This is a genomic window from Acinetobacter sp. TAC-1 (assembly GCF_029025845.1).
Taxonomy (GTDB): Bacteria; Pseudomonadota; Gammaproteobacteria; order Pseudomonadales; family Moraxellaceae; genus Acinetobacter; species Acinetobacter guillouiae.
Map to the genome: position 1 here is coordinate 980,414 of NZ_CP118892.1, position 57,671 is coordinate 1,038,084.

The following is a 57,671-nucleotide window of genomic DNA, read 5'->3' on the forward strand; positions in this document are numbered from 1 at the left end:
TAAACAGAACATGACCAGAACGCCCCAACGATTGGTTAAATGCATAAGCTTAACCCGAGACGGGCAATTCTTTGACAACACATTTGCGGCTAAACAAGATTCATCAGTATTCATAAACTTTCCACGACTAAAAAACACTTACTTTTTAGTAAGTACTTACAAAAAGTAAGTTTATTATTTACTATAACAAATATCAGCAAAACTGTGTGGCTTTTCACATATTTTGAATCATATATTTATAGATGAGAGTTAATTTATGGCTTCTCCAATTCTACACTGGATTATCGACCCGATCTGCGGCTGGAGTTATGGTGCACTGCCTTTAATTAATGCAGTCGAAGAAAAATTTCCAAATCTACAACATCTACATTTTGGTGGACTTTATAGTGAAGATCATCAACCACAAATGACAGCAGCAATGCGAACACAGATCATTCACTATGATGAACAAATCCATCAACTCACAGGTGTTGATTTTGGTGATGATTATAAAAATGGTTTGCTTAAAGACAGCACACTGATCATGAACTCTATCCCTGCAACTCATGCTTTACTGAGTATTCAGCAGGGGTTAGGGCATAGCGCGATGATATCGTTATTAAATTTAATACAACAGGGCTACTATCAAAAAGGTCTAAATGTCACACAATATAGTGTACTGGCGCAATTTGCTGTCGAGTTAGGACTGAATAATGACCAATGGTCAAAATATTTAGATGCGATCGTTCAAGATCAACAAGATGAATATATTCAGCATGCACGCCAATTATTATCCCATGTTCGAGGACAAGGTTTTCCAACATTGGTGTATGAAAATCAACATGGTGAAATGGGCAAAATACCGCTTCATGGTTTTTATAATAAATCAGAGGATTTTGTACGTTTTTTAGAGCAACAACTACTTAAATCTTAATTTAATTCTAAAGAGAGCCAACAATATGAAATTATTCTTAAAAACACTTCTTGCAAGTTCAGTGATGTTGAGTGCTTCTGCATTTGCAGCAGAGTTAAGCTTTAAAGTTTATAACCCACAAGCTCAAGGCATTTTTCCAGTTACATCTACACTTATTTCGGGTGAAAAAGATGCCGTGCTGGTGGATGCGCAATTTAGTGTCAACGATGCAAAGAACTTGGTTAAAATCATTCAAGACAGCGGTAAAAACCTTAAATATATTGTGATTACAGCGGGTGATCCAGATTTTTATTTTGGTTTAGAGCCACTGGTACAAGCGTTTCCAGATGCAAAAGTAATTGCAACCCCAGAAGTTGTTAAACATATTGAAGCAACCAAAGAAGGTAAGTTTGCTTATTGGGGGCCTATCTTAAAAAATGGTGCGCCATCTCAAGTGATTGTACCGAGTGCCAGTGAAGATAAAACCATTGTGCTAGAAGGTGAAAAAATTGAGATCAAATCACCGGGTAAATACGCATCTTATCTTTGGGTTCCAAGCAATCGTACAATTCTAGGTGGTGTAGGGCTATCTTCAGGGATTCATGTGTGGACAGCAGATGCACAAACTGAAAAAGAACGTAACGAGTGGCGAAAAACGCTAAAACAAATGAATCGTTTAAATCCACGTGCAGTGATTCCTGGACATTATATTGGTGATATTCCAACAGGAACTCAAGCAATCGACTTTACTTATCAATATCTTGTGGATGTTGATCAAGTTTTAAAAGATCATAAAGATTCAGCATCAGTCATTGCTGCTTTAAAAGAAAAATACCCGAACTTGGCTGAAGAAAGTTCTTTGGAGTTAAGCTCTAAAGTGTTGACGGGTGAGATGGAATGGAAATAATTTAACGATGACCCATTGTTTTAAATTCATGAACTTCGTCATTGTTGGTGAACGAAGATAATGGGTTAAGCTAATCAGGTGAAACTTAAGCTAAGATCATGGTTAAGTTTCATCATTGAAGCCATTGATTTTTTCTAAGCGGAATTTTGAGTTTCAAAGTCTAATACACAATCAACATTTAAAAAATCTCTCACAGTATTTCATTTCATCTCTACGTTGTATTTCTGTATCGAGCGTGAGTATGGATCGTAGAAAATATAAAATTTTCTTAAAATTTAATTAAATAAAAATCAGATACTTAATTTTAATAAAACAGGGTTTATTGGCAGCGATAGCGTGATTAAAATTGAATTCAGCATATGTTTTAAAAATGTAGGAATAGGGGTTTTCCCTCATTCAAAAATCTTTTTAGGGCAGAATATACTGTGCATGTTGAATATATCCTCTATAAGAACGCTTGGAGTAAAAAATGACTGAACTAAGTAAAATACCTACACCAGATACTGCTGAAGATAATGCATTTTTTCCATCCCCTTATTCTTTAAGCCAGTACACCGCATCGAAAACAGATTATGACGGTACGACTTATCCCAATCCATATCGTGGCGACAAAAAAATTCTGATGATTGCAACGGATGAGCGCTATATCCTGATGCAAAACGGTAAATTCTTTTCTACAGGAAATCATCCAGTTGAAATGTTACTTCCGGTATTTCATTTAGACAATGCAGGCTTTGAGTTTGATATTGCAACGCTCTCAGGCAATCCTGCCAAGTTGGAAATGTGGGCGATGCCGAATGAAGATAAAGTGGTTTTAGATACTTATGCAAAGTATGCTGAAAAACTTAAAAACCCGTTAAAGCTTGATGATATTTTGGACGAGATCATTGCTGGAAACTCGCCATATGGAGGGGTTTTCATTCCCGGTGGTCATGGTGTACTCGCGAAAATTCCTGAAAGTAAAAGTGTAAAAAAAGTTTTAGAATGGGCGATAAACAACGATAAATATGTGATTACACTGTGTCATGGACCCGCAGCTTTACTTGCCGCAGCCGTCGATGAAAAACCAGAAAACTATATATTTAAAGATTATGAAATTTGTGTATTTCCTGACTTTTTAGATAAAGGCGCAAATATTGAAATTGGTTATATGCCTGGGCCATTACAATGGTTGGTGGGTGAAAATCTCGATAAATTAGGCGTTAAAATCCTAAATAAAGGTATCACAGGGCAGGTCCATAAAGACCGAAAACTTCTGACTGGAGACAGTCCTTTGGCATCGCATAATTTAGGTAAGTTAGCCGCTGAAACCTTATTGGCTGATCCTGAATTGGTATAAGCATCAATCAAGAGGTTGTTTCTATTTAGACGCAATTTTTTATCTCAATATTGGAGATCTAGAGGCGATTTGCTACTGATCTCCAATATTTTAGTTTTAAGTGTTCAGTTTAGTGAGAAGACGGCTTTATGAGACTTGCAAGCAATCAACTGGCCGATTTATTGTTTCAGACTGTTCACCAATTGAGACAAGCACGTGACCTCGAAAGTCTATTTAAAATTCTGGTGGGATTTGCTGCTCAGCTAAATTTTGATCGGATTATTGTATGTAGTGTTTCACCTCTAAACCAACATGAATGGATTGATGAAGTTTTCTTTGTGCATGGCAATTGGGTTGATCGCAGCAATATCGAAGAGCGTGAAGTATATTTACGCCGCTGCCCAATCACCAAGCATATTTTTGAATACGATGAAGCCTTTTTTTGGGCAAAGAGCTTGCATAAAAAAACTGCAAAAGAAACCTATCGGATTATCAAAAGCCCTCTGCATCTTGGTGAGGTCAATGGAATACAAGTGCCCGTATTTGGTCGAACAGGTTTAGAGGGTGCAATTTCATTTGCGGGTGAAATTTCGGATATGGGTGCTGATTTTAAACTCACAGTACAGATGGTTTGTAATATTGCCTTTGGTGAAATTTTACATAAACAAAAGCATAGAATTGCGCATAAAAAAATACTGACCAAACGTGAAAAAGAAGTTTTAAAATGGGCAGCAGTGGGTCAAAAGCATTTTGAGATTGCCGACATTTTAAAAATTTCAGAGAGAACTGTTGAAAATCATTTACGCAGTATAAGAAAGCGCTTAGGAGTAAAATCTACTGCTCAAGCAATTGCTTCTGCCATCATCAGCAGAGAAATTGAATTATAAAGCAGCTCGATGTTTGCGACTTTTAAACATTCAGGTTTAGCCAAAAGCGCAGCGATTCTTTTAAGAAACATAGCGTGAGCATTGAGATTTTAAGCCCCCCCTCAAAAAAAGAAGAAAAGAAATAAAATAATAATGATCACCAAATAAAAAACCAGAAGGATTCTTTATTTGGCGTGTATGTGTAGAAAATTTGGTTAGTCTTCCCTATGCCCAAATTGAAGTAATTAGATTTATAAATGCTTAAAAATAAATAAATTTTGAAATTTTATCGGCATACTCAACCACATTTTGAGAAATTTCACCTCTAAATAAATCTTCACTATAAGTGCTTAATGGGCAGCTTACAGATAATACGGCAGCGATTTCTTGAGTTGCCTGACTATAAATAGGTGCAGCACTGGCAGCCATATCGGTATTAAAGTGCCCCCAACTGATCATAAAATCCTGACTGCGGACATAGTTTAAACGTTCTAATAAACTCGCCAAATCACGTGGTGTACGATCAGAATAGACTTTCCAATCGGTAAAATGTTCATAGCGTTTAATCACTTCAGCCTCAGAAAGGCGAGATAAAATTAATTGTCCAATTACGGTGGCATGGGCATGCCAACGTGTACCAATATGCACATTACTGGTAAATGAACCAATAGATTGGGCATTGCTGATAAAGACGATATCAGTGCCTTCTAAAATCGAAAGATGCACAGCGATTTTAATTTTATCGCGTAATTCACGCATGATGGGGCTAGCCAAATCAGTCAGCGATGATTTGGATAAGCTGTTAAAACCAAGTTCCATCACGTTGCTGTTCAGCGCATAAGTCTTTTGCGACATTTTTCTTAAATAACCACAAAACTCTAAGGTGTGGATTAAACGAAAAGCACTCGAACGGTTTACATCTAATTTTTCTGCGATTTCAGAAATGGTCATTTCCTGATGCTGTTGATCAAATAATTTTAAAATGGCTAAGCCACGCACCAAACCCGGTACTAAATAACGTTCATCATTATTGGGTTCAGCATTTTGCTCCAAGAGAGCATCATTTATTAAGTTCATTGCCAAGTTGCCCTATGTTTATTTTGCAATTCCTGCACATGGAATACCACTATAGTAATCATCAATTTTTCTAATCTCAATGTTTATATATAAAACATTTTTTTGATTAAGAAACATCTAAAAATATAACTTTTTATTAATCCATTGAAAAAAATAAAAATATAGTATTTGACAAGCAAAATGATCAAAGCTTATGCTATTCATTATGTTTTAAATGCTAAATTAAGTTTTATATATAAAACAAATAAGGATGCAAAAATGAGTTGGATCTCAGTTTGTCAGCAAGATGACATTACCGAAGACGAGCCGAAAGCCATAGAAGTCGAGGGTAAGAAAATTGGTGTTTTTTTTATCGATGACAATTATTTTGCGATCGAGAATGTTTGCCCACATGCCTTTGCGTTGCTAACAGAAGGTTTTATTGAAGATCAAACCGTGGAATGCCCATTACATGAGGCAATTTTTGATATTCAAACAGGTGAGCTAAAAAGTGGACCGGGATGTCGTGATTTGTGTACTTATCCCGTACGTGTTGAAGGGCAGGACGTTCAAATTCAACTATAAGTCTTATTTATAAGGATGGAATCTCATGAAAACATTTAATGAGAAGCTAGCGAACTGGATTCATGCCACGCCAGCGACCGAAGCAGGGATCAACAATATTCAAATACCGGGACAGCCAGAACTTCTGGTTTGGCAAACACGCTATAAAGTGCCAACAGTCTATGAGCAGGATTTTGTTCAACATTTAATTCAAGCCTTTTCTTCAGGCGTAACAGAACTTACTGATTTGGTTCAATCTTTAAATCAACAAGGTTTTCGTTGCGAGTCTGGTGAACTTTGGACTTCTGAAACATTTTCTGAAGAAATGCAACGTTTAGGTTATTGATTCAAGGAAGAACAGTGATGAATGCAGCAGTAACAGTGACTCCGAGTGTTGAGGAGTATTTAGATTTAGGTTTACGTGATCAATGGCATCCTGTACTGGCAAGTTGGGAAGTCGCAGCCAATCCTGTGGGTATTACCCGTTTAGGTGAAAATATCGTGGTTTGGCGTGATGACCAAGGTCAGGTGCATGCTTTAGAAGATCGTTGTCCGCACCGTGGTGCGCGTCTTTCTTTAGGTTGGAACTTAGGTAATCGCGTGGCATGTTGGTATCACGGCGTTGAAGTTCGCCATGATGGCAAGGTTGAAGATGTACCCGCAGTACATGAATGCCCAATGAAAGGCACAACCTGTGTGAAAAGCTACCCAGTGATTGAACAACATGGTGCAATTTTCCTGTGGTTTGGCATTGATCCAAATGAAGTCGCTCAGCCGCTTGATTTTCCTGAGCAATTGGCGAGTGGGGAGTGGAGTTCATTCCTATGCCAAGCGGATTGGAAGGTCAATCATCAATATGCGATTGATAACGTGATGGACCCAATGCATGGCACCTATTTGCATTGTACCTCGCACTCAATGGCGGACGGTGAACGTACTGCAGAAATGAAACACCGCTCAACTGAAAATGGTTTTGTCTTTGAAAAAGAAGGGCAAACAGGGGTCAATTTTGACTGGGTTGAATATGCCAATACCGGTGCAAGTTGGTTGCGTCTTTCGATTCCTTATCGTAAAGATTTTGGTCCAGGCGGTGAGTTTTGGATTGTGGGTTATGCCACACCGATTGATGCTCAAAATACCCGTGTTTTCTTCTGGCGTTGTCGTAAAGTCAGTGGCTGGCAACGTAATGTTTGGCGTTTTCTTTATCGCAATCATTTAGAAAAACTGCATTGGGATGTCTTGGAACAAGATCGAATTATTTTAGAAAATCTTGCGCCAAACGCACGTCAACATGAATTCCTCTATCAACATGATGTCGGTTTATCGCGCTTACGCCGTTTAATGAAAAAAGAAGCGGAAAAGCAGTTAAAGAAAATTGCGAGCTTGAATAGCTCAAACCGTATTGAAATGCAGGAACAAGTTCATGGTTAATGTCGCATTGTTGCAGGGCAAGAAAGTCTTTGTTACAGGCGCAGCAAGAGGCTTGGGACGAGACTTTGCACAGGCCATTGCTGAAGCAGGTGCTCAAGTGGTCATGGCGGATATCTTGACAGATCTTGTGCAACAAGAAGCAGCAGTATTGCAGGCACAGGGTCTACAGGTGACTGCGGTCACGATTGACTTGGCCAATGCTGATTCGATTCAACAGGCTGTTCAGCAAGCAGCTGAACATTTAGCTGGAATAGATGGTTTGGTGAATTGCGCTGCACTTGCAACCAATGTGGGTGGTAAAAGCTTGATGGATTATGACGCCGATCTATGGGATCGGGTCATGAACATCAATGTCAAAGGGACGTGGTTGGTCACCAAAGCATGTGTGCCATATCTCAAGCAGTCCGATGCAGGCAAGGTAATTAATGTGGCATCGGATACGGCTTTATGGGGCGCACCTAACTTAATGGCCTATGTTGCAAGTAAAGGTGCTTTGCTGGCAATGACCCGTTCGATGGCCAGAGAGTTAGGGCCATTTAATATTTGTATCAATACGCTTTCTCCAGGATTGACGTTGGTTGAAGCAACAGAATATGTACCACAAGAACGTCATGATTTATATGTAAATGGTCGTGCGATTCAACGTCAGCAGTTACCACAGGATCTGAACGGAACAGCACTTTATTTACTTTCGGATTTGTCCTCATTTGTGACTGGACAGAATATTCCCGTAAATGGTGGTTTTGTCTTTAATTAAGGAATTGTTTCATGATTACAGGGATCGAGATTTTAAAGTTTGGCGTTGAGGATCGGGCTGCTTCAAATAAATTTTTGGCAGATTTTGGTTTAAAGCCAAGCCAATCAGATATTGAGGGTACGGATCTTTATCAAACCCAGAACGGCAGTAAAATTTATTTATTTGATTGTGATGATCCGCGTCTACCACAGGCCATCGAGTCAGGCTCAACTTTACGAGAAGTGACTTGGGGCTTGGATGATGCAGCACAGGATTTGGCTGATTTAGCGACTCGCCTGAAAGATGTAGATGGTTATCAAGCCACGGCTGACATGCTGCAATGCTTAGACCCAAATGGGATGACCATTCGCTTTCAAGCCAGCTTTACCCAAGAGCTACCTGCGTTAAAAACAGAAGGGATTAATCAATACGGCAGTATCACTCGTGTCAATGCAGCCAGTCCAGTGTATGAAAAAGGGCAACCTGTTGCGATTGGACATGTGGTGTTCTTTACCCCAGATTTAGAAAAAACAGAATCGTTCTATATCGAAAAGCTCGGTTTCTTCTTATCGGATGCTTATCGTAATCGTGGTGCTTTTTTACGTTGCCGTGGCAAAGGCTATCACCATGATTTGTTCTTGCTTTCAGTACCCAATAAGCCTGCTGGACTCAATCATGTGGCCTTTGTGGTGCGTGATATTCATGAAGTGATTGGCGGTGGCTTAAACATGAACCGTTCTGAATGGTCTACTTTTATTGGTCCGGGTCGTCATCCAATTTCTTCGGCTTACTTCTGGTATGTCAACTCACCTTTGGGTGGTGCATTTGAATACTACACCAATGATGATTATTTGACGGAAGAATGGCAACCACGTGTTGAAGAACATTGTTTAGAACTCTTTACTGAGTGGGCGGTTGAAGGTGGTTTAGATGACCACACTCGTCGCCAAGTCAAACCTGTATAAGCAGTTGGAACAGGGAGATTAAGCTATGCAAAGAATTGTCATCGTTGGCGCAGGACAAGCCGCAGGTTGGGCGGTCAGCACACTCCGTCAACATGGATTTCTAGGTGAAATTCATGTGGTATCCAATGAGGAACGGGTATTTTACGAACGCCCACCGCTGTCAAAACAAGTCCTCTCCAAAGAAGCCAGTTATGACAGTTTGCATCTGTTCTCTGCTGAACAGGTTCAAGATTTTAATATCGAGTGGCATAAACCAGCTGTGGCAACTCAAGTGGATCGCCAACAAAAACATGTGGTTTTAGAAAGCGGTCAAGTTTTGCCTTATGACAAATTATTGATTGCGACTGGAAGCCGAGCACGTGTGCCAGTCAATACATGGCAGTTTATTCCCAATGTGGTGACTTTACGGAATGTACAAGACTGTGAACGTTTAGCCGAAATCTTACAACATACGCAAAAGTTAGCAGTAATTGGTGGTGGTTGGATCGGCTTGGAAATTGCAGCAACGGCACGGAAACAAGGCAAACAAGTGCATGTTTTTGAATACGGTGATCGACTTTGTGCACGTAGCGTTAGCCCTGATGTGTCTGAATTTTTGCAAAATATGCATCAACAACAAGGTACTCAGATCCATTTAAATAGTAAAAATGTGCATTTGATTGAAGCCGGTCAACAGCAAGTTGAAGTGGTGAATTATCCAAATGCCAGTGAACTATTTGATTGTGTAGTAGTGGGTGCGGGTGCAGATATTGCCAAAGAGCTAGGTGTGAGTGCGGGTTTAGACGTTAAAGATGGCATTGTCGTCAATGGTTTTGGACAAACTTCAGACCAAGACATTTATGCCGCAGGTGATGTGGCGATACATCCAAGTTTGGGCTATTGCATTCAGTCTTGGGCCAATGCGCAAAATCAAGCCATTGCCACGGCAAAGTCAATGTTAGGTATGGATACGGAATATCTGGATATTCCTTGGTTATGGTCAGACCAGTATCACTACAATATTCAGATTTTAGGGACTTACCAACCTGAAAAAACCAAGCAGATTGTGCTACGTCAAAATGCAGCTGATCAGTGCAGTTATCTTTATCTGGATGAACAAAACTGTTTGATCAATATGATTGCGATCAATGACTCAAAACTGGTCAAACTGGCAAAGCGCTGGATGCAATCCAATACCGTGTTAGACCCCCAATTATTAGCAGACCCTGAATTTAATGTCATGAAATTAAAACCATAAACATTAAATCCGGTTCATGACTCAATCGAAGGAATGAAATATGAGTAATGAAGAAAAAAGTGGATTGAAGCATTGGGTTCCTGCTTTTGTCCTGATGATCTGTGTCGTTCTGGCATTTTTCGACAAAATTAGTATCGCAGTCTTATTTGCGGACCCGCACTTTCAGGGTGCGATGGGGATTGCCCAAGACAAAGCAAAACTTGGATGGTTAATGACCAGCTTTTTATTGGCTTATGGTTTTTCCTCAGTGTTTTTAAGCTTCTTAGGCGATATTTTTAGTCCTAAAAAAATGCTGTTTTGGAGCGTCTTATCTTGGGGGATACTCATGTTCTGTATGGGTTTTACCACCAACTATACAGGGATGTTAATTCTCCGCGTTCTGCTTGGATTAGCTGAAGGCCCATTATTTGCCTTGGCTTATACCATCGTGAAACAAACTTATACAGATCGTCAGCAAGCACGTGCTTCCACCATGTTTTTGTTGGGTACACCGATCGGTGCCTTCTTAGGTTTTCCAATTACCGCGGCTGTTCTCGCAAAGCATGATTGGCATACCACCTTCTTTGTGATGGCTGGTCTAACTGTGATTGCACTGATTGCGATTGTGTTTGGCTTACGTAATTTACAACTCAAGAAAACCATTGAGCTGGAATCGACCAGTAAACGTGTCAATTTTAAAGGGCATATCCACAACACCAAAGTGTTATTACAGAACGGTTCTTTTTGGTTGGTGTGTATTTTCAATATTGCACTGATGACTTATCTGTGGGGATTAAACAGTTGGGTTCCATCTTATTTGATCCAAGACAAGGGCTTTAACCTTAAAGAGTTTGGTATTTATTCAAGCTTCCCATTTATCGCCATGTTGATTGGTGAAGTGATTGGTGCATTTCTTTCTGACAAATTAGGTCGTCGTGCCATTCAGGTATTCAGTGGCTTACTGGTGGCCGGCATCTTTATGTATGTCATGGTCATTATGACAGATCCAATTTTAGTGATTGTTGCAATGTCTCTCAGCGCAATGGCTTGGGGCTTTGGTGTCGCAGCAATATTTGCACTACTTGCTCGTGTGACCACCGCTGATGTGGGCGCGACTGCGGGTGGGATTTTTAATGGACTGGGTAATTTTGCCAGTGCAATTGCACCCGTTCTGATCGGTTACATCGTGATGCAAACCCACAGTTTTAATTTAGGAATTACCTTCTTAGCAGCAGTTGCTGTGATTGGATCGTTCTTCTTGGTTCCTTTACTAAAACGTTATTAATTCAAGATATCTAGGAGTTAAAACATGACTACTCAACAATTCGAATCATGGTCACAGCCTGAAGGTACAAGCTTACAAGATTGGTTAAATACCCGTATCGCACGTTTTGAAACACGTAAATATGATTTTGATGCCTTGAAGTTCCAAGCGGACTATGACCCCAAATATCGCCGTGCCCAAATGCGTTATATGGGTACGGGTGCAACAGGTGTAGTCAATGATGGCAACACTGTTCCAGCAGAAAACTTCACTTTTTCAACCATGGTTTTACCTCCGCAGTGCGAAGGGCCTTTGCATATTCATCATGATGTTGAAGAAGTGTTTTTTATGTTGCGTGGTGAGATTGACCTGTTTATCGAACATAACGGTGAGAAATTTCAAACCAAACTTAAAGAGCGAGACCTGATTTCAATTCCACCTGGAATTTACCGTGGCTTGTTTAATCCGGGTCAGGAAGATGCCTTGATGTGTGTGATGTTAGGTGCGGGTAAACCGACCATTCCGAACTATCCACCAGAACATCCATTGTCGCAAATCAAACGTTGATTGAATCGACAAAGCCCAGCCCTACAGCAAAGGAATCCAGCCATGACATTGCTTGATCGATTAGCCAAATATCCAGTCAAAACCATTGTAGTGGATGGTCAAGTACACGCCTATCGTGAGGCAGGTCAAGGCCAGCCGTTGATTTTGCTACATGGGATTAGTTCGGGTTCTGCTTCATGGATCAACCAACTTGATGTACTGAGTCAGTCTTTTCGTGTGATTGCTTGGGATGCACCGGGTTATGGCTTATCGGAAGGTTTAAATACAGCGCAACCGAATGCAGAAGATTATGCACAACGTTTGTTGGGTTTAATCGACGCTTTGGCAATTCCGCAAGCCATTCTGGTTGGTCATTCCCTTGGGGCTTTACAGGCCAGTGCTTTTGCTCATCTTTATCCTGAACGTGTACAGACTTTGCTGATTGCCAATGTGGCACAAGGTTATCAACGTTCAGATGAGGAAAGCAAAACACAGGTTTATCAAAAACGACCAATGCTGTTGAAAAGCTTAGGTCATGCAGGCATGGCGGCAAGTCGTGGACCGCATTTAATATTTAAACAAGATGCTCATGCTTTGGCTTTGGTCACAGCGGTGATGCAGGATTTGACCCTAGATGGTTTTACCCATGCATCGTATTTGTTGGCCTATGACGAAATTAGAAATTATTTAACAGATATTCGTGTTCCTTGCGTCGTGATTGCAGGCGATCAGGACCAAATTACACCTGCACAAGGTATTCAAGACCTTGCCGCAGAAATGCAATTGAGCCGATGTCATCTGATTACAGATGCAGGTCATCTGAGTTATGTCGATCAACCACAACAGTTTAACGACATTATTTTATCGGCACGTTAAGACTCAAACGAGAGAAAAATATGAGCTTCCAAGTTGAAGGAAAAGTAGCAGTAGTAACAGGTGGCTCGTCAGGCATTGGTTTGGCTGCTGTCGAAATTTTAGTTGCAGAAGGTGCCAAAGTGGCATGGTGTGGTCGGGATGAACAGCGTTTAGCAGAATCAAAAAATTATATTTTGGAAAAGTATCCGCAAGCCCATATTTTTACTCAAGCCTGCAATGTTTTAGACAAACAAGATGTAAAACGCTTTGCACAACAGGTCAATCAAAATTTAGGCAATGTCGACATGTTGATCAATAACGCAGGTCAAGGGCGTGTATCCAATTTTGAAGACACCCAAGATGAAGATTGGATGAAAGAAATTGAATTGAAGTATTTCAGTGTCTTACATCCTGTCCGTGCATTTTTAGATGATTTAAAACATTCGGCGTGTGGATCAATCACCAATGTCAATTCCTTACTGGCCTTGCAACCTGAACCACACATGATCGCGACGTCATCGGCACGCGCCGCTTTGCTGAATTTAACTCATTCCTTAGCACATGAATTTAGCCAATATGGGATTCGGGTGAATTCAATTTTATTGGGCATGGTGGAGTCGGCACAGTGGAAACGCCGTTTTGAAACACGTTCAGATAGCCAAGCGTCATGGGAACAGTGGACAGGCAATATTGCAAAAAACCGCGGTATTCCAATGCAACGTTTAGGTAAACCTGAAGAACCTGCACGCGCTTTGGTGTTCTTAGCATCGCCATTGGCATCCTATACCACGGGTGCAGCCTTGGATGTCTCCGGTGGATTTAACAAACATTTATAAGGTGTGCCCATGAAACAGTTGATGATGATTGGTTTCGGTGCAATGGCAGCAGAAGTGTATGCACATATGCCACAAGATTTACAGCTTAAATGGATTGTGGTGCCTGCACGCAGTGTTGAAAAAGTACAGGCACAAGTATCCGCTCAGGTACAGGTGATTAGTTCGATTGATCAATGCCTTGGCACGCCTGATTATGTGATTGAAGTGGCAGGCCAAGCGGCGGTAAAAGAACATGCCCAAAAGGTGTTAGCCAAAGGTTGGACCATTGGTCTGATTTCAGTGGGAACCTTAGCCGATAGCGAATTTTTCTCTCAACTGAAACAGACTGCGGAACAACACGATGCCCATCTGCATCTTTTAGCAGGTGCGATTGCGGGGATCGATGGTATCTCTGCGGCAAAAGAAGGTGGTTTGGAAAAGGTCACCTATAAAGGCTGTAAAAGTCCGAAGAGTTGGCGTGGCAGTTATGCTGAACAATTGGTTGATCTCGATCAGGTCAGTGGAGCTATGGTTTTTTTTCGTGGTACAGCCAGAGAAGCAGCACTGAAGTTTCCAGCCAATGCCAATGTTGCAGCGACCATAGCACTCGCAGGTTTAGGCATGGATGAAACCATGGTTGAGCTTACGGTTGATCCAAAAACCAATAAAAACAAGCACACCATTGTGGCAGAAGGCGTGTTTGGTGAAATGACCATTGAATTGGTGGGGGTGCCTTTGGCAAGTAATCCCAAAACCTCAACTTTGGCTGCGCTAAGCGTGATTCGTGCATGTCGCAATAGCGTTGAAGCAATTCAGATTTAAAAGGATTTGATCATGGTAAAGGAAATTTATATCGCAGGTGAATGGCGATTAGGTAAAGGCAATACGATTCAAAGTCTGTTTCCAGCAGATCAATCTGTAAATGCTGAAATTTCTACAGCGAGTTTAGATGATGTCAATGAAGCAATTGAAAAAGCAGATTTGGCATGGCGACAAGCAGGCTGGCGCAATAGCATGCCACATGAACGTGCGCGTATTTTGTATAAAGTGGCAGAGATTATTGAAGCGCGTGTAGATGAGCTTGCAAAATTACAAACCCGTGATAATGGTAAGCCACTGGCTGAAACACGTGGTTTAGTGATGAGTGCAGCCGTGACGGCACGCTATGTTGCCGCAGCATGTGAAACGCTGAATGATGAACTCACCACACAACGTGCGGCTGACTTTATGACCATGAGTGTGCATGAACCTGTCGGTGTGGTGGCCGCGATTACACCGTGGAACTCACCGATTGCCAGTGAAGTTCAAAAACTTGCCCCTGCGATTGCTGCTGGAAATGCGGTGATCCTTAAACCGGCAGAAGCAACGTCTTTAATTGCCTTGGAACTCGCCAAAATCTTTGAACAAGCAGGACTGCCAAAAGGCTTACTCAGTGTTTTAGTGGGGCGTGGTTCTGTAATTGGTGATGCCATCGTAAAGCATCCTTTGGTCCGCAAAATTTCATTTACAGGCGGAACCACTACAGGGCGTCATTTGGCTCATCTTGCCGCAGATAAATTGATTACCACCTCATTAGAGCTTGGTGGAAAATCCCCTACGATTGTTATGCCTGATGCAGATATTGAATTGGCTGCTAAAGGGGTGGCTTATGGGATCTTTAGTTCCGCAGGACAAGCCTGTATTGCAGGTTCACGACTCTTCGTGCATCACGGTATTTACGATCAGTTCCTTAAGCGTTTGGTTGAAATTACCAAAGCTTTACGAGTGGGACATCCAGAAACAGCGGGTGTACATTTGGGCTCTTTAATTAATCCAAAGCATTTGGCTTCTGTCGATGCCTATGTGCAATTGGCCAAGCAAGAAGGTGGTCAAGTTATAGTGGGTGGTCAAGCGCTGACGGATGGTGATTTGGCGAAAGGAAGTTATTACTTACCGACCATCATCACGGGCTTAAATAATACTGCACAAACCTGTCAGGAAGAGATTTTTGGTCCAGTCTTGGTGGTGATGAAGTATCACGATGAAGCCGATTTAATCACCCAAGCCAACGACAGTTGTTTCGGGCTTGCAGCAGGAATCTGGACTGAAAACTACCGTAAAGCTTGGCAAATTGCACGTGCTTTGGAAGTCGGTACAGTCTGGATTAATACCTATAAAAAATTCTCTATTTCGGCACCGTTTGGTGGCTTTAAAGAAAGTGGTATCGGGCGTGAAAAAGGGCGTTTAGGTATTTTGTCTTATATGCAGCAAAAAAGTATTTATATGGGATTAAGCGAACAGCCAAATCCTTGGTGTGAATAATAAATTCATGGAATGAAAAAGTTTTTGAGGAATAAACAATGACAGAACGTGTAAATGTAGGCGAAGCAATCGCGCGTGTTTTAGAAGCACACCAAGTGGAAAGTATCTATGGGGTGATTTCGATTCATAACCTACCAATTGCAGATGCCGTAGGGCGTCGTGAAAAAATTCGTTTTGTGGCAGCGCGTGGCGAAGCAGGTGCAGTCACCATGGCAGATGGTCACTCACGCTTTAAAGGTTTAGGGGTTGCTTTGACCAGTACTGGTGCAGGGGCAGGCAATGCAGTAGGCTCATTGATTGAAGCGATGAATGCTGGGAGTCCTGTGTTGCATTTAACTGGGCAAGTTGAACGTGAATATCTTGATCGTGATGCCAGCTTTATCCATGAAACCAAAGATCAACTGACCTTCTTACGTGCTTCAAGCAAAGCTGCATTTCGTATTACCAGTCCAGACAATGCAGTGGGTGTAATTCGTGAAGCAATTCGTGTTGCAACCACAGTACCGATGGGGCCTGTAAGCGTTGAGCTCCCGATTGATGTGCAAGCTGCAGAAATTGACTTGCCATTGAATTTAGGTCCTGTCAAAGCGCTTGAATTACCGCAGGCTGAGCAAGTTGAAATTGATTTAATAGTTGATGAAGTTAAAAAAGCCAAACGCCCCATCTTTTGGATTGGTGGTGGCACGTTAAATAGTGTTGATGAAGTGAAAGCCATTGCAGATCTTGGGATTCCTGTGGTTTCTTCGACTCATGCCCGTGGTGTGTTAGCGGATGAGCATCCACGCAGTTTAGGTGCATTCCATAACTCAGCAGGGGTCGAGCAACTGTTAAAACAGGCTGACTTATTGGTGGTAGTGGGCTCGCGTTTACGCAGCAATGAAACCAAAACCTATTCGGTGCAGTTCCCTGATAATCTGATTCAGATTGATGCCAATCCAGTGGCGCAGCAACGTAATTATAAAGTTCATAACTTCATTTGTGCTGATGCCAAAGATGTATTACAACGTGTGCTCACAGGGCTAAGCGGTATCTCAAAAGTTGATGCAGATTATGATGCAGCGGTTGTTGCGGCCAAACAGTCCGCTATTGAGGCACTGCGTACTCAGCTGGATCAATATGCACTGATCTGTGATCACTTACGTGCGGCACTGCCACAAGACGGCATCTTTGTTCGTGATATTACCATGTCGGGCAGTACTTGGGGCAGCCGACTATTTCCAGTACAAGCACCGAATCAAAATATTCACTCACTTGCAGGGGCAATTGGTCTTGGTTTAGCCACGGCAATTGGCGCTTCTATTGCCAATCCAGATAAAAAAGTGATTGGTCTCGTGGGCGATGGTGGTTTGATGCTCGGTATCGGTGAGATTGCCACCATGGCGCAAGAAAATACCAACATGGTGCTAATGATCATGAACGATGGTGGTTATGGCGTAATGCGTGGTATCCAAAAGAATTACTTTGGTGGGCGTCAATATTTCAACGAGTTGCATACCCCTGATTATAAAGTCTTAGGGGAAGCAATGGGAGTGAAAAGCTGGAAAGTGGGCAGTGCAGATGAGTTTAAAAGTGTGATTCAACAAGCGGTCGATTTTCAAGGGCCAAGTGTGATCGAATTGGATATGAATTCGATTGGACCACTGAACTTTGCAGGACCGCCGCAGAAAAAACTTTATTAAACCCAGTTGAACATTCGATGTTGGCATCGGATGTTCAGTAAATTCACCAGCAATTTTTTTTGCTCAAAATACAATAAAAACTATGTTTTATAAGTAAAACAAAAGTCCAACAGGATCGTTGGAACACAAGGGAAGGACGCAATTATGAAAAAGACAGCTATCGCGATGCTACTTGCAGCATTGTATTTGGGTACCACATCCAATGTTTTGGCGCAAAGCTCAGCATTAGAATGGAAAAGTGAAGATGAGACGGACTCTATAAAATTGGGTGGCGTGGTGCGATTAAACCAACGCTATGAAAATTGGGAAGGACCGAATGATGGCTTTGGCAAACTCTATTTTGATATTTTTAGAGTCGATGTCAAAGGTAAATTTGACGATGCCTATTTTAATGCAAGCTACTTGTTTCAAGACCAAGAGAAACGCTCGATCGAAAAAGCCTACGTGGGCTACAATTTAGATCAACAGAATAGTCTAGAAGCCGGCTTTGTATATAAACCTTTTGCGATTTATCCTTATCCGCAAAATGGTTGGACTTACCATATTCCATTCTTTTTGGGCTATGGCAATAACATTGCGCCAGGTTTGAACTGGAATTTTCATAATCAGGACTGGGATGTAAAACTGGGCTATTACCCTGAAATGCTGGCAGCCAATCTGCGCTATTCGCCCGAAAGTGCCACTTATGATGACCTAGCCGACAATGCATTTCCAAGTCAAAAAGCCTATCAAAATGAAAAGCGCCATCAATTCAATACGCGGATTGTGCGCAAGTTAGACACCAAAGTGGGTAAGCAGGAAGTCGGGGTATCGGGGGCAATTGCGCAATTGCATAATAAAACCACCGATAAAAATGGCCAATATTATGCAGTAGGGGTGCATAGCGATAACAATTACAAACGCTTTAATTTACAAAGCTCTGTGATTCATTATCAATATGATGCAAAGAATCCTGATGGGGTCAATAATGATATGACTTTAATGGGGAATAACGGATTTACCCCTGCTTATTTTATTGCCTCTGAAGCGACAGTTGCCAGTTTAAATCTTGCCTATACCTTACCTATGCAAAATATGGGCAAACTCAAAGCGATCCGATTCTACAATGATTATAGTTATATGGATAAGAAACGTGATGATTGGTCAGATTCTCAAATGAATACCACTGGGATGATGTTTATTGCGTCACCCTTTATGGTGTGGGCCGATTATACTTGGGGGAAAAATGCCAATATTATTGGTGGTGCAATGAATTCAACCGGTTTTAGCTCGACCGTTTCACCCTATAGTGACCAATGGTTGTATCGGATCAATTTAAACCTTGGATTTAGTTTTTAAAAAGCTGATTTGGGAATTGATCTGTTTGTTATGCCGATATTTGCTATGGCAATAACTGCTTTGTTGCATTTAGATTTAAACACCGATGGATGACATTTACTTATCATTTGAGTATTTGTCAAATGAGTATCTGTCAAAGCAGCGGATCGGCTGTGTATGCAACAAAGCATGTTTATCGGATCAATTTTATAACTTCACAAGCGCATACGTCGATGGTTTACGCTTGTTTTGCTAAGGCCATCAACGACTTTAATTGCTGAACTTCTAGTGGAGTGGCATGTTGTAACGGTTTTCTTGGTTCACCTACAGAAAAACCTAATTCATTTAAACCTGCTTTGACTGTTTTCGGTAAGCCGCCTTGTACAATAAAGCGCAACAAAGGCAATTGACGATAAAACAAGGCTTTGGCGTGGTCTAAATCACCATCTTTGACTGCCTGATATAATTGACTTGGTAGCTGACCGAGTAGATTTGGCGCCACAGTACACCAACCACTTGCACCTGCACAAAATGCTTCAAGCGCCAAAGGATTACAGCCATTATAAAAGGGCAACTGTCCTTGGGATAATTCATGAAATTTATGCATGCGCTGAATATCACCTGTACTGTCTTTAACCATGCAAATATTCTCAATTTCTTGAAACATTTTCACGATCAATTCTGGTGACATATCTACGCCACTGGTTGCAGGGTTGTTATAGACCATGATCGGCAGTTTGGTGGATGCAGCAATTTGCTGATAATAATCATAGATTTCTTGATCATTGAGTTTCCAGTAAGACACTGGAATCACCATAATTAGATCAGCGCCAAGCTCCTCGGCTTTTTGGGCTTTTTGAATCGCCATCGCCGTTGTGAGTTCAGAAATTCCCAACATGACCGGGACACGTTGATTAACGACTTCGATACTTTTTTGTGCGACTTGTTGCCATTCTTGCCAAGATAAATAAGCACTTTCACCAGCACTGCCCAATGGCACAATCGCATTACATTGTTGTTCTAGCAGAGCATTTAATGTGATGGTCAGTGCATCAACATCGACAGCTTGTGTGTCTGGGTGAAATGGTGTGATTGGGTATGCAATAATGCCTTCTAATTTCATTTTCATTACTCCTCGATACAGTCCGCATGATTTTTTAAAGCTTTACGCGCATAGTAGGCAAAATTGACATTATTACGCTTGTTGGTAGAGACCCAGTCGTGGGCTTCTTTTGCCAGTTCATGTGGGATAGGCTGAATTTGTCCAGCAGCCATTGCCAAAAGCTGAAGTCGGGCAGCGCGTTCAATTAAAATGGCTAAGTTGCAAGCCTCTTCAATGGTTTTACCTGCTACTAACTGACCATGATGTGATAGCAGTACAGCGCGGTTTTTACCTAAGGCTTCTGAAATAAAAATACCTTCTTCATTGCCGACGGGGACTCCCGGCCATTCTTCCACAAAAGAACAGTCTTCATATAAAGCGCAGGTATCCATTTGTGCGATCGCTAAGGGCACACGGAGCATCGACAACGCTGCAATATGTGTTGGATGGGTATGGATAATGCAATTCACTTCAGGATGTTGTTTATAAATCCATGTATGAAAGCGATTTGCAGGATTTGCCATGCCTTGTTGATCTAGTGGCTTTAGATCTTCATCAACTTCCAATAAGTTTTGCGCGGTAATTTCATCAAAGCCGAGACCAAAACGCTGGGTGATAAAGCTATTGCCTTGCGTGGTACGACAAGTGATTTGTCCCGCTAAGCCAGCATCATGGCCGTGGTCAAATAAAATACGGCAGCTTAATGCCAACTTTTGTCGATCTGTGTAGTTTGAATCTTGAATAAATTGCTGCATATTTTGCTGTGCATTTTGCATCAATTGCTGTTTATCGAGTTGTGCCGTTTGCATAAATAAAACCTCTCGCTGAGTTGATTTTCACATCGCCTAAGTACAGAATAAAAATTCTGTGGATGGATTAAAATATCCAGTTTCTAAAACTTATATGGGCCAGAGAGTTATGCGTCAGCCTTGGAAAATTCGGCTACATTTAGAAGATCGTGAAGAAAAGACCCTTTTTTTAAAGTTGGCAAATCAGATTATTCAAGAGATTTTATCTGGCAGAATTACTCAGGCAACACGCTTGCCAGGTTCACGTACACTGGCGGATGAACTCGGGATTAACCGAAAAACCGTACAATCGGTATATGAAGATTTGGAGGCACAGGGTTGGCTGGTTTCAAAAGCTAGGCAAGGCACCTTTGTCTCTGAAAATTTACCAGACTTAAAAGTGCAGTCATCGCCTACACCCGAACAGGTCGATATCACAGCAGTTTTGCCAACTCAGATGCTGATCAAAAATGATGGTGTGCCAGATAATCGGTTGATCCCGTATGAATTGTTTTCACGGGCTTATCGGCATGCATTGATTCAAGTAACACGCCATCAAACCATGGGATATGGAGATCCGCAGGGCAGTTTAGAACTTCGTCAAGCCTTATTAGAAATGTTGTCTATGGAGCGTTTTATACAGACCTCTATGGAAAATATTTGTGTGGTTCGTGGCAGTCAAATGGGGATTTTTCTAGCTGCGCGGGTTCTGGCTCAACATCAGCCTCAGCGTCATATTATTGTGGTAGAGCAATGGGCTTATCCACCTGCAGTGGAAACATTCCTGTCTAATCATTATCAAATTATTCGCGTGCGTTTGGATAAGCATGGTCTAGATACCGATCATTTAACTGAAATTTTGTCCAGCCATGCAGTTGCTGCGGTATACACCACACCTCATCATCAATATCCAACGACAGTGACGATGTCTATGGATCGAAGATTAAAGCTGTTAGAGCTGTCTAAAGCCTTTGATTTTTATATTATTGAAGATGATTATGACCATGAATTTCATTATGACAGTCGACCCATTCCGCCGTTAATCAGCTTACCGGCAGCAGACAAAGTGATTCATATCGGCTCTTTGTCTAAAGTGTTTGCGCCCAGTTTAAGAATTGGTTATGTGGTGACCAATGTGCAAATTATTCAGGCGATGAAACAAGACATTTTGCTGATCGATAAACAGGGCAATGCGATTACTGAATTGGCAATGGCTGAGCTGATGCAGCAGGGTGAAATTAAGCGGCATATCCGTAAAATGCGTAAGATTTATCAGCAACGTAGAGACTTTGCTGTGAGGGCTTTTCAGCAGACTTTTGAGGAGTGGGTTGAAATAGCCCCACCCGCAGGCGGCATGGCGTTGTGGGTAAAGTTTAAGTTACCTTTTCAACAGCAGTTTTTAACGGTTTTAAAACAATTACATATTGATTCTGAATATGATTTTGGTTCGGAATGGCATCATTCTGATCACAGTTTCTATATTCGTTTTGGTTTTGCAGCCCTGACCGAATTGGAAATCCGTCAAACTGTTGAAAAGTTGTATCAGGTTTTTGTGAGCTGATGATGCTTAAGAGACTTAGAAAGTATTTTGAATCTTGTTTAACTGACTTTAGAACGGTTTAAGCAAAAACCAGAAGCATTGTGTTTCTGGTTTTTTATGGATTAATTTAACGCCATACGATATTCAATGACCCCTGGTTTTTCAGCAATCCAGTCATAGAGTTTTTGTGCAGTTTGATTGCTTTGTTGCGTGTGCCAATACAAGCGCGCGCAGGGTTGAACAATCGCTTGCTGTTGTACATATTCAATCAGACGCTTGCCTACATGTTGACCTCTTGCCTGTGGAGAAACATATAAGTCTTCTAGATAGCAAAAGTTGGTCTCGGCCCATGTCGAGCGATGGATCACATAATGTACAAAGCCGAGAACATGCTCACCTTGTTTAGCAACAGCACAATATATCGGTTCTTGATCATCAAAAAAACGTTGCCAAGTGGTTTGCGTAACAGTATTGGATAAAGCCACTTGGTAAAAGTCTTGATAAGCCAGCCAATACTCCACCCATTGTTTATAGTCTTGTTGTACAACAGGCACAATTTGAACCACTAAATTTTCCACAGGTATTCTCCAGTCATCGGGAAAGAAAGAGGAGAAATGAGTTTAAGTGTGATTGTGGTATTCAAATAAGATACACTTTGAGTATTTTTAACAGTACCAGTTTTACTTATGGCGACAGCAGCATCGGCTTATTTCCCTCATTTAATCTTGCCTAAAGGGGTGATTAAAGAGGGTTTATATAGTGTTTTACGTGATGCAATTTTAGATGGCCGACTGGCTTCTGGAACCAAACTGCCCTCTAGTCGTGTCTTGGCGGAAATGATGTCGATTTCTAGAAATTCAGTCTTGGCTGCAATGGATCGTTTACTGGATGAAGGCTATGTTGTGACCAAGCCAAGCTCTGGTACATATGTCGCTGAGCTGATTCCTGACCAATTAATTTCTATACCAGAGATAGCGACAAAATCTGCATCTGACATCTGTCACAAGCTAAATATTAATCCGCATATCGCAAATTTATTACCTGCTTGGCAGAAACAAAATGTATTTGGGCAGGGTGAAAAAATATTTCATGTCGGCGTTGGCTGTACCGATTTATTTCCCCATTCACTTTGGGGGAAATTATTGGGACGTGCTTGGCGGCAGTCTCATCAGCAATTGGGTCAGTTTCATGATTGTCGTGGCTATTTGCCTTTACGTCAGGCTATTTGTGATTATGTTCGTTCTACGCGGGGGCTAAAATGCGATGTACAACAAATTTTGATTGTAAATGGTACCCAACAAGCGATTCATCTTGCAGCTTATGCATTATTACAACCTTTGGATCAGATCTGTTTAGATGAGCCCGGCTATGATGCCGCTTTAAATATTTTTCGGAGTTTTGGCATTCAAGTTCATCCTGTATCAAGTGATCACGAAGGGATGAAAATTGCTGAGATTATTCAGCATTATTCCGAAAGTAAATTCATCTATACCGCACCCTCTCATCAGTTCCCTTTAGGTGGAACACTCAGTTTAAGTCGACGATTGGCCCTATTGGAATGGGCCGCAAGTCAGCAAAAATGGATTTTTGAAGATGATTATAACAGTGAGTTTAGATATGGAACGCATCCAATTCAAGCCTTACAGGGCTTAGACCAACAGCAAAGAGTAATCTATTCAGGTACTTTTTCTAAAATGATGTTTCCTGAGTTTCGACTTGGATTTATGGTGGTTCCAGAATCGCTGATAGAAACATTGAGTCTGGCAAAATATTATACCGATACGCGGAGTGCTTATTTAGAACAAGCGGCTTTGGCTTTGTTTATCAAAGAGGGGCATTATGCACGCCATGTCCGTAAAGTGCGTAAAGCTTGCCAAGAACGTCAACAGGCATTAATTGCTGCGATTCAACAGTTTCTTGCAGATATATTGACTGTTCAGCCAACCGACTCAGGGATTCATGTGATTTGTTGGCTAAAAGCCCCATGGACTGAGCAAAGCTTTATTGATCAGTGTCTTGCTATTAATCTGGCTGTTCAGCCTTTATCTCGCTACTGTCAACAGCCTTATGAAAAAGCAGCAGTATTGTTTGGCTATGCAGCGCATACTCCAGATGAGATTAGTATGAATATTCAGAAGCTGGCGCAACAGATCAAGCACACCTAATACGGCTTCCTTTTTCATCTTCTATATTTCTTTATTTCCGATATAAATCGCTAGCTGGTCTAGCTGTACACGCATTGATGATAATTGTTGTACATCTGTTTATGCAATGTTATAACATAACAATAAATTACAATCCGGAATCCATGATGCGTCACCATACTTTAGCAATCGCTATTTCTTTACCGGTCTTTCCTGCATATGCGATTGAAAATAAACAACTGACTGTACTTCCAGTGATTCGAGTCAATGCTGAAAATGATCCATTTATCAATCAAAGTATCGTTGTAGAAAATAGAAATGCAGACAATAAAACTTTAGGTGATGCTTTAAAGCATCTTTCTGGAGTACAAAGTAGTGCTTTTGGTCCCAACTCAGGTGCGCCTGTGATTCGCAGTTTGAGTGGAAACCGGGTGCAGATTTTGGAAAATGGTCAGTCTATTTATGGAATGAATAGTATCAGCGGCAATATTAATATTCCTTTTGATCCTTTATTCACTCAATCTGTTACCGTCAATAAATCTTCAGACAGTGTACGTTATGGTGGTAATGCCATTGGCGGAAGTGTGAATATTGATTCTGGTCTAATCGATACAGCGATGCCGAATAAAAGTTCTCAATTAGAGCTTGTAGCGAAAAAGGGCTGGAATGATTTTGATGCCAAAGGCTTTAAACTCAATCTCAATAACCAAAGTAATTTTTCTACCAATGTATTGTTTTCTAGCCAAGATATGTCCGCTTATAAAATTCCGGGAGAGGGTAAAGCGAGCGTATGTAATACTGGTGTATTTCCAACGACGGGTGGGGTAAATACAGCATTGGCAGATGCTTGCCAAAAAGAAGCACGCATTCAAAAAAATTATAATACGGCATCACAGCCTTATATTGACCAATTTATGACGGAAAATCCCGATTGGGCAGATGGTTCATTTTCCTTCTATACAGATAAACCTACCTCAGTTTGGAGTGGAAAAACCTATACCAATCCAGTAAACCCTAAATATGTACCCAATACTCAGCAATATACTGAAAACAAAATTAATAAAGATGTCACACCCAACTATAAAAACAAGTTGGGCAATAGCTATTTAGACAATCAACACTTTGCGATTGGAAGCACTTATTTTCTCGACAATGGACGTATTGGGCTCAGTGCTGATTCAAAAAAAAGTGAATATGGGGTACCCGGATTTTCTCTTGAAAATAAATCTTTTCAATCTACCAGTGACAGCATACCAGTCGGGGTGAAAACAGATCAGCGAAGATATGCCTTAGACAGCGAGTTTAATTTTAGCCCGTTGTTATTGAAACAAATACAATTTGATGTGAGTAAGAGCGTTAATACATCAGGAGAATATTTAGGATCAAAAATGGCCAATAACTATAAATTTGATACCCAACAGGCTGAATTATTACTGAAGCATAGACCTGTTGAATTTTGGAATGGTTTTATTGGCTTTAATCAGATTGATCGTAAAGTGGTAGGACATGGAAATTTACGTTATTTACCGAATATCAATACGCAAACACAAGCCGTGTTTATCAAGGAAAAATTAGACTTTGATTGGCTAGAACTCGATGCTGGTTATCGTAACGAAAAGGTTGAACATAAAATTCAAAAAAGTGATTTTGTACCATCCAGAAATTCACCGAATACAAAACTCACCGATACAAAATTTAATCTTGAAAGCTACAGTTTCGGTTCATACCTAAAATATAATGATCTATTGGGTTTAAAGTTGCGTTATTCAGTGTCAGATAGAGCGCCTGAAATTAATGAACTTTATGCCAGCAATCCACATTATTCAATTATGTTACAAGAAGAAGGCAATCAAAAACTCAAAGAAGAAAGGTCCAAAAATCTTGAGTTAACAGGCCTGTTCAATTATAAAAATTTTAATTTTGAAGCGACTGTATATAAGATGAAATATGACAAGTATTTGTATTTGACCCATTCAGGGGCACAAATGCGTAATCGCTTGCCGCTTAAATATTGGACCCAGACAGATGCTGAAATCACTGGATTTGAAATTGATTTAAAACAAAAGTTTGAACTCAATCAGTATGGCAATCTTTTGATCTCTGCTTTTGCTGACTTGGTGAAAAATAAAAACCTCAATCCAAACAAAACCAGTTTGGCAAATGATGGAAATTACTTACCCAATATGCCAACGAACCGTTATGGGCTAAATCTTGAATGGAATAAGAATGATTGGTCAGCACGCTTATCCAATATTTACTATGATCAAGCTCAGTATTTAGGCAAAAATGTGTCTAAAGAAATTCCATTGCCGTCTTATAACTTGTTGGATCTACAAATTCAGAAACACTTCAAATTACAAAATGCCAATTTTGATGTTTTTCTCAATGGGTCTAATTTGTTAAATGAAGATGCACGACCACAGAACTCGCCATTAAAATACATTGCACCACTTCCTGGGCGTGGGGTACAGCTGGGTATAAGTATGAAAATTTAATCGCTTAACTTTTGTTGACTAAGTCTTATATGCTGGATCTTAACTTAAGATTTATTATCGGGGTCAATAAGTTGCTGTTGTCGAGAAGACTTCAAGCAACTTGTTGGCCCCTTTATTTTGATAGATTGAGAGTAACAAATTGATGTCATTAAATTAAAAAATAGTCTATTCGATTCAATCATTACAGCTTGATTTATTGCTGCACCAATTCCTTAACATGCGATGGCTGCTTCACGTTCAAAAATAGATTCAACACTTTCAAATGCCAAATGACAAGCTTGGTTTTGATATTGTCGAGCATAACTGTTTACTGCACTTTCAAGCACTTGTAAAAAATCATTATAATTCTGTTCAAAGTCTAATAAGTCGAGTAAGTCTGATTTTTTGCTGTTATGGCAGTTATATTTTTGAATAAAATCAAGCATTAATTTTTGAATAGGCGCATGGGTAAAATAAATTAAATAAGTTGCTGCCGAACCACAATGCAAACAACCTTGTTCAAGATAAATTTCTTCACTGTTTAACCAGCAGCATTGTAAGGTAAAAAATGCTCGAATCGCTTCAGTCGCTAGAGTAGGCTGTTCCAAAGTGTTCACCAATTTTTCAGATAATGAAATTGATAATCATTATTAATTAAATTTTGCAAAAAGTCTATGTGATAATCGGTAAATTTTTTAAGTGTTGCTGTGAAATAACGGTACAAATTGATGTTTTGTATATTGTTCGCTTCTATATTTTAAAGGTTTTATATTTGCGCGTATTTGCCTTGTTTGGAAAAAATCATGGAGGTTATTTTGGTGTCGATTCAGTGTCTACATTGTGGTTGATTGCGTTCATTATGAGCACGCTTCAGCTATCGTTTAAGAGACGGATCAAATAGCCCAGTCAACGATGATAGCGCTGTTTGATCCAATAGCTGTTGTCATCGAAGCATGGTGTTAAATGACAGCTTTAAATTTATTTGCTGCCCAAACGATGTCCTGCTTTAAAACCATTTTCATGCGCTAAAAATACAATAGATAAACCCAATAATGATAAAGCGATGATACAAACAAAAAATGAGTCTATGCCTACATTTTGTAGCAGGATGCCGCCTAAAATACCGCCCCCTGCAACCGCAAGATTAAACACCGTCACCAGCATGGATTGGGCAATATCTACATTTTCACCTGCGACATCTGCCAACGCAGTTTGTAGTAGGGTTGGTGCACCACCAAAAGTCATTCCCCAAAGTACGATACCTAGCATCACAAGCCAGATGTGATGACTACTCAAGCCCATGAAAAGGGCAGCGATGGTAAAGCCTGTTAAACTGATCAGGGTTAATTTGCGTAATGATCTATCGATCCAAATACCTGTAATCCAAATGCCGAATATTGAAGAAAGGCCAAAAATAAGAAGAATAAGATCAATATGCTCACTCAGCTGTACAGCAGCCAAATAAGGCGAAATAAAGGTATAAAGTATGTTGTGTGCCAAAATCCAAACAAAAATAACCGCTAAAATTGCGCCTATACCGGGGTGTACCAAGACGTTGAGAATAGATTGTTGTTTGCTTGCTGGTTGTCCTGCCAAATGAGGAAGGCTTATTTTTATCCAGATGATCAGGATTAAAGCAAGTCCTGAAATCATCCAGAAAACCCCACGCCAGCCAAACAGATTGCCCAACCCAATAGCTAAAGGCACACCCAGACATAATGCGATGGGTTGACCCACTCCAACGATTGCCATCGCTCTGCCTTGTAGATGGGCAGGAACCAGACTTCGAGCATAACCTGCCAAGATACCCCAGATAATTCCAGCAGACATTCCTGCAATAAATCGTGAAATCAGGATGATGATATAGCTGGAAGATAGCGCTGTTAGACTATTGAAGACAAACAAGCCTGTGATTGCCAATAACAATAAAGGTTTTCTTGACCAACTCCGTGTTGCAGCAACCACAGGGATCGCTGCAATGACCGATCCTAGGGCATAAACTGAAATCATTTGTCCTGCTAAAGCTTCAGACACCTCTAAGTCATGACTGATCAATGCCAATAAGCCCGCTGGTATGATTTCCGTCATAATGGTAATAAAACCTGCAACCGTAAATGCCAATAATTTCCAAATTGGTAAGCTGAGTGTAGATCGGTTCTGCTCTGATCTGTTGTTGAACTGATTCATGCGCTAAACCTCTGTGTATGATTGACAGAAAGGTCATCTCGTTTAAGGAATATAGGCATCCCAAAATTTTCAAGATTAATATTCATTGTTTACTCCATGTTGTATTTATATTGGAATGATCGTTCCATTTTAAGGTAAATAAAACCCTCAGCGTTGCAAACTACCCAGTCGGCTAAGGGGGTGAAACTAAAAATTAATACAAGGTATTTAGTGCGACTTCAGCAACATTCTCTAGATATTGCTGACGATTTTCTGCGCTACAGCCTTTGCTCAAAACGCGAATGCCTTGAATGGTATTCACGAAAAAAAGTGCTAAGGCTTGTGGAGAATTGTGTAGGGTGATTTCACCAGATTGCTTTCCTCTGATCATGAGCTGTTCCAGTGCGAGCTGTAATCGTTCAAAGTTGTACGTGACAGATTCTGCAGTCTTTTGATCGTGTCCTGCTAACTCCAAACAGGCATTGGCCATTAGGCAACCGCGATGTTGCGGATCATTTAATTCATCTTCAATGATACGAGATAGTAATTGTTGGATAATACTTTTGACTGATCCATCACTAGATAACAAATCAATATTTGATTTACTGATCAGGCGTTGATAGCGAGATAAGGCCTGTTGGTAGAGTTGCTCTTTATTTTTAAAGGAACTATATAAACTGCTGCGTGAGAGTCCAGTTTCCTCAACTAAATCTTGAATTGATGTCGCTGCAAATCCTTTACGCCAGAAAACTTGCATAACCGCATTTTCAACTTCTTCAGGATCAAACTCTTTCGTACGCATAATATTAACTCATATTGGAACAATCGTTCCTAATACTTTATACAAACAATCAATGGCTGTCTAATGAAAATTCAACAGTATGGGGAGATTTGAGTTTGCTTTATTGAAATAAGCCAAGATATAAGTCAACCTGTCAAAAAAGCTCAGACACAAGAATATAATTTCTTTTAATGAATATTTTTAATTAAATCAATTGCATGAGAAAATAAATTATTTAATTATAAAAAGCTTGCAATGCCACACCTTACATTCAAAGTTTAAATAGCTTTGTGTAGGCGATGCCTCACTTTTCAGAGATGAAAAGTGACAAAAATCTTCTATTGGGCGAGGGGTACGTCCTGTACCCCCGCCCAACGGCGACATCCATGTCGCCTCACGGTAGAATCACCATCTATAATTCAAAAGTAAAAAAAATGAATTGATAACCAACAGTTTCTAAAAGCACATACAAAAACATAAGTTCATTTCTGATCAATGACTTGATAGAAATCACTTGTATGAATAATTAGGGGGGTGACTATAGACATTAAAAAACCACGCTCATGGAGGGCATGGTTTTTGGTTGATCTATAACAGGTTACTGAATATCTAAACTTTAGCTTAAAACTTTTTAGTGAGTGAAAAAGTGAGGGTGGAATCAATTGGATTTGAAATTTTGGCATTAGGATTGCCATTGCTGTATTTTTGATAATATCCGTCTTTGTCCCATGCTTTGCTATAACTTAAACTGGAAGATAAGCCATAAGGCAGCGCTTTGTTAATGGCAACACTGGCATCTTGAAAGCTTGCGGCAGAAAAGTTTTTTATACGTTGATTGCCATAATGCATATTCACCGACCAGCCTTGAGCGATGGGTTGTAACCAATTCACATCTAAAAAGCCTGAACCACGAGAGTGCTTATTGGAACCAATTGCTAAAGTGTCAGAATTATTGCCAAAATAATCTTGAGTATAGGTAATTGCATATTTAACACTCAGCGGACCATAGCTGATTTCTGGAATAATTTCACCATAATCAAAACGGGTATGACCTGTTTCAGCAGTGGTTTTTGCCCCAGGATAGTAGTAATAAGCGACTTTAGTACCCAGATTTAACTGACCGAAACTACGGCTATAACCAGTATAGACATCCCATTCAACATTGGCATCACGGATGAAGTTATCACTCACAGTAGAAGCCCAAGTTCCGGCATAAAAACCATTGGGATGAGCATAATCAAATCCGCCTTGTACAGCAGGGTTGCCCCAGGTCTGTTGAAAACCACGTGAGATATATTGGCTGGCTACTGTCAAATTTGCACTATATGGAGACGGCGTTTCTACACCAGATTCATTGGCATGTAGGGTTTGAAAAAATAAACTCAAAGGGATGGTCAATAATAATTTTTTTCTCATTTTATTCGTCCTTGAAAGATGCGACACACTCAGTCAAAACTGAGGTGTCGCTAAAATATGAATACTTTTACACGATCGGACGTAAAGGCGCTTTGCGCACAGGTGCTGTGCCAGCTTTGTAATAACCCGCTTCAGAACGTGGCAATTTTTTGCCACGAATTTGATCTGCGATTTTTTCCGCGATCATAATCGTTGTGGCATTTAAATTTCCAGTAATGATCAGCGGCATAATCGAAGCATCAACAACGCGCAAGCCTTGTAAACCGTGTACACGACCTTGACCGTCAACCACTGCCATTTCGTCTTCACCCATCTTGCAACTACATGAAGGATGGTAAGCAGTTTCAGCATGGTTGCGCACGAAATCATCCAGTTCAGCATCAGTTTGCACCTGTTTTCCAGGACTGATTTCATCGCCACGATATGCATCTAATGCAGGCTGTTGCATGATTTCACGGGTGATACGAATGGCATCACGGAATTCACGCCAGTCTTGCTCAGTCGACATATAGTTGAACAGAATACTTGGATGTTCAAATGGATCTTTAGATTTCAGCTTAATTCGACCACGTGCTGGTGAGCGCATAGAACCAACATGCGCTTGGAAGCCGTGTTCTTTCACTGCATTACTGCCGTTATAGTTAATCGCAACGGGTAAGAAGTGATATTGAATATTCGGCCAGTCAAATTCATCTGAGCTGCGGATAAATCCGCCTGCTTCAAACTGGTTGCTTGCGCCAATACCAGTCCCATTAAATAACCATTCAGCACCAATTGCAGGCTGGTTAAACCATTTTAAAGCGGGGTAGAGTGAAACAGGTTGCTTACATTTGTATTGTAAGTACATTTCCAAATGGTCTTGTAAGTTTTCACCGACACCCGGTAAATCATGTACGACATCGATATCCATTGATTTAAGGAAGCTACTTTCACCAACACCCGAACGTTGTAAAATTTGTGGTGATGCGATAGCACCCGCACAAAGCAAGACCTCACGGTTTGCACGTGCTTGTGTGAGATTGGTTTTATCCGCACCGATGATATATTCCACACCAATCGCTTGCTTTTGATTAAATAAAATTTTATTGGTAGTGGCATGGGTCACGATCGTTAAATTAGGGCGACCTTTTGCCATGTCTAAATAACCACGTGCGGTACTAGAGCGACGGCCTTTTGGTGTCACGGTACGATCCATTGGACCGAAACCTTCTTGTTGATAACCATTTAAGTCATCTGTACGTGGATAGCCTGCTTGTACACCTGCTTCAACCATGGCATGGAACAAGACATTATTGCCATTTTTAGGGGTTGCCACAGATACAGGGCCATTGGCGCCATGGTAATCATTGCCACCAATATCACGGGTTTCAGCTTTTTTATAATATGGTAAGCAGTCTGCATAGCTCCAGTCTTCTAGCCCTTTGAGCGTCGACCAGTTATCTAAGTCCATTGCATTACCACGGATATAACACATCCCGTTAATCAATGAGGAACCACCTAAACCTTTACCACGGCCGCATTCCATACGGCGATTATTCATATGTGGTTCAGGGTCAGTGAGATATGCCCAGTTGTAACGGCGTCCTTGTAGTGGGTAGGCCAACGCTGCTGGCATTTGAGTACGGAAATCTAAACGGTAGTCTGGGCCACCTGCTTCCAAGAGTAAAACAGTAACGTCTTTGTCTTCAGTTAAACGTGTTGCGAGCACATTTCCGGCAGATCCTGCGCCGATGATAATGTAGTCATATGCTTGAGTAGTCATAATTATCCTTTTTGTATTTTTTAAAAGTGCCAATGCAATCAGGTGATGACATGGCACATAGGATTGATATACGGAGAAAGCCTGAGTGCATTAAAAAATGCTTTGATACTCACCTAACTCAACTTGAACTGATTTGATACGGGTGTAATGCCCAAGTGTGGTTAAACCATTTTCACGACCGACACCTGATTGCTTATAGCCACCCACTGGCATTTCAGCAGGGGATTCGCCCCATGTGTTGATCCAGCAAATACCTGCTTCGATTTGATGAATAATACGATGTGCTTTGGTGATGTCTTGTGTCACAACACCCGCTGCTAAACCAAAAGTGGTGTCATTGGCACGACGAATGACTTCTTCTTCAGTTTCATAACTGAGAATGCTCATGACAGGACCAAAGATTTCTTCTTCAACAATGCGCATATCATCTTGGCAGTCACTGAAAACTGTCGGTAACACATAAGCACCTTGCGCCAATTCAGCTTCTGTCGCACGGCCACCGCCAATCAGCAGTTTGGCACCTTGTTGTTTGCCTGACTCAATGAAAGACAAGACTTTTTCCATATGCGGGAAGCTGGTGAGGGGACCAAAGTTGGTTTGCTCAGCCATTGGATCGCCGATACGGATCCGTTTTACCCGTTCTACAATAGCGGCTTCAAAATCTGCCAACAGTGCTTTTGGAACAAAGACACGTGTACCATTGGTACAGACTTGACCTGAACTAAAGAAGTTTGCCATCACCGCAATGTCTGCTGCACGATTGAGGTCAGCATCATCACAAATAATTAAAGGGGATTTACCGCCGAGTTCCATGGTCACTTCTTTGAGTGTAGAACCTGCGGCACTTGCCATAACTTTCTTGCCTGTTTCAACACCACCAGTGAAAGAAATTTTTTCAATAATTGGATGTTCAGTTAACCATTGTCCAATCTCACGGCCTGCACCTTGTACCACGTTAAATACGCCATCTGGTAGTCCAGCTTCAGTATAGATTTCAGCAAGTTTAAATACGCTCAGCGGTGTGGTTTCACTTGGTTTAAAGATCATGGCATTCCCAGCAGCTAGGGCAGGGGCAGATTTCCATAATGCGATTTGAATTGGATAGTTCCAAGCACCGATTCCCGCGACAACACCAAGTGGTTCACGACGGGTATAGAAAAAGCTTGATTCACGAAGCGGAACTTGCTCTCCCTGAATTGCAGTCGCAAGACCTGCGTAATATTCGAGTACATCGGCACCGGTGACAATATCAACGGTCGATGTTTCGCTATAGGCTTTACCTGTATCGAGGGTTTCTAAGCGAGCGAGTTCATCATTACGCTCACGTAAGATGTCGACAGCGTGACGTAAAATACGAGAACGCTCCATCGCTGTCATTGCGGCCCAAATTTTTTGACCTTGTTGTGCGCTTTGAACAGCCGCTTCTATGTCTTGTTGTGATGCTTGTTGAAGGGTTGCGATCACTTCACCGTTGGCAGGGTTAATACTGGTAAAGGTCTTACCACTGGTCGCTGCTACATAGCGACCATGGATGTACAATTGATGAACTTGTGAATCACTCATTCTGTCTCTCCTGCAAAGGTTTTTTCGCAAATTGCAATTGCGTTTTTACATAATCGTAAGCAATGGAACGCGCCAGCTGGCTGTCAAATTCATCATGACTGCTTAAACTGCCACGTAACCATAATCCGTCAATCAATGCCGCTAAACCACGAGCGGCAATGCTTGCCTGTTCTTTGTCCAATAACTTGAGAAAGTGAAACTTCAAGTTTGAATACAGGCGTTGATCATTAATTTGTTGCAAGCGCCCAAGTTCGGGTAGGTGCATGCTTGCAGACCAAAAGTCTAACCAGATGCGCATGGCTTGTTTATTGACCTGACTAATATCAAAGTTAGAATCAATAATCGCTTTAAGTTGGCTTTCTGGATGCTCGTCTGCTTCAGTTTTATTTTGGTCGGTTTTACGACGTAAAACATTCAGCATTTCTTGCATGCAGGTATTTATTAATCCCTGTTTATCACCAAAATAGTGACTCACAATACCTGTGGATAGCTCGGCTTTCTTTGCGATTTGTGCAATGGTCATATTGGATAAGCCCACTTCATAAATCACATCAAATGCGGCGTTAATAATTTCTTCACGTCGCACATGCTCTGGTTTGACTCTACGTTTTGTCATGTATATCCACTTAAAGTGCTGAAAAGGCACTTTTTATTTAACATTACTCAATGTAGAACATCTTAGCATTTTTTTATAATACTTTTTATTGATTGAACGTTCAATCAATAAAAAGTATAATCTGCAAAAATCAATAATTTTTTGATGAGTAATAAGAAATGTAAGTGTATACATCAACATTCTGATCCAACAGGATGTTCAGTAAAAATAGTACATATCCTATTATTTTTTTAAGAAAATACACCGATTGCAAGGAGCAATAGCATGGTGTCAAATAGCCATAAAGGATATTCGTCCGAACGGATTCGATTAAATTTATTTGTGTTTGGAAGTTCTGCAATCAGTATCGGTATTTTTGGCCTATTGTTTGTTTTATTTCCAGAAAGAAGTCAGTTTTGGCTGACCTATGTGCAAGAGCAGGCCAATCAACTCTTTGGTTGGTATTACATGCTGGTGATTGTGGCATGTCTGGGTTTTGTCGGATGGTTGGCTTTTTCACGTGCTGGACAACTTCCACTTGGAAAAGATGGTGATAAACCTGAGTTTGGTTACTTGGCTTGGGTGTCTATGCTGTTTTCAGCAGGTATCGGCATTGCCTTACTGTATTATGGTGTTGCTGAACCTGTCGATCATTTCTTAAGACCACCTGAAGGCGAGGGCGGCACAATCCAAGCTGCCAGAGATGCCATGATGTATAGCTTTTTACATTGGGGTATACATGGTTGGGTGCTCTATGCCTTATTGGGTGTCACCTTGGGCTATTTTGCCTTTCGCTTAGATTTACCTCTGGCTTTACGTTCTGCGCTTTATCCAATTTTTGGCGATCGGATCTATGGTTTGATCGGCGACTTTGTGGATGGTTTTGGGATTTTAGCCACGGTGATTTCTTTGGTCACCAACCTAGGTATTGGTGCACTGGTGTTGGTTTCGGGCATCAGCTATTTAGTCCCAGCCATTCCAGACAACAATGTTACCCTGATTGCAGTGGTATTGGTGATGATGTCTGTTGCGACCATCACCACAGTGGTGGGGATTGAAAAAGGACTGGCTTGGCTTTCACGGATTAACTTACGTTTACTCTATGCGTTACTGTTATTTGTGTTCTTAACTGGACCCACCAATCATTTACTCAATGGTTTGGTACAGAACGTGGGTGACTATCTCAACCATTTTGTCGCGAAAAGTTTTGATGTGTATTTATACAATCCACAAGCGAAAGGCTGGCTCGGTTCTTGGACAGTGTTTTATTGGGCTTGGTGGATTGCTTGGGCACCTTTCGTTGGGATGTTTATTGCGCGTATTTCAAAAGGGCGCACCATTCGTGAAGTGGTCTTGGGTGTGTGCCTGATCCCTTTAGGCTTTACTTTGGCTTGGATTTCAATTTTCGGAAATACTGCAATTGATTTAATTTTGAATCAAAAACAAAAAGTTTTGGGCGATATGGTTCTTACCGATCCAGCTTTGTCTTTGTTTAAATTGCTCGAATATTTACCTTTTAATCCTTATGTGGCTGGGATTGTTGTGGTGATTTGTTTTGTACTGTTCTTGACCCCAGTGGGTTCGGGTACGCTGATGATTGCAAATCTATCTACAAAAGGTGGAAGCAATGAAAGTGATTCACCGATTTGGTTGCGAATTTTCTGGTCTGTGGTGATTACGATTGTCAGTATTGGTTTACTGTTAGCAGGTAGTTTCCATTCGATGCAAAGTGCCGTGGTGCTATGTGGTTTACCATTCTCAGTGATTATTTTGCTGTATATGTTTGGTTTAACCAAAGCAATTAATCAGGACTTAGCCAGCCCGCAACCGCCACAAGCTGTCAATAAAACGACTGATTCTTCTGAACCCGTCAAATAAAAGTCAGAAATTAAGGTCTGTTGACAATTCGTCTACACAGGCTGAGCAATGAATAATAAAAAAGACTCGGATCGCGAGATCCGAGTCGGCTGCTGTCAATTGTGTTCAATCATCATTGAGTTAGGCCATAATAAAGCCAGAACATCGATCTCAAGAATTGAGATTTCCATTTCAAATACTCCCCTAAATAACCGTCTTAAGAAAAGTGAGATGGGGTGATTTAAATCGGGCAATGGCTTGATTTAAACAGGCATATCTAGATCATCAAATGTTTCTAGTGTTTTACCTTGCTCTAGATGTTTTTGATAATATGCGACTCGGCTCAGATCTAATGTTGAGCTGGACATGCCGACATTCCAATAGCCCGCTACACGAATATCATCTTTATTCAAATGACTGTGTTGGGTAAACAGCTTACGTATCGCTCTTGCTTCATTACGTTCACAGGCTGCCCAAACGCTTATATCTTCACGATCTTTAAACTGCGCGGCAACTTTAAGTAGCATGCCCAATTTACCCGCTTGCTGTGGTTTTTTCCGATAGAGTAAATGCATATTTACTCCATGATGTTTTGGCAAATCATCAATAATATTGGCTTCACAACTTTCAATATAAATCTCTCCCTGAATCCCCAGTTGCCAATGCTGTAAAATTGAATAGACGGCAGGAATGGCGGTTTCGTCAGCAAACATCACCATGCGTTTGGCTGGGGTAAAGTTGGGGAGAAAGTGCGGTCTTGGACCCGTAAGTTGAATTTTAGTGCCAATTTTTGCTGAATCTAGCCAAAGCATTGCTGGACTTGGGTCAGCATGTAGAACAAAGTCAATTTCAATTTGACGGGTACTTGGATCAAAGCAACGCACGGTATATACACGTGATATAGGTAAGCTGTCTGCTTGTTGATGCACTTCTAAACGAATGGCAAGGTTGGGTGTTGTCCATAAGTCTGGCTGTGTTGTATTAATTTCCCCCCGAATACGTACAATTGATGGGAAGGGATGAGAAATCGCCGTTATCGTCATCTCAATGACTTCCAGATTCCGCATATGATCATCTTGTTTCAGTATCGTTTTTTGGTCTGATACTGTTTTTTTGTCTGAAACCGTTTTTTGATCTAAAGTTGTTTTTTGATCTGATGTCGTTTGTTGTTGGCTATTCATTATTAAGTCTACCTATATTTATTGAGCAATAAACCACAATTGCCTTTCTTTCAGTGCTGAGCGGATCGAGAAGATCTGTATGGTGTTAAATGTAAAATATAATCATTATCATTTAAATGGTATTTATGTTTAAATTACTTATATATTAATTTTAGCGATTGATTTATTGCCGAGAGTGGTGAGATTGTGAGGCGTTGTAATATTGATCAGGCTCATGGTTTATTTTAATTACGTGAAAAATATATTAATTTTAATCTTGAAATTTTTTATATAGTCAAATCACCTAATTATTTCATACAAGTGATTTGCATCAAGTCATTGAGCATAAATGAAGCTTATGTTTTTGTATTAACTTTTAAAAATTGTTGGTTATCAATTCATTTTTATACTTTTGAATCATAGCTGGTGATCCTACCGTGAGGCGACATGGATGTCGCCGTTGGGCGGGGGTACAGGACGTACCCCTCGCCCAATAGAAGATTTTTGTCACTTTTCATCTCTGAAAAGTGAGGCATCGCCTACGCAAAGGGATTTAAACTTTGAATGTAAGATATAGCAGTGTAAGCTTTTATATAATTAAACAATATTATTTCTTCATATGCTTGATTTAATTAAAAATATTAATTAAGAGAAATTATATTATTGTGTCTGATTTTTTTTGACAGGTTGACTATATTTACCGTGCATTTTCTGTCGTTGGCCTTAAAAATTAGTCTTAGATCGATTCACTTATTATTTTTTATACACAGCAACTTTATAGCCTTAAACATCAGGGCAAAACAGTGCTGTGCTATCAGTTGTGCAATAAAATCTTTAATCTCATTGAGCCTAAAGTAATTTTAAAAAATACGCGCGATGCTGACTTTGTTCAGGCAATAATTCCAGTACCCGTTGTATTGCATCATTGCGTTCAGGAAGACGACTAATAATTTTTAAAAGTGGGTCAATATCCTGAATTTGATAAATCAGATGACTTAAACGCGCATCGAAACAATCACGCCATGTGGTCAAGAAAGGGCTTTCTGATTTTGCCAAAAAACTACCCTTATAAAGTGAAAATGTACTGGCGAGAAAACCTGCATTGAGGGACTGTTCAGCTCTGGTAAAGTCGGTTTGAATCTCACAAACTAACTTATAAGGGCGCGATAAAATACAGTTGGGGAGCAAAGTGCGTAATTGTGACATTTCTGCTTTTAATGTTTTTTCACTAATGTCCCGATCACCGTATAACGCATAGTGCAGTTCATCTAGGTTAATACCCTCTGGGTGTAACACAAGAATGCATAGAATTTCAATTTGTCGATGGGTCAAAGTTAAAAGCTGTTGGTTAAATTGAACTTTGGGTGTACCAAAAACTTTGAGGTAAAGCATGTTTTTTTGTTCAAATTGAATCGCACGTTGAACCAACTCTGCGCAGCGCTCTACAGCCAATACACCCAGTGAAGTATGCTTCTTGTACTTGGTCGATAAATTAATCACACCATGAAATTGTCCAGATACAGGGTCAACAATCGGCGCGGCATAACAAACCCAATCCTGTACACTATTCATCTGATTTTCATGTGAATAAACACAGCTAGAGAGATGATTATTTAAAGCCAAACCAATCGCATTTGTACCGACAGCCTGTGTTGACCAATGTCCACCTTCGACAAAATGCACTTGCTCCGCAGAGGAGAGCATAGCACGGCTGCTCCATGTCCAAAGTAATGTGCCATGATGATCTGTGATTCCAATTGCCATTTCAGAATCATCTGCAATTTTTAGTAAATCCGCATAATTATGTTGAAGAGAACGACGAAACAGTGATGGTTCTGGTTCGGGAGGTAAAGCGAGAAGTGGCGCAGCAGTGACGGATTCGATATTGACAAAATGTGTGGTCTGTAAACGAAGCGCTTGTGGCTGTAATTGATTCAATAGCTTCATATCATATTCCTTTATGATGAATGGTTATGCCATTAATACCTTGTATTCATTTTTATTAATTCATTTGTCTCACTTTAGAAGCTAATGTTTCACTTTGAAATGAGTTTTCTGCTCACAAATGTTAAATAAAGTTACCAATAAAAAGACAGCGTATTCTTTTTATTACTCATTGTTTAATGTTTGGGCGTCCATATTCACTTTAACACTGAATCATCCTAAATTTCTGTGGCAATAATTTCTGTGGCAATGTTTTCCCGTGTAAACGGCTTGGGTACAGGTTCGCCCTTGTATTGACGATCAGCAAAATAGCTGGAACGAACCATTGGCGCACTCCATATATTTTTAAACCCTAATAACTCACCATGTGCTTGATAATGTTCAAACTCTTTCAAAGAAACAAAACGATGTATTGGGGCATGAGATTTAGATGGCTGTAAGTATTGACCTATGGTGACATAGTCTACCTGATAGTCACTGAGGTCATTCAGCAACACAATAACTTCTGCTTCGACTTCACCCAATCCCACCATCAAGCCACATTTCGTTGCGATGTCTGGGCGTAAATGCTTAAACCGTTTTAACAGTTCCAGTGAATGTTGATAATCTGAACCCGGACGCATTGCACGGTACAAACGAGGGACCGTTTCAATATTATGATTAAATACATCTGGCGGGGTTTCGCTCAGAATGTTGAGGGCAACTTCTAATCTGCCCCGAAAATCAGGGACTAAAATCTCAATCAGCGTATCTGGGCTACTTTTACGGATTTCTCGAATACATGCAGCAAAGTGTTGTGCTCCACCGTCAAGAAGATCATCACGGTCTACTGAGGTAATCACCACATAGTTTAAATTTAGATTTTTAACGGTTTCTGCTAAATGTTTCGGTTCATCAGCATCTAAAATATTGGGACGTCCATGGGCCACATCACAAAATGGGCATCGACGGGTACAAATATCTCCCATAATCATAAAGGTCGCTGTTCCACCACCAAAGCATTGTGGCAAATTGGGGCACGCGGCTTCTTCACATACGGTATGTAGTTTTTGTTGACGTAATAAATTTTTAATACGTTGCACTTCTTCAGGCTGGCTGATCTTGGCGCGAATCCATTCAGGCTTTTGTGGGATCTGCTCAGTACTGATAATTTTTACTGGAATACGTGCCAATTTATCTGCACCACGTAGTTTTTGTCCCGTGGTAACTGAAACTTTTAAATCCATTTTAAATAGTCCATTAAATAAAATAATTAAATATAAAATGACATTTTTATCTATGTTGTCAAATATATTTAAAATGTTTATCAATATAATAAAAGAGTGCAAAATATTAATATTATAAAATAAAGGTTGGTTAAAGGTTTGATTTTTTAAATTTTTGAAAATTATAAAAATTTACAAATATTTTTTGCTTTATAAGGTACTGTTTTTAATATTTTTATTGTGTTTTATAAAGAAATATTTTTTTAGTCTAATATTAATTTTGAATGAAATAATTTTATATAAATATACGGATTTTAAACACCAGTGTTTATTTTTAAATATATGGTTTTTACTTTTAACTGTGAGCATGAAGGAATAAGTATATGCAATTAACGGAAGAGCAATTGCTAGCAGCATACAGACGGATGCGAGATATTCGTGAGTTTGAGGATCGACTTCACGATGAAAATAATACAGGTGATATTCCCGGATTTATCCATCTTTACAGTGGTGAAGAAGCGGTAGCCGTTGGGATTTGTGAAAATTTGACCGACAAGGATTTTATTACCTCAACCCATCGTGGTCACGGTCACTGCATTGCCAAAGGATGTGATATTCACGGCATGATGTTGGAAATTTTTGGTAAAGACGATGGTTTGTGCCGCGGCAAAGGCGGTTCAATGCATATTGCTGATTTAGACAAAGGTATGTTGGGAGCCAACGGTATTGTTGGTGGTGGGCCGCCTTTGGCAATTGGTGCTGCGTTAACCGCAAAAACCTTAAAGACGGGTGGAATTGGTCTGTCATTTACTGGGGATGGTGGTTCTAACCAAGGTTTGACCTTTGAAGCCATGAATATGGCTGTGGTTTTAAAACTCCCAGTGATTTTTGTTTTTGAAAATAATGGTTTTGGTGAAGGGACTGCGCATGATTATGCAGTCGGAAGCAAAGATATTGCTGGTCGTGCTGCGGCTTTTGGGATGCCTGCTGAAAAAGTAGATGGGACAGATTTCTTTGCTGTGTATGAGGTCGCCCAAAAAGCCATTGAACGTGCACGTCGTGGCGAAGGCCCAAGTGTGATTGAAACCATTACCAATCGTTTTTATGGACACTTTGAAGGTGACCCAGGACTGATTCGTTCAAAAGAAGAGCTCGATTATGTCAAAGAGCATAAAGATCCGTTGAAAATTTTCCGTGAAAAAGTCAAAGGCAAGATTGCTGAAGCCACACTGGATGCAATTGATGTTGAATCAAAAGCCAATGTCGATGCTGCTGTCGCAAAAGCACGTGCTGCCAATTATCCAGAACTTTCTCAACTTCTTACCGACGTTTATGTCTCTTACTAAAGGAATAGTAAAGCAATGCCAAATAAAAGTTATCGAAACGCGATTAAAGAAGCGATTGAATCAGAAATGCGCCGTGACCCAAGCGTGATTGTTGTCGGTGAAGATGTCCGTGGCGGGCATGGCGGTAAAAATACGGATGACAATAAACTCGAAGGCTTTGGCGGCGTACTTGGTGTCACCAAAGGGCTATGGACAGAGTTTGGCTCTGAGCGTGTGATCGATACCCCGATTACTGAATCTGCAATTATTGGAATGGCGGCAGGGGCTGCTGCAACAGGTTTACGACCTGTGGCTGACCTGATGTTTATGGACTTCTATGGCGTATGTCATGACATGTTGTATAACCAAGCGGCCAAATTTCGTTATATGTTTGGTGGAAAAGCCAAAGCGCCTTTGGTGGTTCGAGGCATGATCGGCGCAGGCTTTTCTGCTGCCGCGCAACATTCACAATCCCCGTATAACGTGTTTGCTGCTGTACCTGGTTTAAAAGTCGTGGTGCCATCTAGTGCGTATGATGTAAAAGGCTTATTGATTCAAGCCATCCGTGATGATGATCCCGTGGTGTTTTGTGAACATAAATTGCTTTATGACATCAAAGGTGAAGTTCCTGATGAACCATATACCATTCCTTTTGGTGTAGCAAATTACACCCGTGAAGGAACCGATGTCACGATTATTGCACTAAGTTTAATGGTGCATCGTGCCAATGAAGTCGCGGATAAGCTTGCCAAGGAGGGGATTTCCGTCGAAGTTGTCGATCCACGAACGATTTCTCCATTGGATGAAGAAGGCATTTTAGAATCTGTCGCGTCAACAGGGCGTGTGGTGATTGTTGATGAGTCTGCTGCCCGTTGTGGTTTTGGGCATGATGTGGCTGCATTGATTGCACAAAAAGGCTTTCATTATCTCAAAGCACCCATTGAACTGGTGACACCACCGCATTCACCTGTGCCATTTTCACCCGTATTAGAAAAACAATGGCTACCAAGTGTAGAACGTATCGAACAGGCTGTACGTAAAACGTTGGAGGCTTAGGATGAGCGAAATTAAAACTTTAGAAATCCCAAAATGGGGTTTGTCGATGGAAGAGGGCACCATTGCCCAATGGTTGATTCAAGAAGGTGAGCAGTTTAGTAAAGGACAAGAAATTTGTGAAATTGAAACCACAAAAATCGTCAATGTCCTTGAAGCACCGTTTGATAGTACCTTGCGTAAAATCACTGCCAATAATGGCGATACTTTAGTGGTTGGCGGGATCATTGCAATTTGTGCAGATGCGCAAGTTTCTGATGCTGAAATTGATGCCTTTGCTCAATCTTTGGCTGGTGCACCTATTGTCAATGAAAGCAAAGCTGTTGAAGTGGTTACTGAAAAGCTGACAGCGACTCAGCCTGAAACCAAGACACAAGCTGTGCCTAAACCGAATCATACTGAGCAGGTATCAAAAGCTGTTGCCCAAAATGGCTATGTAATTCCTGCAGCATTACAAGGTTATCAACCTGTTGAGGATGTTTTTGCAACACCGCATGCCTTGAAATTGGCTGAAAAGCATCAAGTGAATTTGGCGCTGGTTTCAGGCTCAGGGCGTGAAGGTCGTATCAGTGTGCAAGACATTCAAACCGCAGTTCAAGCTGCGGGTGGATCATGGCCCGATATTCGACAGCAACCGAGTGGTAAAGTGGCGAAATCTAAAGCAGATGATAGCCAAGTGTTGGCAACACCAGTTGCACGTCGTTTAGCCAAACAATGGGGTATAAATTTACATGACTGCCGTGCCTCAGGATCCAGAGGGCGTATTTGTAAGGAAGATGTTGAAGCAGTTTATCAGCGTGAAAACCCTGCACCTGCCCAAAATAGCACTGATGTAGCGCTGACGGAAACTGCCAAGGTGACCACCATTGCGATGAATGGTATGCGTAAAGCCATTGCTTCACGCTTACAGGCAGCAAAACGTAATGCACCACACTTCCGTTTAACCGTAAATTTAAATGTAGATGCCATTCAGGGATTACGTCAGCAGATTAATGCCACTGTGCCGCAAGTGAAATTGTCAATCAATGACATGCTGATTAAAGCGGCAGCAGCTGCATTGATCAAAGTGCCACAGGTCAATGTTCAGTTTGATGAAGAGAATCAGCAGATTTTGCAGTTCGATCAGGCGGATATCTCTGTTGCCGTAGCGATTGAAAATGGCCTTATCACTCCAATCATTAAAGCTGCCAATACCAAGTCTTTGGCACAAATTTCCAATGATATGCGTGATCTTGCAACACGTGCCAAAACTGGCAAATTGGCGCCTGATGAATTTCAGGGCGGTAGTTTCAGTATTTCGAATTTAGGTATGCTCGGCGTTCAACAGTTTGACGCGATTATTAACCCTCCCCAAGGTGCGATTTTAGCTTTAGGTGCAGCAGAAAAACGGGCAATAGTTGAAAATGAGAGCATCGTGATTCGACAGATGGTGACCGCGACCTTGTCCTGTGATCATCGGGTAATTGATGGTGCGTTAGGCGCACAGTTCTTGGCAGCATTTAAGCAGTTTGTTGAAAATCCTGCATTGATTTTGGTGTAGGAGCATGAGCATGTCAGACACACAATTTGATCTTATTGTGATAGGCGCTGGTCCAGGAGGCTATGTGGCTGCGATTCGTGCAGCCCAACTGGGCTTAAAAACCGCCATTGTTGAAAAACAGCATTTGGGTGGCATTTGCCTGAATTGGGGCTGTATTCCAACCAAAGCTTTATTGAGTGGCGCGGCACTTGCACAGCAATTTAAACATTCACAACAGTTTGGTTTTTCTTTGGGCGCGATTGATTTTGATATCCAACAACTGGTACGTCATAGCCGTCAGGTGTCTGAACAGTTGGTACAAGGGATTGGGCAATTACTGAAAAAGAATCAAGTTACTGTTTTTAATGCAAGCGCTCAATTTATCGCGAAAGAACGCTTAGAATTGACTGATACAAAGGGTCAAAAACAACAGATTTCTGCACCGCATATTATTGTGGCAACGGGTGCTAGAGCCGCCAATTTAGCGCATGTTCCTGTCGATGGACAGCATGTCTGGAGTTATAAAGAGGCCTTAATCCCAGAACAATTGCCGAAATCACTTCTGGTGATTGGTTCAGGGGCCATTGGCAGCGAGTTTGCCAGTTTATATCAGGACTTAGGTTGCCAAGTCACCTTGGTTGATATTGCCAAACAGATCCTACCCAGTGAAGACCTTGAAGTTGCCAAATATGTGCAAAAGCAATTTGAACAGCATGGCATGACGGTTTTGACTGAAGCGGCTGTACAAAACATCGAAATCGACAAGGGCCAAGTGCATTGTCATGTTGAAACTGCAACTGGTGTACAAATCATCACTGTTGAAAAAGTCCTTTCCGCAATCGGTGTGCAACCCAATACTCAAAATCTGGGTTTAGAAAGATTGGGTATTGAGTTTGAGCATAGTTTTATCAAAGTTGATCCATGGTGTAAGACCAATGTGGTTGGAGTGTATGCCATTGGTGATGTCGCAGGTGCACCATGCTTGGCACATAAAGCCAGTCATGAAGCAATTTTATGCGTGGAGAAAATTGCAGGGCTGGCACATGTACATGCTTTAGATCGTAGCCAAATTCCAGGGTGTATTTTTACCCATCCGCAGGTGGCAAGTATTGGGCTAAGCGAGCAAAAAGCCAAAGCAGCTGGTTTTACAATCAATGTGGGTAAATTCCCTTTACAAGCCAATGGTAAAGCTTTGGCTTTAGGCGAGACCACAGGATTTGTAAAAACCATTTTTAATCAAGAAACAGGGGAATTATTGGGGGCACATATGGTGGGGCATGAGGTCACTGAACATATTCAGGGCTTTGCCATCGCTAAATATTTAGAAGCCACTGATGAAAGCCTAGCACAGGTGATTTTCCCACATCCTACGTTATCTGAGGCGATGCATGAGTCGGTTTTATCGGCAATGCAACGTGCAATCCATATTTAAGGAGTCGCAACATGCCTAGAGGTCTAAACAATAAAGTCGCATTAATTACAGGCGCTGCACAAGGTATAGGACGCGGTATTGCTTTACGCTTGGCACAAGAGGGCGTACATATTGCCTTGGTTGATCTTCACCAAGAAAAGTTAACTGCTGTTCAGCAAGAGATTCAAGCATTTGGGGTAAAAGCCACCACATTTATTGCAGATGTTGCTGATCCTGTACAAATCAGCAGTGCGATTGATCATGCAGAATCGACATTAAATGGCTTTGATATCATTATTAATAATGCAGGCATTGCCCAAGTTCAAGCCTTGGCGGAGGTGAGTCCAGATGAATTTAATCGGATTATGAATATCAATGTAGGTGGTGTGCTGTGGGGGATTCAGGCCGCTGCCGATAAATTTAAACAGCGCCAACATGCTGGCAAAATCATCAATGCATGTTCGATTGCTGGGCATGAAGGTTTTGCCTTGCTTGGTGTCTATTCAGCCACTAAATTTGCCGTTCGTGCCTTGACTCAAACCGCAGCAAAAGAATATGCCAGTGCTGGTATCACGGTAAATAGTTATTGTCCCGGTGTAGTGGGTACAGATATGTGGGTAGAGATAGATCAACGTTTTGCTGATATCACTGGTGCACCCGTTGGTGAAACTTATCAGAAATATGTGGATGGAATTGCTTTAGGACGTGCCGAAACCCCAAATGATGTTGCCGCATTGGTTGCTTTTCTAGCCAGTGAGGATGCTGATTATATTACTGGACAGTCAATTTTGACCGATGGCGGAATGGTTTATCGTTAATACTGGAATGAGGAATGCATCAATGAAAGCAGCTCGTTTTTATGATAAAGGGGATATCCGTATTGAGGATATTCCAGAACCACAGGTACAACTAGGAACTGTTGGAATCCAAGTCGCATGGTGTGGTATTTGTGGCACAGATTTACATGAATTTATCGATGGTCCAATTTTTATTCCTCCGTGTGGTCATCCGCACCCGATTTCGGGTGAAGCTGCACCCGTGACCATGGGGCATGAGTTTTCAGGTGTGGTGTACGCTGTAGGGGATGGCGTGGATGATATTCAGGTGGGGCAACATGTTGTGGTTGAGCCTTATATCATTGCAGATGATGTTCCGACTGGACCATATGACAATTATCACTTGTCAAAAAATATGAATTTTATTGGTCTAGGTGGTCGCGGTGGTGGGCTATCTGAAAAAATTGCGGTACAACGCCGTTGGGTACATCCCATTTCTGACCAAATTCCCTTGGATCAAGCCGCATTGATTGAACCTTTATCTGTCGGACATCATGCTTTTGTAAGAAGTGGAGCACAGTCAGGTGATATTGCCTTGGTTGGTGGAGCGGGCCCGATTGGATTGTTATTGTCTGCAATTTTAAAGGCCAAAGGCTTAACTGTCATCATTACCGAGCTCAGTGCAAAACGTAAAGAAAAAGCCTTAGAAGCAGGTGTTGCCGACTATGTGCTAGATCCGTCTCAAGTGGATGTTGTGGCTGAAGTAATGAAAATCACCCAAGACCGTGGGGTGGATGTGGCTTTTGAATGCAGTAGTGTCAATAAGGTCATGGATACACTGGTGGCAGCCATGAAACCGACCGGTGTGGTGGTGATAGTTTCAATCTGGAGTCATCCTGCAACGATTAATGTGCATAGTGTGGTGATGAAAGAGCTGGATATTCGCGGCACGATTGCCTATGTCAATGATCATCAAGAAACCATTCGCTTGGTTGAGCAAGGTAAAATTAATTTAGAACCTTTTATTACCCAAAGAATTGCTTTAGATGATTTGGTTTCGCAAGGCTTTGAAACCTTGATTCATAACAACGAATCTGCGGTTAAAATTATTGTGCATCCCTAGTAAATTGAGTGTGTCTTTATTCAATGCCAATATTGAGTCAGCAAGCAAATAATGAAAATGATCTGTGAACAAATATAAATGTTGTTCACAGATCGATTTAAGCTGATTTCTGCTGTTGTATTAAGAGTTATTATCACTGAGCTTAACGTTGCTTTGTGAAGCCTTATTCTCTGATGCTTGATGAGCGCCCCAATTAAACTTTTGGGCACAAATCCCAAGACCTACGATAAGTAAGGCCAGTACACTGGTATATGCAACTTCTTTAAAATAAGTTCCTTCAATAACCATTGTAATTAATGCACCAATAATAAAGACAATCACCAGATAGGTCAGCCAAGGAAATAACCACATTTTAAATGGAATATGTTCACCTTCGGCTTCGAGTTTTTTACGTAACTTTAATTGTGAAAAAGCAATTGCGAGATATACATAGAGGGATACTGTACCTGTTGTCAGCATGAGTACATCATAAATATTCATACTTTCAGTCGCGGTAAAATAAACGGCAACGAATGAAAACAGACTCGAAAAAATGACGCCAATCCATGGGCTGTTATTACGATTGGTCAATGCAAAGCTCTTCGGTGCATCTCCTCGTTTAGAAAGCGAATATACCATGCGAGAGCAGGTGTAAAGCGCTGAGTTAAAGCAACTACATACTGAGGTTAACACCACAAAATTGACAATATGACGTGCTTCAGGAATACCCAGTGCTGTTAGGGTTACACTGTATGTCCCCCAAGTTGGATCTTTTAATAAAGGGTTGTTATGTGGAATTAAGCAAACAGTAATCAACATTGAGCCGACATAAAATAAAATGATCCGCCATACGATTGAGTTGGATGCTTTACGGATTTCTTTGGCTGGATTTTTGGTTTCAGCGGCTGCAACAGTCACAATTTCTGCGCCCATATAGGCAAACATTACACCGAGCAAGGCAGTAATGACTGAAGAAAAGCCATTCGGCATAAACCCTTCAGCTGTTAAATATGTAATACCACCGACCATTGCGGCATCACCCCAAGGCCATATATGCAAGATGGCTAAACTTCCGATCACCAAGAATAGAATAATGGCAATGACTTTGATTAAGGCAAACCAAAACTCAAATTCGCCATAGTTTTTAACATCGCGTAAATTAATCCAAACTAAACTTACAATAACAAGGAGCATATAGCCCCAAATGGGAATAAATGGAAACCAGTTATTGAGAATTTTGCCTGCAACAAAGGCTTCCCATCCCATCAGTAAAGTCCAAAAGGACCAATACAGCCAGCCAATTGAAAATCCAGCCCAACGACCAATGGCACGGTCTGCGTAAGTTGAAAATGAGCCACTGTCAGGATTCAGTACTGCCATTTCACCCAGCATACGCATGATCAGTAGAACCAATAATCCGCCGAAAGTGTAGGCAAGGATTGCAGCTGGTCCTGCATCGTAGATCACATTTCCAGAGCCAACAAATAATGCACCGCCAATAACACCGGCAATCGAAATCATAGTGAGGTGGCGGGATTTAAGTCCATTTTTTAAGCCTTGTGGCGAATCTAGCTTGGAAGCAGATTGATTTCCAGTCATATTATTTCCCTTAATATCAAGCATATAATTGCAGTTGAGCGCTATGCTATTTTTTAATGATCTATCCTTTGAAATGCAGCTAAATGATTAAGCACTGAATGAAGATGAGGTTAACTTTGCTCAATCGCATATTTTGTAAACAGGGGAAGGATTACCCTTTGGCGACTAAACTGTTTACATACTTTTTATGTATTCGATTAATTTGGCTTTTTTGTTATCAGGTGACGAGAGCCACTTTTTATCTATTCAAAGGAGCCAATTATTTTAAAAATGTGAAAAGGGCGAGGAAAAAAAATGTACAGAAAAATCAAGTTGCTCAATAAAATGAACAATATTCTATGGTTGTGTTGAGGTTTTAAAGCGGGTAAAAATGAAGTTAAACTTTAAAATGAAATTTTAATGGATCTCTGATTTTTTAATGATTGAGCGTCGGAATACCAACATCACGTAAGCATTTCAGTAAAATACCGAAAGCGACAAAAATGGCTTGTTCATTAACACAGGCGAAACCGAGCAATAGACCTTTCTGTTGAGTAGAGTATTGTTTTGTATAGTATTGTGACAGTGCTCTGACTTTTACCCCTTGATCAAGCGCGTTCGATGCAATCAAGACATCATCACTGTGACTTGGTAATTTTAAAATAAGGTGTAAACCTGCTGCTGTATTGTATTCATGTAGGAAATCTTGACCTAAATGACGGTAAATTAAATCAATTAAAAATGCATGGCGTTTGCTATAAAGTAAACGCATACGTCGAATATGTGCGCCATAATGCCCCTCACGAATAAACTCAGCCAATACTTTTTGATCGATTAGATGTCCACCTCGATAGAGCTCTGCTGAGACGATGCGTAATGGTGAAAACAGTTTTTTGGGCACGACCAAATAACCAATACGTAGCGCTGGATAAATGGTTTTACTGAATGTTCCCATATAAATGACGGGTGAATCTGGTTCTAAGCCTTGTAAAGAGGGATAGGGTTGTCCTGAAAATCTGAACTCACTGTCATAATCATCTTCAACAATCCAGCATTGATGTTGACGTGCAAACGCGATCAGCTGTTTTCTACGTTCAAGACTTAGATGTGAACCCAATGGATACTGGTGAGATGGCGTAACGAAGATCAGCTTAGGCGGGCATTGAGGATGAAGGTCTGGAATAATCCCATCTTGGTCAACTGGCAGTGAACGTAGATTAACCCCATTAATGCGTAGAATATTGCGGGCTCCCCAATAAGCCGGGTCTTCGATCCAAACTTCATCACCGATATCAGTCAAGGTCCGCGAAACTAAATCAATAGCTTGGTGGGTACCTTCGGTAATGATGATTTGGTCTGCATCACATTGAACTGAACGCGCAATTTTGAGGTATTCCGCGAGTTCCTGACGTAGCTCCAAACTGCCACCAGCATTGCTATAAATTAATTGATTAATTTCTGGTTCACGGCTTAAACGGGTCTGAATTCGGCTAAAAATATGATGCGGAAATTCAGTTACATCAGGTTCGCCTGGTACAAATGCCCCCCATTGATAGGGTGATGCAGCGGAATAGCCGATTAAGTAAGAACCACGTTGAGATAAGCTGTAACTTTGCTGAGATTTTTTTTCTTGAATGGGCTGATGGGGATTTTCTGCTTTAACTAAAAAAGATTCAGGTAATTCGTCTGCGACCCAAGTCCCTTGTCCAGTACGGGCATTTACATAACCTTGTGCTTGTAATTGTTCATACGCGCTTAACACGGTATTGCGAGAAACTTTAATTTCTTTTGCCAAGTCACGCGATGCAGGTAAACGGGTTTTAGGTGCCAATACACCATCAATTATGGCATTGCGTAAGCAGCGAAATAGCCGTAACTGCAAGGTTCCATCGATATCTTGCTGCAATCGTTGTAGTAAATAATCTCCAAGCAAGCTACGCAATTGGCTCTCTCCTACAAATTGAAAATGGCTCTCGTGAGCACACTGTCAACACGTGCAAAATGATCTAGTCAGACCATGATTGTTAAAAAAAATTGCTTCATCTCTGGCTGAAAAATAGCAACCCGTAAATGGCAGAAAAAAATATACACAGATCTGACTAAAAGCCCAAGCAAAAAAATCAAGCTTATTTTTTAGCTCAGATTGTGCTGCTAAAACTTAGGGAATCGTAAATATCAACAAGGCTACATCATTTTTAGTTTTTTGCAGTCGCGAGGAAATGCGTCTACATACAAAAATAGGATCATATAATGAACAGGATAGTGAGCGATTTTACACATAAGCAACAAGGGGCAATTACTTGGAATAATGATCTTCAGCCATCTGCATATTTTGATGCACTTAGCGAAGATCAATTTAGCAAAAAGAGAGGCATGCTGAACTGCCAGAAGTGGAGTCTAAGGCCTGATATTCCAGTAAAATTGATTTTGTTGGTTACGCTGCTCAGCGTAATGACGGTATCTACGGCTATTTATGCTGAGGATCTTTCTTGGGGAAATGCTGATACGGCATTGGGGAAACTGACGGTGTCAGGGTGGGTACGTGCGAATTACCAAGATAAAGATTATTCGGACAGTGACCATAAATTAAAATTTAATGCTGCGAAACTCGATTTAAAATATGATGCCAAGACCTTGTTTGGTGGCGTGGAATATCGCTGCTATCAAAATGATACCTTGTGTGATTTTTCAACTTTGGTCAATGCCAATCTTGGTTATAAGTTAAGTGATACGAGCAGGATTAGGCTTGGACTACAGGATATGCCTTTTGGTATAGGTCGTTTCTGGACCAGTAGTTGGTACGGGAGTTTATTGGACAATGCCGGTTTAGAAGATGTGCATAATTTAGGAATCAATTGGCAGCAGCAACTCAGCACCAATACTGTTTTGGACTTGGCTTATTTTGCTCGTGATGGTGGAAGTTTTGCAGGAGGTGGTGGAGATTCAGCGCGTTATGCAGCCAATTATGTTGAGCCTGAAAATACAACGACAGAGAATATCGAAGAAAAAAATATGTGGGTTGCACGGATTAATCAGAAAATTCAGTTCGATGATTATCCTGTTCAATTCAATGTAGGGGGATCGTATTGGTATTCGGATTTGGAAAATAATAGCAATGGACAAACGGGTCATCGTCATGCATGGAATGTTTTTGGTCGCTTAAATTACCAAAAGGCGAATTTAACCTTGACCGCTGGGCAGAATCGTAGTGATACCAAGTCATTAAACGCTACAGATTATACGACGGTTGGTTCATTTGAATCTAAATATCTTGTTGCGAACAAAAGCAACTACTATGTAGCGAATATTGATTATCACATCAATGATTTTTATAGAGATTATGATATTACCCCTTATTATAGCTATACCGTATTTGATAAAAATAAGTCAGGTTTTGCCACATCAACCCGACAAATCCTTGGTGCACATATGGACATAAAGCAATTTTCGTTAGCAGCAGAATATATCGTGGGGAAAAATGATGTATTTATTGGTGGTGATGCCAATTCTCTAGCAAAAGGCGATGCATCAGGGCAGAGTAAACTCCTTAATTTACTGTTTATTTATAGTTTTTAGTTTTTTCGCATAACTTAAACAATGGCACCCTTTTAAAAGGTGCCATTTTTTTATCAGCTAATTTTAAAGCTAAGATTTATCCGTATTTATTGAATTTTAATTTTTTAAAAAATAGAGCAAGTGTATACATTGGCTCTCTCGCACTTAATTAAAGTGGCTCTCGTTTCATACCCATAAAAGCGCACAATAAGACAAATCAACATGTCATTTGCATATCATCAATTGGGTGATATGGATGCTGAAATTTTATCATGTATGAATCAAGATTGAGGATATAAAATGGACAGTAAACACTCTGCTTTGAATACGCGTAAACAGCAGGCAACACCTCGAGGAGTTGGTGTCATGTGTCAATGGTATGCGGAGAAAGCAGAAAATGCGACAATTTGGGATCTTGAAGGCAATCAATTTATCGATTTTGCTGGTGGAATTGCGGTACTCAACACAGGTCATCGTCATCCTAAAATTATTGCTGCTGTTACTGAACAATTAACAAAATTTACCCATACAGCATATCAAGTTGTACCTTACGAAAGTTATGTATCGCTTGCCGAACGTATTAATCAACGCGCCCCAATAGATGGTCCTGCAAAAACTTCATTCTTTTCTACGGGCGCAGAAGCTGTAGAAAATGCAGTAAAAATTGCCCGTTCATATACACGTCGCCACGGTATTGTAACTTTTGGAAATGGATTCCATGGTCGCTCATTTATGACCATGGCAATGACAGGTAAAACAGCACCTTATAAACGTGATTTCGGTGTGATGCCTGGAGGCGTTTTCCATGCGCGTTATCCAGTAGCATCGAAAGGCATTACTATAGATGACGCAATTCAAAGCATCGAAGATATTTTTGCTGAAGATATTGCTGCGCATGATGTGGCTGCAATTGTACTTGAACCTGTGCAAGGAGAAGGTGGCTTCAATGTAGCCCCAGCGGAATTCTTAACGCGTTTACGTGCACTATGTGACTTGCATGGTATTTTGCTGATCGCAGATGAGGTTCAGTCTGGCTTTGCACGCACAGGCAAATTATTTGCTATGAATTACTATGAAACTAAAGCTGACCTCATCACTATGGCAAAAAGCTTAGGTGGTGGTTTCCCTATCTCAGGTGTAGTTGGACGTGCTGATGTGATGGATGCACCGAATCCTGGCGGGTTAGGCGGCACTTATGCGGGCAGTCCAATCGCGGTTGCTGCAGCACACGCAGTTATTGATGTTATTGAAAGTGAAGGTCTATGTGATCGCGCCAATGTATTGGGTGCTGAGTTGGTTTCAGTATTAAATACAATTAAGGCCACCACCAGCATTGTTACCGATATTCGCGCTTTGGGTTCAATGGTTGCAATTGAACTAGAAACAGCTGAACAAGCAAAAGCAATACAGACGCATGCAATGGAAAATGGCTTACTGATTTTAACTTGTGGCCGCAATGGTAATGTCATTCGTTTCTTATACCCATTAACGATTCCAACAGCGCAATTCAAAGATGGTCTCGCTATTTTAAAACAAGGGTTTGCAACGCTGGTTGCAGCATAACTGATTGCATCATAAGAAATGGGGGATTGAAATGCTTCAAGATCATTTGAAATATTTACTACAGCATGCAGATATTCACTTTGAACCACCGTTAAATGATGGCTACATCGAAGTGAGTGATGCTGCAACTCATGTGCCATTAGCATGGGTGAAAGCATCTGATCGTCAGGCGGTCGAACAAGCAATTAGCCGTTCACAAGCTGCACAACGGATGTGGAAAGCAAAAACAGCCTTGCAGCGTGCGGATGTGTTGTGGGCATGGTACAACTTGATTTTGCAAAATCAGGAGCAACTCGCACAAATCTTGACCGCAGAGCAAGGTAAGCCTTTGTTGGAAGCACGTGGTGAAATTACTTATGCGGCTTCATTTATTCGCTGGTTTGCCGAACAGGCGCGTCGTATTGATGGTGAGGTGCTGACCCCAACACAGCCAAATCAGCGTTTGCTGGTTATTAAACAAGCGATTGGGGTAACAGCTGCGATTACGCCATGGAATTTCCCTGCAGCGATGATTACCCGTAAAGCTGCGCCTGCCATTGCTGCGGGTTGTTCGATGCTGGTTAAACCTGCGGAGCAAACGCCATTAACGGCATATGCCTTAGAAGTCTTGGCAGTACAAGCGGGTTTGCCACAAGATGTATTGCTTCATATCAGTGGTGATGCAATTGAAGTCGGTAAAACACTGTGTGAAAGTGATACTGTTAAAAAGCTGAGTTTTACGGGTTCAACTCAAGTAGGCCGTATTTTAATGCAACAGTGTGCGCCAACAATCAAAAAATTATCACTGGAGCTTGGTGGCAACGCACCAGTATTGGTTTTTGATGATGCCAATCTGGAACAAGCCGTACAAGGCATTATGCTGAGTAAATTCCGTAATAGTGGTCAGACCTGTGTTTGCGCGAATCGTATCTATGTACAAGATGGCATTTACGATGCATTGGCTGAAAAATTGACAGCTGCTGTGGCGAACTTAAAAGTTGGCGATGGTCGTCAAGAAGGCTCAACTCAAGGCCCTTTAATTGATGAAGATGCTGTTGCTAAAGTGCAATCACATATTGCAGATGCAATCAGTAAAGGGGCACAGATTAAAATTGGCGGAAAACGTTCAAGTTTAGGCGGAACTTTCTTTGAGCCGACGGTGTTAACTGAGGTGACTCAAAACATGCACGTTGCAAAGCAAGAAACCTTCGGTCCTTTGGCTGCATTATTTCGTTTTAGCAATGAAGAACAAGCTGTGGCAATGGCAAATGATACGGAGTTTGGACTGGCGACTTATGTATTTACACAGAGTTCAGCACGTCAATGGCGTGTAGGTGAAGCATTGGAATATGGCATGGTTGGTATTAATACTGGTGCTATTTCAAATGAAGTTGCGCCATTTGGTGGAATTAAACAATCTGGTTTAGGGCGTGAAGGTTCTAAATTTGGTATTGATGAATATCTCGAAATGAAATATCTATGTGTGGATTTATCTGTATAAATACGTTCTTTTCATCATGCTTTTTAAAAATCAGTCTTGCCCATTCAAGACTGATTTTTTAATTTAGGGAAAATTTAATTTGTAGCTTAGCCATTGCACAATGATCTTAGCGAATCAGCTGTTAAAGACAGCCTGAATCTATAAAGTCTTATATCTGGTTATTTTAAATCATCTCTTTGATTGATCATGGTTAGTGCCCCAATGATTAATGCTTCCATACTCTGGATAAATTCCGCCTCCATTTCTGCTTCTTCAGCGGCACGTTGTGTGTCTTTAATCGGTTCTTTACCCGCCACAGAATAAATCGTATCTGCAACCGCGATACAGTGAAATGCAATGGTTGCATTTAACCAGCCTGCCTGCTTTTCAGAAAGAGAATAAGCCGCCGCAACTTGATGATGATGTTTTTCAATTTTGGCAATCATCGAAGGTGTAGATGCCATGCGACGAATTAAATAGGGGGTAAAACCAGGGTTGGATTTCACCAGTTCCCGAATTGAATGCATAAATTCAAACAGATATTGTTTTAATGGAATCGGATTTTTTTCTAAAGGCTGCGGTATTTCCCAACGAATAAAAATTTCTTCTGCAATCAAATATTTGAGGTCTTCTAAACTGGCAATATGTTTGTATAACGCCATATGACTGACCCCAAGTGCAGCTGCAACGCCAACAAATGTAAGGTTCAATAAACCGATCTCAATCCCAGCATTCATGATGCGTTCATGGGTGATGGTACGTGGGCGACCGCGAGAAGACGGTTTGCTCAGAGAAGACATATTTATTCCGCAAAAATTAATTTTTTAATGTTGCCATGTGAATGGATGAGGGTCAAATCGTTTACTTTGCTTAATTAGTTTACTACAATGCAACTAAATCTATTGATATTAATTCTCATTATTGTTTGATGGCATATCTAGCGAAGTTTTAGGCAGAATCAACTGACCAAAAGCGAATGGATATGAACGATCAGACACAGGATTTTTACTGTTATGTGTGCAAGTCATGTAAAAGAAGTTCAGGCTCAGTATTCAAATCCATTGAATTTTATATTGCATCCAATTCGGCTCAAGTTAATTTTGGC

General features: G+C 40.9%; 50 protein-coding genes (2 of these 50 running past the window's edge). 32 read left to right on the forward strand and 18 right to left on the reverse strand.

Translation table 11 applies throughout. From position 1 onward, the window contains the following. Positions 1 to 114 carry the 5' end (the start) of a helix-turn-helix domain-containing protein gene (locus PYV58_RS04550; RefSeq protein ID WP_004717650.1) on the reverse strand. Its footprint begins 228 nt before the window's first position, so 114 of the gene's 342 nt are visible here — the first part of the coding sequence; it begins with the start codon at positions 112 to 114; its stop codon lies beyond the left edge, outside the window. 142 nt (positions 115 to 256) lie between these two features. Here PYV58_RS04550 and PYV58_RS04555 point away from each other — a divergent pair, with 142 nt between their 5' ends. From PYV58_RS04555 to PYV58_RS04570, 4 genes are all read left to right on the forward strand, one after another. After that, entirely contained in the window at positions 257 to 913 is a 657-nt protein-coding gene (locus PYV58_RS04555; protein ID WP_034615813.1) for a DsbA family protein, read from the forward strand. 25 nt (positions 914 to 938) lie between these two features. Then, the gene (locus PYV58_RS04560; protein WP_004823467.1) at positions 939 to 1,799 is read left to right on the forward strand and encodes a Vmh family MBL fold metallo-hydrolase; all 861 of its coding nucleotides are present in this window, start codon (positions 939 to 941) and stop codon (positions 1,797 to 1,799) included. Positions 1,800 to 2,268: 469 nt separating this feature from the next. Then, positions 2,269 to 3,138 carry a glyoxalase III HchA gene (gene hchA / locus PYV58_RS04565; RefSeq protein ID WP_034615811.1) on the forward strand — a complete coding sequence of 290 codons (870 nt, stop codon included), beginning with the start codon at positions 2,269 to 2,271 and terminating at the stop codon, positions 3,136 to 3,138. 128 nt (positions 3,139 to 3,266) lie between these two features. After that, positions 3,267 to 4,004 carry a PA1136 family autoinducer-binding transcriptional regulator gene (locus PYV58_RS04570; RefSeq protein WP_034615809.1) on the forward strand — a complete coding sequence of 246 codons (738 nt, stop codon included), beginning with the start codon at positions 3,267 to 3,269 and terminating at the stop codon, positions 4,002 to 4,004. 240 nt (positions 4,005 to 4,244) lie between these two features. On the opposite strand, the gene PYV58_RS04575 is transcribed toward PYV58_RS04570, so the two are convergent. Further along, positions 4,245 to 5,060 carry an IclR family transcriptional regulator gene (locus tag PYV58_RS04575; RefSeq protein ID WP_034615806.1) on the reverse strand — a complete coding sequence of 272 codons (816 nt, stop codon included), beginning with the start codon at positions 5,058 to 5,060 and terminating at the stop codon, positions 4,245 to 4,247. 258 nt (positions 5,061 to 5,318) lie between these two features. Here PYV58_RS04575 and PYV58_RS04580 point away from each other — a divergent pair, with 258 nt between their 5' ends. From PYV58_RS04580 to PYV58_RS04645, 14 genes are all read left to right on the forward strand, one after another. Then, complete coding sequence (locus tag PYV58_RS04580) at positions 5,319 to 5,624, forward strand: non-heme iron oxygenase ferredoxin subunit (RefSeq protein WP_034615827.1); 306 nt, start codon at positions 5,319 to 5,321, stop codon at positions 5,622 to 5,624. A gap of 25 nt (positions 5,625 to 5,649) precedes the next feature. Beyond that, complete coding sequence (locus PYV58_RS04585; protein ID WP_004823462.1) at positions 5,650 to 5,949, forward strand: recombinase-like helix-turn-helix domain-containing protein; 300 nt, start codon at positions 5,650 to 5,652, stop codon at positions 5,947 to 5,949. 17 nt (positions 5,950 to 5,966) lie between these two features. Then, complete coding sequence (locus PYV58_RS04590; RefSeq protein ID WP_034615805.1) at positions 5,967 to 7,034, forward strand: aromatic ring-hydroxylating dioxygenase subunit alpha; 1,068 nt, start codon at positions 5,967 to 5,969, stop codon at positions 7,032 to 7,034. Beyond that, a complete protein-coding gene (locus tag PYV58_RS04595; protein WP_034615802.1) occupies positions 7,027 to 7,791 on the forward strand; it encodes an SDR family oxidoreductase in 765 nt (254 codons plus the stop codon). Before PYV58_RS04590 ends, PYV58_RS04595 begins: the two co-directional genes overlap by 8 nt. An 11-nt stretch (positions 7,792 to 7,802) precedes the next feature. Next, the gene (locus tag PYV58_RS04600; protein ID WP_004717628.1) at positions 7,803 to 8,735 is read left to right on the forward strand and encodes a VOC family protein; all 933 of its coding nucleotides are present in this window, start codon (positions 7,803 to 7,805) and stop codon (positions 8,733 to 8,735) included. 25 nt (positions 8,736 to 8,760) lie between these two features. Next, a complete protein-coding gene (locus PYV58_RS04605; protein WP_034615797.1) occupies positions 8,761 to 9,972 on the forward strand; it encodes an FAD-dependent oxidoreductase in 1,212 nt (403 codons plus the stop codon). Positions 9,973 to 10,012: 40 nt separating this feature from the next. After that, positions 10,013 to 11,236, forward strand: coding sequence for an MFS transporter (locus PYV58_RS04610; RefSeq protein WP_004823455.1), 1,224 nt, complete (start codon positions 10,013 to 10,015; stop codon positions 11,234 to 11,236). 24 nt (positions 11,237 to 11,260) lie between these two features. Beyond that, positions 11,261 to 11,782, forward strand: coding sequence for a cupin domain-containing protein (locus tag PYV58_RS04615; protein ID WP_004717620.1), 522 nt, complete (start codon positions 11,261 to 11,263; stop codon positions 11,780 to 11,782). Between the two features lie 42 nt (positions 11,783 to 11,824). Further along, positions 11,825 to 12,637 carry an alpha/beta hydrolase gene (locus PYV58_RS04620; protein WP_034615794.1) on the forward strand — a complete coding sequence of 271 codons (813 nt, stop codon included), beginning with the start codon at positions 11,825 to 11,827 and terminating at the stop codon, positions 12,635 to 12,637. A 20-nt stretch (positions 12,638 to 12,657) separates the two neighbouring features. After that, on the forward strand, positions 12,658 to 13,452 hold the full coding sequence (locus tag PYV58_RS04625; RefSeq protein WP_004823453.1) for an SDR family oxidoreductase: 795 nt from the start codon (positions 12,658 to 12,660) through the stop codon (positions 13,450 to 13,452). Between the two features lie 9 nt (positions 13,453 to 13,461). Next, positions 13,462 to 14,253, forward strand: a complete 792-nt coding sequence (locus tag PYV58_RS04630; RefSeq protein WP_034615792.1) for an aspartate dehydrogenase — start codon at positions 13,462 to 13,464, stop codon at positions 14,251 to 14,253. A gap of 12 nt (positions 14,254 to 14,265) precedes the next feature. After that, positions 14,266 to 15,732, forward strand: coding sequence for an aldehyde dehydrogenase (locus PYV58_RS04635; RefSeq protein WP_034615789.1), 1,467 nt, complete (start codon positions 14,266 to 14,268; stop codon positions 15,730 to 15,732). Between the two features lie 38 nt (positions 15,733 to 15,770). Then, entirely contained in the window at positions 15,771 to 17,411 is a 1,641-nt protein-coding gene (locus PYV58_RS04640) for a thiamine pyrophosphate-binding protein (protein WP_034615787.1), read from the forward strand. Between the two features lie 144 nt (positions 17,412 to 17,555). Then, the gene (locus PYV58_RS04645) at positions 17,556 to 18,749 is read left to right on the forward strand and encodes a hypothetical protein (RefSeq protein ID WP_034615785.1); all 1,194 of its coding nucleotides are present in this window, start codon (positions 17,556 to 17,558) and stop codon (positions 18,747 to 18,749) included. Positions 18,750 to 18,966: 217 nt separating this feature from the next. On the opposite strand, the gene PYV58_RS04650 is transcribed toward PYV58_RS04645, so the two are convergent. Together PYV58_RS04650 and PYV58_RS04655 are read right to left on the reverse strand one after the other, a co-directional pair. Then, entirely contained in the window at positions 18,967 to 19,851 is an 885-nt protein-coding gene (locus PYV58_RS04650) for a dihydrodipicolinate synthase family protein (RefSeq protein ID WP_034615826.1), read from the reverse strand. 5 nt (positions 19,852 to 19,856) lie between these two features. Further along, positions 19,857 to 20,639, reverse strand: a complete 783-nt coding sequence (locus PYV58_RS04655; protein ID WP_004823445.1) for an aldolase — start codon at positions 20,637 to 20,639, stop codon at positions 19,857 to 19,859. A gap of 109 nt (positions 20,640 to 20,748) precedes the next feature. On the opposite strand from PYV58_RS04655, the gene PYV58_RS04660 reads away from it, so the two are divergent. Continuing rightward, positions 20,749 to 22,179: a PLP-dependent aminotransferase family protein gene (locus tag PYV58_RS04660; protein WP_034615782.1), complete on the forward strand. Its 1,431-nt coding sequence runs from the start codon at positions 20,749 to 20,751 to the stop codon at positions 22,177 to 22,179. Positions 22,180 to 22,280: 101 nt separating this feature from the next. Here the strand turns inward: PYV58_RS04660 and PYV58_RS04665 are convergent, their stop codons facing one another. Beyond that, positions 22,281 to 22,736 carry a GNAT family N-acetyltransferase gene (locus PYV58_RS04665; protein WP_034615779.1) on the reverse strand — a complete coding sequence of 152 codons (456 nt, stop codon included), beginning with the start codon at positions 22,734 to 22,736 and terminating at the stop codon, positions 22,281 to 22,283. Positions 22,737 to 22,844: 108 nt separating this feature from the next. Here PYV58_RS04665 and PYV58_RS04670 point away from each other — a divergent pair, with 108 nt between their 5' ends. Continuing rightward, positions 22,845 to 24,323, forward strand: coding sequence for a PLP-dependent aminotransferase family protein (locus PYV58_RS04670; protein WP_034615776.1), 1,479 nt, complete (start codon positions 22,845 to 22,847; stop codon positions 24,321 to 24,323). Between the two features lie 146 nt (positions 24,324 to 24,469). Next, positions 24,470 to 26,797: a TonB-dependent receptor gene (locus PYV58_RS04675; protein WP_034615773.1), complete on the forward strand. Its 2,328-nt coding sequence runs from the start codon at positions 24,470 to 24,472 to the stop codon at positions 26,795 to 26,797. 212 nt (positions 26,798 to 27,009) lie between these two features. On the opposite strand, the gene PYV58_RS04680 is transcribed toward PYV58_RS04675, so the two are convergent. From PYV58_RS04680 to betI, 7 genes are all read right to left on the reverse strand, one after another. Beyond that, positions 27,010 to 27,384 carry a hypothetical protein gene (locus tag PYV58_RS04680; protein ID WP_167321156.1) on the reverse strand — a complete coding sequence of 125 codons (375 nt, stop codon included), beginning with the start codon at positions 27,382 to 27,384 and terminating at the stop codon, positions 27,010 to 27,012. A 370-nt stretch (positions 27,385 to 27,754) separates the two neighbouring features. Continuing rightward, entirely contained in the window at positions 27,755 to 28,963 is a 1,209-nt protein-coding gene (locus PYV58_RS04685; RefSeq protein ID WP_034615770.1) for an MFS transporter, read from the reverse strand. Positions 28,964 to 29,156: 193 nt separating this feature from the next. Then, positions 29,157 to 29,744, reverse strand: coding sequence for a TetR/AcrR family transcriptional regulator (locus PYV58_RS04690; RefSeq protein WP_034615767.1), 588 nt, complete (start codon positions 29,742 to 29,744; stop codon positions 29,157 to 29,159). A gap of 600 nt (positions 29,745 to 30,344) precedes the next feature. After that, positions 30,345 to 31,139 (reverse strand): TorF family putative porin, encoded by a 795-nt coding sequence (locus tag PYV58_RS04695; RefSeq protein WP_034618219.1) that lies wholly within the window; start codon positions 31,137 to 31,139, stop codon positions 30,345 to 30,347. Between the two features lie 67 nt (positions 31,140 to 31,206). After that, positions 31,207 to 32,901 carry a choline dehydrogenase gene (betA, locus tag PYV58_RS04700; RefSeq protein WP_004717579.1) on the reverse strand — a complete coding sequence of 565 codons (1,695 nt, stop codon included), beginning with the start codon at positions 32,899 to 32,901 and terminating at the stop codon, positions 31,207 to 31,209. Between the two features lie 90 nt (positions 32,902 to 32,991). Continuing rightward, complete coding sequence (gene betB / locus PYV58_RS04705; protein ID WP_034618220.1) at positions 32,992 to 34,464, reverse strand: betaine-aldehyde dehydrogenase; 1,473 nt, start codon at positions 34,462 to 34,464, stop codon at positions 32,992 to 32,994. Then, positions 34,457 to 35,080 carry a transcriptional regulator BetI gene (gene betI, locus PYV58_RS04710; protein ID WP_004717575.1) on the reverse strand — a complete coding sequence of 208 codons (624 nt, stop codon included), beginning with the start codon at positions 35,078 to 35,080 and terminating at the stop codon, positions 34,457 to 34,459. The genes betB and betI overlap by 8 nt, the downstream gene beginning before the upstream one ends. 264 nt (positions 35,081 to 35,344) lie before the next feature. Between betI and PYV58_RS04715 the strand changes: the two genes are divergently transcribed. After that, on the forward strand, positions 35,345 to 36,937 hold the full coding sequence (locus tag PYV58_RS04715; protein WP_004823430.1) for a BCCT family transporter: 1,593 nt from the start codon (positions 35,345 to 35,347) through the stop codon (positions 36,935 to 36,937). Between the two features lie 242 nt (positions 36,938 to 37,179). Here PYV58_RS04715 and PYV58_RS04720 read toward each other — a convergent pair whose 3' ends face one another. The 3 genes from PYV58_RS04720 to lipA form a co-directional block, all read right to left on the reverse strand. Next, positions 37,180 to 38,097 carry a siderophore-interacting protein gene (locus PYV58_RS04720; RefSeq protein ID WP_034618222.1) on the reverse strand — a complete coding sequence of 306 codons (918 nt, stop codon included), beginning with the start codon at positions 38,095 to 38,097 and terminating at the stop codon, positions 37,180 to 37,182. An 828-nt stretch (positions 38,098 to 38,925) separates the two neighbouring features. Further along, on the reverse strand, positions 38,926 to 40,023 hold the full coding sequence (locus tag PYV58_RS04725) for a helix-turn-helix domain-containing protein (RefSeq protein WP_004823428.1): 1,098 nt from the start codon (positions 40,021 to 40,023) through the stop codon (positions 38,926 to 38,928). A gap of 215 nt (positions 40,024 to 40,238) precedes the next feature. Then, positions 40,239 to 41,246 (reverse strand): lipoyl synthase, encoded by a 1,008-nt coding sequence (gene lipA / locus PYV58_RS04730; RefSeq protein ID WP_004823427.1) that lies wholly within the window; start codon positions 41,244 to 41,246, stop codon positions 40,239 to 40,241. Between the two features lie 362 nt (positions 41,247 to 41,608). Between lipA and PYV58_RS04735 the strand changes: the two genes are divergently transcribed. Genes PYV58_RS04735 through PYV58_RS04760 form a run of 6 tightly spaced genes read left to right on the forward strand, consistent with a single transcriptional unit; the run spans position 41,609 to position 48,432 of the window. Next, on the forward strand, positions 41,609 to 42,571 hold the full coding sequence (locus PYV58_RS04735) for a thiamine pyrophosphate-dependent dehydrogenase E1 component subunit alpha (protein ID WP_034610596.1): 963 nt from the start codon (positions 41,609 to 41,611) through the stop codon (positions 42,569 to 42,571). Positions 42,572 to 42,586: 15 nt separating this feature from the next. Further along, positions 42,587 to 43,606, forward strand: a complete 1,020-nt coding sequence (locus PYV58_RS04740; protein WP_004717558.1) for an alpha-ketoacid dehydrogenase subunit beta — start codon at positions 42,587 to 42,589, stop codon at positions 43,604 to 43,606. Between the two features lies 1 nt (position 43,607). Then, positions 43,608 to 45,143, forward strand: a complete 1,536-nt coding sequence (locus PYV58_RS04745; RefSeq protein ID WP_034610601.1) for a 2-oxo acid dehydrogenase subunit E2 — start codon at positions 43,608 to 43,610, stop codon at positions 45,141 to 45,143. Positions 45,144 to 45,153: 10 nt separating this feature from the next. Next, positions 45,154 to 46,554 (forward strand): dihydrolipoyl dehydrogenase, encoded by a 1,401-nt coding sequence (lpdA, locus tag PYV58_RS04750; RefSeq protein ID WP_034610863.1) that lies wholly within the window; start codon positions 45,154 to 45,156, stop codon positions 46,552 to 46,554. Between the two features lie 11 nt (positions 46,555 to 46,565). Beyond that, positions 46,566 to 47,351 (forward strand): acetoin reductase, encoded by a 786-nt coding sequence (locus PYV58_RS04755; protein WP_004717552.1) that lies wholly within the window; start codon positions 46,566 to 46,568, stop codon positions 47,349 to 47,351. Positions 47,352 to 47,373: 22 nt separating this feature from the next. After that, complete coding sequence (locus tag PYV58_RS04760; protein ID WP_034610607.1) at positions 47,374 to 48,432, forward strand: 2,3-butanediol dehydrogenase; 1,059 nt, start codon at positions 47,374 to 47,376, stop codon at positions 48,430 to 48,432. 120 nt (positions 48,433 to 48,552) lie between these two features. On the opposite strand, the gene PYV58_RS04765 is transcribed toward PYV58_RS04760, so the two are convergent. Together PYV58_RS04765 and PYV58_RS04770 are read right to left on the reverse strand one after the other, a co-directional pair. After that, complete coding sequence (locus PYV58_RS04765; protein WP_004823420.1) at positions 48,553 to 50,010, reverse strand: amino acid permease; 1,458 nt, start codon at positions 50,008 to 50,010, stop codon at positions 48,553 to 48,555. Positions 50,011 to 50,425: 415 nt separating this feature from the next. Next, positions 50,426 to 51,931: a PLP-dependent aminotransferase family protein gene (locus PYV58_RS04770; protein ID WP_004823419.1), complete on the reverse strand. Its 1,506-nt coding sequence runs from the start codon at positions 51,929 to 51,931 to the stop codon at positions 50,426 to 50,428. Between the two features lie 308 nt (positions 51,932 to 52,239). Between PYV58_RS04770 and PYV58_RS04775 the strand changes: the two genes are divergently transcribed. The 3 genes from PYV58_RS04775 to PYV58_RS04785 all read left to right on the forward strand — a co-directional run bounded on the left by PYV58_RS04775 (position 52,240) and on the right by PYV58_RS04785 (position 56,587). Then, the gene (locus tag PYV58_RS04775; RefSeq protein ID WP_227504208.1) at positions 52,240 to 53,565 is read left to right on the forward strand and encodes a hypothetical protein; all 1,326 of its coding nucleotides are present in this window, start codon (positions 52,240 to 52,242) and stop codon (positions 53,563 to 53,565) included. 279 nt (positions 53,566 to 53,844) lie between these two features. Further along, positions 53,845 to 55,107: a 4-aminobutyrate--2-oxoglutarate transaminase gene (gene gabT, locus PYV58_RS04780; RefSeq protein WP_034610616.1), complete on the forward strand. Its 1,263-nt coding sequence runs from the start codon at positions 53,845 to 53,847 to the stop codon at positions 55,105 to 55,107. Between the two features lie 31 nt (positions 55,108 to 55,138). Then, entirely contained in the window at positions 55,139 to 56,587 is a 1,449-nt protein-coding gene (locus PYV58_RS04785; RefSeq protein WP_034610620.1) for an NAD-dependent succinate-semialdehyde dehydrogenase, read from the forward strand. Positions 56,588 to 56,745: 158 nt separating this feature from the next. Here PYV58_RS04785 and PYV58_RS04790 read toward each other — a convergent pair whose 3' ends face one another. Continuing rightward, entirely contained in the window at positions 56,746 to 57,366 is a 621-nt protein-coding gene (locus tag PYV58_RS04790) for a TetR/AcrR family transcriptional regulator (protein WP_004823413.1), read from the reverse strand. A 213-nt stretch (positions 57,367 to 57,579) separates the two neighbouring features. On the opposite strand from PYV58_RS04790, the gene PYV58_RS04795 reads away from it, so the two are divergent. Continuing rightward, positions 57,580 to 57,671, forward strand: partial view of an ABC transporter ATP-binding protein gene (locus PYV58_RS04795; RefSeq protein WP_034610623.1) — the start only. The gene runs 1,714 nt beyond the window's last position; only the first 92 of its 1,806 coding nucleotides appear in the window; it begins with the start codon at positions 57,580 to 57,582; its stop codon lies beyond the right edge, outside the window.

What these genes read in the sequence shown, in the direction of transcription:
- PYV58_RS04555 (WP_034615813.1), top strand. Translation starts at nt 257, where the DNA reads ATGGCTTCTCCAATTCTACACTGGATTATCGACCCGATCTGCGGCTGG.
- PYV58_RS04560 (WP_004823467.1), top strand. Translation starts at nt 939, where the DNA reads ATGAAATTATTCTTAAAAACACTTCTTGCAAGTTCAGTGATGTTGAGT.
- hchA (WP_034615811.1), top strand. Translation starts at nt 2,269, where the DNA reads ATGACTGAACTAAGTAAAATACCTACACCAGATACTGCTGAAGATAAT.
- PYV58_RS04570 (WP_034615809.1), top strand. Translation starts at nt 3,267, where the DNA reads ATGAGACTTGCAAGCAATCAACTGGCCGATTTATTGTTTCAGACTGTT.
- PYV58_RS04575 (WP_034615806.1), bottom strand. Translation starts at nt 5,060, where the DNA reads ATGAACTTAATAAATGATGCTCTCTTGGAGCAAAATGCTGAACCCAAT.
- PYV58_RS04580 (WP_034615827.1), top strand. Translation starts at nt 5,319, where the DNA reads ATGAGTTGGATCTCAGTTTGTCAGCAAGATGACATTACCGAAGACGAG.
- PYV58_RS04585 (WP_004823462.1), top strand. Translation starts at nt 5,650, where the DNA reads ATGAAAACATTTAATGAGAAGCTAGCGAACTGGATTCATGCCACGCCA.
- PYV58_RS04590 (WP_034615805.1), top strand. Translation starts at nt 5,967, where the DNA reads ATGAATGCAGCAGTAACAGTGACTCCGAGTGTTGAGGAGTATTTAGAT.
- PYV58_RS04595 (WP_034615802.1), top strand. Translation starts at nt 7,027, where the DNA reads ATGGTTAATGTCGCATTGTTGCAGGGCAAGAAAGTCTTTGTTACAGGC.
- PYV58_RS04600 (WP_004717628.1), top strand. Translation starts at nt 7,803, where the DNA reads ATGATTACAGGGATCGAGATTTTAAAGTTTGGCGTTGAGGATCGGGCT.
- PYV58_RS04605 (WP_034615797.1), top strand. Translation starts at nt 8,761, where the DNA reads ATGCAAAGAATTGTCATCGTTGGCGCAGGACAAGCCGCAGGTTGGGCG.
- PYV58_RS04610 (WP_004823455.1), top strand. Translation starts at nt 10,013, where the DNA reads ATGAGTAATGAAGAAAAAAGTGGATTGAAGCATTGGGTTCCTGCTTTT.
- PYV58_RS04615 (WP_004717620.1), top strand. Translation starts at nt 11,261, where the DNA reads ATGACTACTCAACAATTCGAATCATGGTCACAGCCTGAAGGTACAAGC.
- PYV58_RS04620 (WP_034615794.1), top strand. Translation starts at nt 11,825, where the DNA reads ATGACATTGCTTGATCGATTAGCCAAATATCCAGTCAAAACCATTGTA.
- PYV58_RS04625 (WP_004823453.1), top strand. Translation starts at nt 12,658, where the DNA reads ATGAGCTTCCAAGTTGAAGGAAAAGTAGCAGTAGTAACAGGTGGCTCG.
- PYV58_RS04630 (WP_034615792.1), top strand. Translation starts at nt 13,462, where the DNA reads ATGAAACAGTTGATGATGATTGGTTTCGGTGCAATGGCAGCAGAAGTG.
- PYV58_RS04635 (WP_034615789.1), top strand. Translation starts at nt 14,266, where the DNA reads ATGGTAAAGGAAATTTATATCGCAGGTGAATGGCGATTAGGTAAAGGC.
- PYV58_RS04640 (WP_034615787.1), top strand. Translation starts at nt 15,771, where the DNA reads ATGACAGAACGTGTAAATGTAGGCGAAGCAATCGCGCGTGTTTTAGAA.
- PYV58_RS04645 (WP_034615785.1), top strand. Translation starts at nt 17,556, where the DNA reads ATGAAAAAGACAGCTATCGCGATGCTACTTGCAGCATTGTATTTGGGT.
- PYV58_RS04650 (WP_034615826.1), bottom strand. Translation starts at nt 19,851, where the DNA reads ATGAAATTAGAAGGCATTATTGCATACCCAATCACACCATTTCACCCA.
- PYV58_RS04655 (WP_004823445.1), bottom strand. Translation starts at nt 20,639, where the DNA reads ATGCAAACGGCACAACTCGATAAACAGCAATTGATGCAAAATGCACAG.
- PYV58_RS04660 (WP_034615782.1), top strand. Translation starts at nt 20,749, where the DNA reads ATGCGTCAGCCTTGGAAAATTCGGCTACATTTAGAAGATCGTGAAGAA.
- PYV58_RS04670 (WP_034615776.1), top strand. Translation starts at nt 22,845, where the DNA reads ATGGCGACAGCAGCATCGGCTTATTTCCCTCATTTAATCTTGCCTAAA.
- PYV58_RS04675 (WP_034615773.1), top strand. Translation starts at nt 24,470, where the DNA reads ATGCGTCACCATACTTTAGCAATCGCTATTTCTTTACCGGTCTTTCCT.
- PYV58_RS04685 (WP_034615770.1), bottom strand. Translation starts at nt 28,963, where the DNA reads ATGAATCAGTTCAACAACAGATCAGAGCAGAACCGATCTACACTCAGC.
- PYV58_RS04690 (WP_034615767.1), bottom strand. Translation starts at nt 29,744, where the DNA reads ATGCGTACGAAAGAGTTTGATCCTGAAGAAGTTGAAAATGCGGTTATG.
- PYV58_RS04695 (WP_034618219.1), bottom strand. Translation starts at nt 31,139, where the DNA reads ATGAGAAAAAAATTATTATTGACCATCCCTTTGAGTTTATTTTTTCAA.
- betA (WP_004717579.1), bottom strand. Translation starts at nt 32,901, where the DNA reads ATGACTACTCAAGCATATGACTACATTATCATCGGCGCAGGATCTGCC.
- betB (WP_034618220.1), bottom strand. Translation starts at nt 34,464, where the DNA reads ATGAGTGATTCACAAGTTCATCAATTGTACATCCATGGTCGCTATGTA.
- betI (WP_004717575.1), bottom strand. Translation starts at nt 35,080, where the DNA reads ATGACAAAACGTAGAGTCAAACCAGAGCATGTGCGACGTGAAGAAATT.
- PYV58_RS04715 (WP_004823430.1), top strand. Translation starts at nt 35,345, where the DNA reads ATGGTGTCAAATAGCCATAAAGGATATTCGTCCGAACGGATTCGATTA.
- PYV58_RS04720 (WP_034618222.1), bottom strand. Translation starts at nt 38,097, where the DNA reads ATGAATAGCCAACAACAAACGACATCAGATCAAAAAACAACTTTAGAT.
- PYV58_RS04725 (WP_004823428.1), bottom strand. Translation starts at nt 40,023, where the DNA reads ATGAAGCTATTGAATCAATTACAGCCACAAGCGCTTCGTTTACAGACC.
- lipA (WP_004823427.1), bottom strand. Translation starts at nt 41,246, where the DNA reads ATGGATTTAAAAGTTTCAGTTACCACGGGACAAAAACTACGTGGTGCA.
- PYV58_RS04735 (WP_034610596.1), top strand. Translation starts at nt 41,609, where the DNA reads ATGCAATTAACGGAAGAGCAATTGCTAGCAGCATACAGACGGATGCGA.
- PYV58_RS04740 (WP_004717558.1), top strand. Translation starts at nt 42,587, where the DNA reads ATGCCAAATAAAAGTTATCGAAACGCGATTAAAGAAGCGATTGAATCA.
- PYV58_RS04745 (WP_034610601.1), top strand. Translation starts at nt 43,608, where the DNA reads ATGAGCGAAATTAAAACTTTAGAAATCCCAAAATGGGGTTTGTCGATG.
- lpdA (WP_034610863.1), top strand. Translation starts at nt 45,154, where the DNA reads ATGTCAGACACACAATTTGATCTTATTGTGATAGGCGCTGGTCCAGGA.
- PYV58_RS04755 (WP_004717552.1), top strand. Translation starts at nt 46,566, where the DNA reads ATGCCTAGAGGTCTAAACAATAAAGTCGCATTAATTACAGGCGCTGCA.
- PYV58_RS04760 (WP_034610607.1), top strand. Translation starts at nt 47,374, where the DNA reads ATGAAAGCAGCTCGTTTTTATGATAAAGGGGATATCCGTATTGAGGAT.
- PYV58_RS04765 (WP_004823420.1), bottom strand. Translation starts at nt 50,010, where the DNA reads ATGACTGGAAATCAATCTGCTTCCAAGCTAGATTCGCCACAAGGCTTA.
- PYV58_RS04775 (WP_227504208.1), top strand. Translation starts at nt 52,240, where the DNA reads ATGAACAGGATAGTGAGCGATTTTACACATAAGCAACAAGGGGCAATT.
- gabT (WP_034610616.1), top strand. Translation starts at nt 53,845, where the DNA reads ATGGACAGTAAACACTCTGCTTTGAATACGCGTAAACAGCAGGCAACA.
- PYV58_RS04785 (WP_034610620.1), top strand. Translation starts at nt 55,139, where the DNA reads ATGCTTCAAGATCATTTGAAATATTTACTACAGCATGCAGATATTCAC.
- PYV58_RS04790 (WP_004823413.1), bottom strand. Translation starts at nt 57,366, where the DNA reads ATGTCTTCTCTGAGCAAACCGTCTTCTCGCGGTCGCCCACGTACCATC.